Annotated in this window: 60 protein-coding genes and 2 riboswitches (2 of these 62 cut by a window edge); of the genes, 40 read left to right on the forward strand and 20 right to left on the reverse strand. The window is 41.6% G+C overall.

Annotated elements, in window-relative coordinates; translation table 11 throughout:
* The 7 genes from allC to arcC all read left to right on the forward strand — a co-directional run.
* On the forward strand, positions 1-1,229 hold the 3' portion of the coding sequence (gene allC, locus P5G49_RS12705) for an allantoate deiminase (protein WP_301244301.1). The gene continues 34 nt to the left of window position 1, outside the view; only the last 1,229 of its 1,263 coding nucleotides appear in the window; its start codon lies off the left edge, out of view; its stop codon occupies positions 1,227-1,229.
* A 65-nt stretch (positions 1,230-1,294) separates the two neighbouring features.
* Positions 1,295-2,062 (forward strand): (S)-ureidoglycine aminohydrolase, encoded by a 768-nt coding sequence (gene allE, locus P5G49_RS12710; RefSeq protein WP_301244303.1) that lies wholly within the window; start codon positions 1,295-1,297, stop codon positions 2,060-2,062.
* A 24-nt stretch (positions 2,063-2,086) separates the two neighbouring features.
* The gene (allD, locus tag P5G49_RS12715; protein ID WP_301244305.1) at positions 2,087-3,136 is read left to right on the forward strand and encodes an ureidoglycolate dehydrogenase; all 1,050 of its coding nucleotides are present in this window, start codon (positions 2,087-2,089) and stop codon (positions 3,134-3,136) included.
* A gap of 54 nt (positions 3,137-3,190) precedes the next feature.
* Positions 3,191-4,240: an ureidoglycolate dehydrogenase gene (gene allD, locus P5G49_RS12720; protein ID WP_301244307.1), complete on the forward strand. Its 1,050-nt coding sequence runs from the start codon at positions 3,191-3,193 to the stop codon at positions 4,238-4,240.
* A 90-nt stretch (positions 4,241-4,330) separates the two neighbouring features.
* A complete protein-coding gene (gene fdrA / locus P5G49_RS12725) occupies positions 4,331-6,079 on the forward strand; it encodes an acyl-CoA synthetase FdrA (protein WP_301244308.1) in 1,749 nt (582 codons plus the stop codon).
* Positions 6,080-6,137: 58 nt separating this feature from the next.
* Complete coding sequence (locus P5G49_RS12730) at positions 6,138-7,412, forward strand: YlbE family protein (protein ID WP_301244309.1); 1,275 nt, start codon at positions 6,138-6,140, stop codon at positions 7,410-7,412.
* Between the two features lie 105 nt (positions 7,413-7,517).
* Positions 7,518-8,456, forward strand: coding sequence for a carbamate kinase (gene arcC, locus P5G49_RS12735; protein ID WP_301244311.1), 939 nt, complete (start codon positions 7,518-7,520; stop codon positions 8,454-8,456).
* A 59-nt stretch (positions 8,457-8,515) separates the two neighbouring features.
* Here arcC and P5G49_RS12740 read toward each other — a convergent pair whose 3' ends face one another.
* The gene (locus P5G49_RS12740) at positions 8,516-9,766 is read right to left on the reverse strand and encodes a TolB family protein (protein ID WP_301244312.1); all 1,251 of its coding nucleotides are present in this window, start codon (positions 9,764-9,766) and stop codon (positions 8,516-8,518) included.
* A gap of 329 nt (positions 9,767-10,095) precedes the next feature.
* Between P5G49_RS12740 and qoxA the strand changes: the two genes are divergently transcribed.
* From qoxA to qoxD, 4 genes are read left to right on the forward strand one after another with little or no spacing between them, the layout of a single operon-like run.
* On the forward strand, positions 10,096-11,013 hold the full coding sequence (gene qoxA, locus P5G49_RS12745) for a cytochrome aa3 quinol oxidase subunit II (RefSeq protein ID WP_301244314.1): 918 nt from the start codon (positions 10,096-10,098) through the stop codon (positions 11,011-11,013).
* Positions 11,014-11,040: 27 nt separating this feature from the next.
* Positions 11,041-12,999, forward strand: coding sequence for a cytochrome aa3 quinol oxidase subunit I (gene qoxB / locus P5G49_RS12750; protein WP_301244316.1), 1,959 nt, complete (start codon positions 11,041-11,043; stop codon positions 12,997-12,999).
* Positions 12,986-13,582, forward strand: coding sequence for a cytochrome aa3 quinol oxidase subunit III (gene qoxC, locus P5G49_RS12755; RefSeq protein ID WP_301244423.1), 597 nt, complete (start codon positions 12,986-12,988; stop codon positions 13,580-13,582). Before qoxB ends, qoxC begins: the two co-directional genes overlap by 14 nt.
* A 1-nt stretch (position 13,583) precedes the next feature.
* Positions 13,584-13,865, forward strand: a complete 282-nt coding sequence (gene qoxD, locus P5G49_RS12760) for a cytochrome aa3 quinol oxidase subunit IV (protein ID WP_301244317.1) — start codon at positions 13,584-13,586, stop codon at positions 13,863-13,865.
* Between the two features lie 175 nt (positions 13,866-14,040).
* Here qoxD and P5G49_RS12765 read toward each other — a convergent pair whose 3' ends face one another.
* Entirely contained in the window at positions 14,041-14,268 is a 228-nt protein-coding gene (locus P5G49_RS12765; protein WP_301244318.1) for a hypothetical protein, read from the reverse strand.
* A gap of 434 nt (positions 14,269-14,702) precedes the next feature.
* Between P5G49_RS12765 and P5G49_RS12770 the strand changes: the two genes are divergently transcribed.
* On the forward strand, positions 14,703-15,608 hold the full coding sequence (locus P5G49_RS12770; protein WP_301244319.1) for a polysaccharide deacetylase family protein: 906 nt from the start codon (positions 14,703-14,705) through the stop codon (positions 15,606-15,608).
* Positions 15,609-15,740: 132 nt separating this feature from the next.
* Positions 15,741-17,546, forward strand: a complete 1,806-nt coding sequence (locus tag P5G49_RS12775; protein ID WP_301244320.1) for a sulfatase family protein — start codon at positions 15,741-15,743, stop codon at positions 17,544-17,546.
* 43 nt (positions 17,547-17,589) lie between these two features.
* On the opposite strand, the gene P5G49_RS12780 is transcribed toward P5G49_RS12775, so the two are convergent.
* Positions 17,590-17,970 carry a helix-turn-helix domain-containing protein gene (locus P5G49_RS12780; protein ID WP_301244321.1) on the reverse strand — a complete coding sequence of 127 codons (381 nt, stop codon included), beginning with the start codon at positions 17,968-17,970 and terminating at the stop codon, positions 17,590-17,592.
* A gap of 219 nt (positions 17,971-18,189) precedes the next feature.
* On the opposite strand from P5G49_RS12780, the gene P5G49_RS12785 reads away from it, so the two are divergent.
* The 8 genes from P5G49_RS12785 to rsgA all read left to right on the forward strand — a co-directional run bounded on the left by P5G49_RS12785 (position 18,190) and on the right by rsgA (position 26,079).
* Positions 18,190-19,179 carry a YecA family protein gene (locus P5G49_RS12785; protein ID WP_301244322.1) on the forward strand — a complete coding sequence of 330 codons (990 nt, stop codon included), beginning with the start codon at positions 18,190-18,192 and terminating at the stop codon, positions 19,177-19,179.
* Positions 19,180-19,323: 144 nt separating this feature from the next.
* A riboswitch (TPP riboswitch) is annotated at positions 19,324-19,430 on the forward strand.
* Between the two features lie 76 nt (positions 19,431-19,506).
* On the forward strand, positions 19,507-20,088 hold the full coding sequence (locus P5G49_RS12790; RefSeq protein WP_301244324.1) for a YkoF family thiamine/hydroxymethylpyrimidine-binding protein: 582 nt from the start codon (positions 19,507-19,509) through the stop codon (positions 20,086-20,088).
* A gap of 1 nt (position 20,089) precedes the next feature.
* Complete coding sequence (locus tag P5G49_RS12795) at positions 20,090-20,671, forward strand: ECF transporter S component (protein ID WP_301244326.1); 582 nt, start codon at positions 20,090-20,092, stop codon at positions 20,669-20,671.
* On the forward strand, positions 20,664-22,034 hold the full coding sequence (locus tag P5G49_RS12800) for an ABC transporter ATP-binding protein (protein WP_301244327.1): 1,371 nt from the start codon (positions 20,664-20,666) through the stop codon (positions 22,032-22,034). The genes P5G49_RS12795 and P5G49_RS12800 overlap by 8 nt, the downstream gene beginning before the upstream one ends.
* Positions 22,015-22,770: an energy-coupling factor transporter transmembrane component T family protein gene (locus P5G49_RS12805; protein WP_301244328.1), complete on the forward strand. Its 756-nt coding sequence runs from the start codon at positions 22,015-22,017 to the stop codon at positions 22,768-22,770. The genes P5G49_RS12800 and P5G49_RS12805 overlap by 20 nt, the downstream gene beginning before the upstream one ends.
* Before the next feature lie 110 nt (positions 22,771-22,880).
* A complete protein-coding gene (locus P5G49_RS12810; RefSeq protein ID WP_301244329.1) occupies positions 22,881-23,954 on the forward strand; it encodes a metallophosphoesterase in 1,074 nt (357 codons plus the stop codon).
* 226 nt (positions 23,955-24,180) lie between these two features.
* The gene (locus P5G49_RS12815) at positions 24,181-24,786 is read left to right on the forward strand and encodes a VanZ family protein (protein WP_301244330.1); all 606 of its coding nucleotides are present in this window, start codon (positions 24,181-24,183) and stop codon (positions 24,784-24,786) included.
* A gap of 213 nt (positions 24,787-24,999) precedes the next feature.
* Positions 25,000-26,079: a ribosome small subunit-dependent GTPase A gene (rsgA, locus tag P5G49_RS12820; RefSeq protein WP_301244425.1), complete on the forward strand. Its 1,080-nt coding sequence runs from the start codon at positions 25,000-25,002 to the stop codon at positions 26,077-26,079.
* A 73-nt stretch (positions 26,080-26,152) separates the two neighbouring features.
* Here the strand turns inward: rsgA and P5G49_RS12825 are convergent, their stop codons facing one another.
* On the reverse strand, positions 26,153-26,356 hold the full coding sequence (locus P5G49_RS12825) for a hypothetical protein (protein WP_301244332.1): 204 nt from the start codon (positions 26,354-26,356) through the stop codon (positions 26,153-26,155).
* 81 nt (positions 26,357-26,437) lie between these two features.
* A complete protein-coding gene (locus P5G49_RS12830; protein ID WP_301244334.1) occupies positions 26,438-26,551 on the reverse strand; it encodes a hypothetical protein in 114 nt (37 codons plus the stop codon).
* Positions 26,552-26,749: 198 nt separating this feature from the next.
* Between P5G49_RS12830 and P5G49_RS12835 the strand changes: the two genes are divergently transcribed.
* Positions 26,750-27,574, forward strand: a complete 825-nt coding sequence (locus tag P5G49_RS12835) for a 3D domain-containing protein (RefSeq protein ID WP_301244336.1) — start codon at positions 26,750-26,752, stop codon at positions 27,572-27,574.
* Positions 27,575-27,691: 117 nt separating this feature from the next.
* Entirely contained in the window at positions 27,692-28,543 is an 852-nt protein-coding gene (locus P5G49_RS12840) for an STAS domain-containing protein (protein WP_301244338.1), read from the forward strand.
* A 39-nt stretch (positions 28,544-28,582) separates the two neighbouring features.
* Here P5G49_RS12840 and P5G49_RS12845 read toward each other — a convergent pair whose 3' ends face one another.
* Positions 28,583-29,329 (reverse strand): arylamine N-acetyltransferase family protein, encoded by a 747-nt coding sequence (locus P5G49_RS12845; RefSeq protein ID WP_301244339.1) that lies wholly within the window; start codon positions 29,327-29,329, stop codon positions 28,583-28,585.
* A 194-nt stretch (positions 29,330-29,523) separates the two neighbouring features.
* Between P5G49_RS12845 and P5G49_RS12850 the strand changes: the two genes are divergently transcribed.
* The 6 genes from P5G49_RS12850 to P5G49_RS12875 all read left to right on the forward strand — a co-directional run bounded on the left by P5G49_RS12850 (position 29,524) and on the right by P5G49_RS12875 (position 35,513).
* Positions 29,524-30,357: a glycerophosphodiester phosphodiesterase gene (locus tag P5G49_RS12850; protein WP_301244340.1), complete on the forward strand. Its 834-nt coding sequence runs from the start codon at positions 29,524-29,526 to the stop codon at positions 30,355-30,357.
* Between the two features lie 178 nt (positions 30,358-30,535).
* Positions 30,536-31,231, forward strand: a complete 696-nt coding sequence (locus P5G49_RS12855) for an RluA family pseudouridine synthase (protein WP_301244341.1) — start codon at positions 30,536-30,538, stop codon at positions 31,229-31,231.
* Positions 31,232-31,316: 85 nt separating this feature from the next.
* Positions 31,317-32,528 (forward strand): carboxylate--amine ligase, encoded by a 1,212-nt coding sequence (locus P5G49_RS12860; RefSeq protein WP_301244342.1) that lies wholly within the window; start codon positions 31,317-31,319, stop codon positions 32,526-32,528.
* A 106-nt stretch (positions 32,529-32,634) separates the two neighbouring features.
* Positions 32,635-32,790, forward strand: a complete 156-nt coding sequence (gene fbpA / locus P5G49_RS12865; protein WP_301244343.1) for a Fur-regulated basic protein FbpA — start codon at positions 32,635-32,637, stop codon at positions 32,788-32,790.
* A 19-nt stretch (positions 32,791-32,809) separates the two neighbouring features.
* Positions 32,810-34,264 carry an amidase family protein gene (locus P5G49_RS12870; RefSeq protein ID WP_301244345.1) on the forward strand — a complete coding sequence of 485 codons (1,455 nt, stop codon included), beginning with the start codon at positions 32,810-32,812 and terminating at the stop codon, positions 34,262-34,264.
* A 67-nt stretch (positions 34,265-34,331) separates the two neighbouring features.
* Positions 34,332-35,513: a DEAD/DEAH box helicase gene (locus tag P5G49_RS12875; RefSeq protein WP_301244427.1), complete on the forward strand. Its 1,182-nt coding sequence runs from the start codon at positions 34,332-34,334 to the stop codon at positions 35,511-35,513.
* Positions 35,514-35,565: 52 nt separating this feature from the next.
* Here the strand turns inward: P5G49_RS12875 and map are convergent, their stop codons facing one another.
* The gene (gene map, locus P5G49_RS12880) at positions 35,566-36,312 is read right to left on the reverse strand and encodes a type I methionyl aminopeptidase (RefSeq protein WP_301244347.1); all 747 of its coding nucleotides are present in this window, start codon (positions 36,310-36,312) and stop codon (positions 35,566-35,568) included.
* Between the two features lie 83 nt (positions 36,313-36,395).
* Entirely contained in the window at positions 36,396-36,737 is a 342-nt protein-coding gene (locus tag P5G49_RS12885) for a magnetosome magnetite crystal formation protein family (RefSeq protein WP_301244349.1), read from the reverse strand.
* A gap of 89 nt (positions 36,738-36,826) precedes the next feature.
* Positions 36,827-36,928: riboswitch (TPP riboswitch) on the forward strand.
* Between the two features lie 191 nt (positions 36,929-37,119).
* Here P5G49_RS12885 and thiT point away from each other — a divergent pair.
* A complete protein-coding gene (gene thiT, locus P5G49_RS12890; RefSeq protein ID WP_301244351.1) occupies positions 37,120-37,680 on the forward strand; it encodes an energy-coupled thiamine transporter ThiT in 561 nt (186 codons plus the stop codon).
* A 22-nt stretch (positions 37,681-37,702) separates the two neighbouring features.
* On the opposite strand, the gene P5G49_RS12895 is transcribed toward thiT, so the two are convergent.
* Positions 37,703-38,452 carry a tryptophan-rich sensory protein gene (locus P5G49_RS12895; RefSeq protein ID WP_301244353.1) on the reverse strand — a complete coding sequence of 250 codons (750 nt, stop codon included), beginning with the start codon at positions 38,450-38,452 and terminating at the stop codon, positions 37,703-37,705.
* A gap of 163 nt (positions 38,453-38,615) precedes the next feature.
* Between P5G49_RS12895 and P5G49_RS12900 the strand changes: the two genes are divergently transcribed.
* A complete protein-coding gene (locus tag P5G49_RS12900; RefSeq protein WP_301244355.1) occupies positions 38,616-40,421 on the forward strand; it encodes a M3 family oligoendopeptidase in 1,806 nt (601 codons plus the stop codon).
* Positions 40,422-40,428: 7 nt separating this feature from the next.
* Positions 40,429-40,974: a GNAT family N-acetyltransferase gene (locus tag P5G49_RS12905; RefSeq protein WP_301244357.1), complete on the forward strand. Its 546-nt coding sequence runs from the start codon at positions 40,429-40,431 to the stop codon at positions 40,972-40,974.
* A 252-nt stretch (positions 40,975-41,226) separates the two neighbouring features.
* Here the strand turns inward: P5G49_RS12905 and P5G49_RS12910 are convergent, their stop codons facing one another.
* The 3 genes from P5G49_RS12910 to P5G49_RS12920 form a co-directional block, all read right to left on the reverse strand.
* The gene (locus P5G49_RS12910; RefSeq protein ID WP_301244359.1) at positions 41,227-41,802 is read right to left on the reverse strand and encodes a beta-class carbonic anhydrase; all 576 of its coding nucleotides are present in this window, start codon (positions 41,800-41,802) and stop codon (positions 41,227-41,229) included.
* A gap of 82 nt (positions 41,803-41,884) precedes the next feature.
* Positions 41,885-42,022: a hypothetical protein gene (locus P5G49_RS12915; RefSeq protein WP_301244361.1), complete on the reverse strand. Its 138-nt coding sequence runs from the start codon at positions 42,020-42,022 to the stop codon at positions 41,885-41,887.
* Positions 42,023-42,121: 99 nt separating this feature from the next.
* On the reverse strand, positions 42,122-43,354 hold the full coding sequence (locus P5G49_RS12920) for an aminopeptidase (protein ID WP_301244363.1): 1,233 nt from the start codon (positions 43,352-43,354) through the stop codon (positions 42,122-42,124).
* A 202-nt stretch (positions 43,355-43,556) separates the two neighbouring features.
* Between P5G49_RS12920 and motA the strand changes: the two genes are divergently transcribed.
* Positions 43,557-44,372 carry a flagellar motor stator protein MotA gene (gene motA / locus P5G49_RS12925; RefSeq protein WP_301244365.1) on the forward strand — a complete coding sequence of 272 codons (816 nt, stop codon included), beginning with the start codon at positions 43,557-43,559 and terminating at the stop codon, positions 44,370-44,372.
* Positions 44,356-45,114 (forward strand): flagellar motor protein MotB, encoded by a 759-nt coding sequence (motB, locus tag P5G49_RS12930; protein ID WP_301244367.1) that lies wholly within the window; start codon positions 44,356-44,358, stop codon positions 45,112-45,114. The genes motA and motB overlap by 17 nt, the downstream gene beginning before the upstream one ends.
* A gap of 49 nt (positions 45,115-45,163) precedes the next feature.
* On the opposite strand, the gene P5G49_RS12935 is transcribed toward motB, so the two are convergent.
* Together P5G49_RS12935 and P5G49_RS12940 are read right to left on the reverse strand one after the other, a co-directional pair.
* Entirely contained in the window at positions 45,164-45,385 is a 222-nt protein-coding gene (locus P5G49_RS12935; protein ID WP_301244369.1) for a DUF1128 domain-containing protein, read from the reverse strand.
* Between the two features lie 41 nt (positions 45,386-45,426).
* Positions 45,427-46,809 (reverse strand): alanine/glycine:cation symporter family protein, encoded by a 1,383-nt coding sequence (locus tag P5G49_RS12940; RefSeq protein ID WP_301244429.1) that lies wholly within the window; start codon positions 46,807-46,809, stop codon positions 45,427-45,429.
* Between the two features lie 265 nt (positions 46,810-47,074).
* Here P5G49_RS12940 and P5G49_RS12945 point away from each other — a divergent pair, with 265 nt between their 5' ends.
* Positions 47,075-47,452: a YtxH domain-containing protein gene (locus tag P5G49_RS12945; RefSeq protein ID WP_301244370.1), complete on the forward strand. Its 378-nt coding sequence runs from the start codon at positions 47,075-47,077 to the stop codon at positions 47,450-47,452.
* Between the two features lie 23 nt (positions 47,453-47,475).
* The gene (locus P5G49_RS12950; protein WP_363322186.1) at positions 47,476-48,486 is read left to right on the forward strand and encodes a YihY/virulence factor BrkB family protein; all 1,011 of its coding nucleotides are present in this window, start codon (positions 47,476-47,478) and stop codon (positions 48,484-48,486) included.
* 32 nt (positions 48,487-48,518) lie between these two features.
* Here the strand turns inward: P5G49_RS12950 and P5G49_RS12955 are convergent, their stop codons facing one another.
* From P5G49_RS12955 to P5G49_RS12970, 4 genes are all read right to left on the reverse strand, one after another.
* A complete protein-coding gene (locus P5G49_RS12955) occupies positions 48,519-50,423 on the reverse strand; it encodes a heavy metal translocating P-type ATPase (protein ID WP_301244371.1) in 1,905 nt (634 codons plus the stop codon).
* A 190-nt stretch (positions 50,424-50,613) separates the two neighbouring features.
* Positions 50,614-52,176, reverse strand: coding sequence for a fumarate hydratase (locus P5G49_RS12960; RefSeq protein ID WP_301244373.1), 1,563 nt, complete (start codon positions 52,174-52,176; stop codon positions 50,614-50,616).
* Between the two features lie 20 nt (positions 52,177-52,196).
* Entirely contained in the window at positions 52,197-52,370 is a 174-nt protein-coding gene (locus P5G49_RS12965) for an SE1561 family protein (RefSeq protein ID WP_301244375.1), read from the reverse strand.
* 335 nt (positions 52,371-52,705) lie between these two features.
* Positions 52,706-53,089, reverse strand: a complete 384-nt coding sequence (locus tag P5G49_RS12970) for an OsmC family protein (RefSeq protein ID WP_301244377.1) — start codon at positions 53,087-53,089, stop codon at positions 52,706-52,708.
* 63 nt (positions 53,090-53,152) lie between these two features.
* Between P5G49_RS12970 and P5G49_RS12975 the strand changes: the two genes are divergently transcribed.
* Positions 53,153-54,328, forward strand: coding sequence for an MFS transporter (locus P5G49_RS12975; RefSeq protein ID WP_301244379.1), 1,176 nt, complete (start codon positions 53,153-53,155; stop codon positions 54,326-54,328).
* 14 nt (positions 54,329-54,342) lie between these two features.
* On the opposite strand, the gene P5G49_RS12980 is transcribed toward P5G49_RS12975, so the two are convergent.
* Complete coding sequence (locus P5G49_RS12980) at positions 54,343-55,146, reverse strand: polysaccharide deacetylase family protein (protein ID WP_301244381.1); 804 nt, start codon at positions 55,144-55,146, stop codon at positions 54,343-54,345.
* Positions 55,147-55,285: 139 nt separating this feature from the next.
* On the opposite strand from P5G49_RS12980, the gene recX reads away from it, so the two are divergent.
* Entirely contained in the window at positions 55,286-56,101 is an 816-nt protein-coding gene (recX, locus tag P5G49_RS12985) for a recombination regulator RecX (RefSeq protein ID WP_301244383.1), read from the forward strand.
* A complete protein-coding gene (locus tag P5G49_RS12990; protein ID WP_301244385.1) occupies positions 56,088-56,420 on the forward strand; it encodes a YfhH family protein in 333 nt (110 codons plus the stop codon). The genes recX and P5G49_RS12990 overlap by 14 nt, the downstream gene beginning before the upstream one ends.
* A 125-nt stretch (positions 56,421-56,545) precedes the next feature.
* Here the strand turns inward: P5G49_RS12990 and P5G49_RS12995 are convergent, their stop codons facing one another.
* The gene (locus tag P5G49_RS12995; RefSeq protein ID WP_301244387.1) at positions 56,546-57,529 is read right to left on the reverse strand and encodes a metal-dependent hydrolase; all 984 of its coding nucleotides are present in this window, start codon (positions 57,527-57,529) and stop codon (positions 56,546-56,548) included.
* Positions 57,530-57,642: 113 nt separating this feature from the next.
* Between P5G49_RS12995 and mutY the strand changes: the two genes are divergently transcribed.
* Positions 57,643-57,671: the beginning of an A/G-specific adenine glycosylase gene (gene mutY / locus P5G49_RS13000; RefSeq protein ID WP_301244389.1), read on the forward strand. The gene runs 1,039 nt beyond the window's last position; the window shows 29 of its 1,068 coding nt (coding positions 1-29); the start codon lies at positions 57,643-57,645; its stop codon lies beyond the right edge, outside the window.

Consider the following 57,671-nt stretch of genomic DNA (forward strand, 5'->3'; position numbering starts at 1 on the left):
TGGATGTATTAGCTGAAGAAACTGCTAGCAAGCTTGAATGGCTATCAGAATTCGGGAAAGATCCAGAAGGCGGAGTTACTCGTTTACTCTATACAAAAGAATGGGTTGAGGGTCAGAACGCATTAAAGGAATGGATTGAAAGTGAAGGCCTCGAAGCTCGATTTGATGAAATTGGAAATTTATACGGAACGTTAAAAGGTAAAAATACAAATGAAACGATTTTAACCGGGTCCCATGTCGATACAGTGAAAAACGGCGGTCGATTTGATGGCGCGTATGGTGTTGTTGCCGGAATCATAGCATTGAAATATTTGAAAAAATACTTTGGCGAACCAGTACGTAACATTGAAGTCGTTTCAATGGCTGAAGAAGAAGGAAGTAGATTCCCGTATTCTTTCTGGGGTTCGAAAAATATTGTTGGTATAGCCAAACGTGAAGATGTTGAAACGATTAAAGATTTCGACGGTGTTCCGTTTGTAGAGGCGATGAAGAATGCAGGATTTGGCTTCAGAGATGAATCCAAAGGTCCGCGTAAAGATTTAAAAGCATTCGTCGAAGTCCATGTTGAACAAGGAAGTGTCCTTGAAACAGAAAAAATAGACATCGGTGTAGTGAACAATATTGTCGGTCAAAGAAGATACACAATCGAATTGACTGGCGAAGCAAACCATGCCGGCACAACGCCGATGGGCTACAGAAAAGACGCTATGTTTGCGGCAAGTCATATGATTCATGAAATCATTTCAATGGCTATTGAAGTTGGAGATCCACTTGTAACAACTGTTGGGAAGGTCGAAGCTGTTCCGAACATCGTTAACGTAGTACCCGGAAAGGCTATCTTTACAATCGACGTCCGTCATACGGATAAAGATGCGATTCTATCCTTTACAGAAAAGATGACGGCAAGAATGCAGGAAATCTCAAAAGATCATGGAGTTGAGATGGACATCGATCTATGGATGGATGAAGATCCGGTGCCAATGGACCAAAGAGTCGTTGATCTTATTGAGAAGCAATGTAGGGAGAACGGCTTTAATTATAAGGTAATGCATAGTGGCGCTGGACATGATTCCCAGATTTATGCACCTGTTGTCCCAACAGCGATGCTCTTCGTTCCAAGTTTGAAAGGGATTAGCCATAACCCGGCAGAGTATACAGAGCCTGCAGACTTGGCGGAAGGCGTAAAAGCGCTTATCGGCGCACTTTACGAATTAGGTTATAAAGAATAACAAGTTATTTTTAGCGAGTCAGGTGAATCCTGACTATTTATATGCAGACAAAGGAGAATGTAACGATGGGATATCCAAAAGACATACTATCAAGCAGATCTATTATTAAACCTGGTCAGTACGCTTTAATCGCTCCAGAAGGTTTAGTGAATAACATCATTCCTGGATTTGAGAATTGCAGAATCTCGATCTTGGCTTCACCAAAACTTGGCGCAGACTTTGTAGACTATATGGTCACATTGCATGAAGGTGGAAAAAACACTACAGGTTACTGTGGAGAAGAAGACGTACAATGCTTCGTTTACGTTATTAGCGGAAAAGTAAAAGCTAAAGCGAACGATCAAGAGTTCATCCTTGAAGAAAGCGGCTATCTATACTGCCCTCCAGGCGTGAAAATGTATTTGGAAAACATGGAGTCAGGCGATTCCCGTCTATTCCTTTACAAACGTAAACATATACCTCTAACAGACGGGCGCAAGCCATGGGTCGTATCGGGCCATGCAAACGAAATCGAGTACATGGATTATGACGACATGCATAACGTCCATCTGAAAGATCTATTGCCGATGGATCTTGAATTCGATATGAACTTCCATATCCTTTCATTCGATCCAGCAGCAAGCCATCCATTCGTTGAAACACATTACCAAGCTCATGGCGCGTACCTCTTGTCTGGTGAAGGCATGTACAACCTTGACAATGAATGGATTCCAGTTAAAAAAGGCGATTACATTTTTATGGCGCCATATGTGCATCAAGCAGCGTATGCGGTTGGTAGAGAACCGTTGACATATGTTTACTCCAAAGACTGCAATCGTGATGCATCACTATAATTTACCGACAAAAGAGGTGTCATGATGAGAGTTAGTAGAGACGAACTGAAAGGTCTTATCCAAACAAAGCTTCAAAGAGCAGGATTGAAAGAGGACCATGCTGAAGTTGCTGCGGACGTTCTAACGTTTGCTGACGAAAGAGGCATTCATTCACACGGTGCTATGCGTGTGGAATATTACGCAGAGAGAATTGCAAAGGGTGGCATTAATGTAAACCCGAATTTTAACTTCGAAAAAACGGGCCCTGCAACTGGCGTATTTCACGGCGATGGCGGAAACGGCCATACTGCAGCGAAATTAGCAATGGACGAGGCCATCAAAATGGCAAAAGAGAGTGGCGTTGCCATTGTCGGTGTTAAAAATATCTCCCATAGTGGAGCAATCTCTTATTTCACAAACCAAGCGGCAAATGCAGACTTGATCGGTTTCTCAGTTTGTCAATCAGATCCAATGGTTGTTCCTTTCGGCGGCGCAGAACCTTACTACGGAACAAACCCGATCGCTTTTGCTGCACCAAGCAGTGATGGAAGAATGATTACCTTGGACATGGCGACAACTGTACAAGCTTGGGGGAAAATCCTTCATGCCCGTTCCAAGAATGAGTCAATCCCTAACACATGGGCGGTTGACAGCAATGGTGAGGCGACGACTGATCCGTTAAAAGTGAACGCGCTATTGCCAATCTCAGGGCCTAAAGGGTACGGATTAGCAATGATGGTAGACGTTTTATCAGGAATCCTTCTTGGACTTCCATTTGGTAATAAAGTCTCCTCGATGTATGAAGACTTGTCGGAGTACCGGAAATTAGGTCAATTGCATATTGTCATCAATCCAGCATTCTTTACAGCATTAACTGGATTCAAAAATGACATTACGCAAACGATGGAAGATTTAAATCACATCAAACCTGCACCGGGCTTCTCAAAAGTCCTATATCCAGGACAAAACAATGATGTTGTCATCGAGGACTATAAAGAAAACGGCATTGAAATCGTTGATGATATTTATGAGTATTTAAAATCAGATGTCATCCATAATAATCAATACGACCATAAAAATCCATTCGCTGAATAATTTACTTTTTGAATAGATACAAACCGGTTGAAAAACTTAATAGGGGTGTGTGGAGTGAGAGTAAGTAGTGAGCAATTGAATGAGTTAATTACAACGAAGCTGCATAAGGCAGGATTGACTGAGGATCATGCTCGTGGTGTTGCTGATGTCCTTGTTCACGCAGATGCCAGGGGAGTCCACTCCCATGGGGCGATGAGAGTCGAGTATTATGCAGAGCGAATTGCCAAAGGTGGTCTAAACTCTAATCCGAATTTCACATTTGAAAAGACGGGTCCTGCAACAGCTATTTTTGATGGTGATAACGGAGTAGGCCATGTCGCTGCCAAGTTAGCGATGGACGAAGCAATTCAAATGGCAAAAGAAAATGGAGTAGCAGTAGTTGGCGTTAGAAGAATCGGTCACAGTGGTGCGCTTTCTTATTTCGTTCAACAGGCTGCAAATGAAAACTTGGTTGGTATCTCACTTTGCCAATCGGACCCGATGGTTGTTCCTTTTGGTGGATCAGAGCCTTATTACGGAACAAATCCAATTGCATTTGCAGCACCAGGTAAAAACGGTGAGCATATTACATTTGATATGGCAACAACCGTTCAAGCTTGGGGCAAAATTCTTCATGCTCGTTCAAAAAATGAATCCATTCCTGACACATGGGCTGTTGATAGCGAAGGCGAGCCTACAACCGACCCATTCAAAGTAAATGCGCTATTACCAATTGCAGGTCCAAAGGGATATGGACTCATGATGATGGTAGACGTACTATCAGGGATTCTTTTAGGACTTCCATTTGGAAACAAAGTTTCTTCAATGTATCATGATCTAACTGAGTATAGGAATCTTGGACAACTTCACATCGTTATTAATCCAGAATACTTCGGCGGATTAAGCACATTCCAAGAAGGCATCGCAACGACAATGCAGGATCTTAACAACATTAAACCTGCACCAGGTTTCGATCATGTTTCTTACCCTGGACAACGAAGTGCGGAACGGGAAAAGCAATACGCTGAGAACGGAATCGAAATCGTTGATGATATTTACGAATACCTAATTTCAGACGTTGTCCATAACAACGTATATGATCATAAAAGCCCTTTTGCTAAGTAAGACTTATTAAAAGAAAGGGTGGTCAATTCGTGGCCACCCCCTTTTCTGTGCGGATTTTACCAAAACTAATTATAAGAGGTGCGTGAAAACATGCTTTATACGATCGTAAAACAGAATTCATACCAGGATTCAGTTAACTTAATGCTTCTTACGAACAAAATTTCCACAATGGAAGGCGTTAACAAAGTTCAAATCATGATGGGTACGCCTGCGAACAAAGACATCTTCAAAACTGCAGGTCTTTTCACTGAGGAGCTTGAAGGTGCTGCATCCAATGATATGTGTATCGTTTTAGACACTGATCAAGAGGATAAAATCCAAGAAGTTCTTGATGAAGTTGATAATTATTTAAGCAACCAAGCAATCAGCGCTGGTAAGGAATCTTTCGAAACTGTAAATTCATGGGATAAAGCTGTAAATGCACTTCCTGATGCAAATATTGCAATCATCTCAACTCCAGGGCAATATGCTGCTGAAGAAGCGGAAAAAGCGCTTGACAGAGATATGCACGTCATGATTTTCAGTGACAACGTAACGACTGAAGATGAGCGTCGCATCAAAGAAAAAGCTCATGAAAAAGGTCTTCTTGTAATGGGTCCTGATGCTGGTACAGTCATCGTTTCCGGTGTTCCTCTTGCATTCGCAAACGTAGTGAAAACAGGAAAAATCGGTGTAATCGGTGCTTCTGGAACGGGTATCCAAGAAGTTACGACTGAAATCGATCGTCTAGGCGCAGGCGTAAGCCATGCAATCGGTACTGGCGGACGCGACCTATCTGATAAGATCGGTGCAATCACAATGTTGGATGGCCTGAAAGCATTGGCGCAACATAACCAAACAGAAGTGATCACACTTATCTCTAAGCCACCTGCAAAAGAAGTACGTGACCAAGTTGTCGAATTGCTACACAGCATTTCTAAACCGGTTGTTGCAATTTTCCTTGGAGAAGAGCCACATAACCACGAAGGAAATGTGTACTATGCAAACACACTTGAAGAAACAGCTGCACTTGCTGTCGATTTAGTAAAAGGCAATGAAATTAAAGCGAATTACAATCACCTTGAAGACGAAGTGCCGGCAGTTGAATTGAAGCCTGAACAAAAAACAATCAAAGGCCTTTATTCCGGCGGTACGCTTGGATATGAAGCAGCTACGTTGATCAGCAGAGGCTTGAACCTTGGCGAAACGGATCATGACAAACCTGGTTACCTTCTAAATGCTGACGGATTCGAAATAATCGACCTTGGCGACGATATTTACACACAAGGTAAACCACACCCAATGATCGATCCGGATACGAGAATCCAGTTCTTCCAAAAAGCTGCACAAGATGAATCAACTGCAGTCATCCTATTCGACGTTGTACTTGGATACGGTGCACACGAAGATATGGCTGGCGCATTGCTTCCAGGCATCGAAAAGATTCAAAAAGAAACAAAAGCAAATGGCAGAAACGTTTACTTCGTAGCAACTGTTTGCGGTACGGATCAAGACCCACAAGGCATCGATGAGCAAAAAGCGAAATTGGAGAAAGCTGGCGTTATCATCCGTGATAGCAACAACCAAGCGACTCTTACTGCTTTAGCGATGCTTGGCATTAGTGTTGAAGAAGTAACAAAAGAAGTAGTTCCTGCTACGGTAGAGGCTTCAACTGTAGACTTTACAGTTTCAGAAGCAATCCAGAAGCTATTGAATGAAAAACCGAACGTCGTTAACGTTGGTTTGAAGAGTTTCACTAACTCGGTTACTGCAAACGGCGGCAGAGTTGTTCAATATGACTGGCGTCCAGTTGCTGGCGGAAACCCAAGATTGCGTAAAATCTTGAGCCTCCTTAAATAAGCTGGAGCTCAATGTAAATAATCTTTTAGGAAATATTGATTTTTCAGGAGGAAACCAAATGTACGGACAATTCAAAACGATTGATGAAGCAAACCGAGCTGTTATCGATAAAGTTGTATCGGGCGCACCATTTTTAACTGATGTAGTTCCAGCTAAATCAGTTATTGAAGAATTAAACGGTAAAGTATTACTTCATGCCGGACCACCTATCAAGTGGGAAAACATGACAAGCCCAATGCAAGGATCTTGTATCGGTGCTGTATTATTCGAAGGCTGGGCTACTAACGCTGATGAAGCACGTGCTATGCTTGAAAACGGAGAAATCGAATTTATTCCATGTCACCACGTAAATGCAGTAGGTCCAATGGGCGGAATCACTTCCGGAAGCATGCCGGTTCTCGTTGCGGAAAACCGTGATGGCGGCAATCGCGCATATTGCACAATGAACGAAGGAATCGGTGCAGTACTTCGTTTCGGTGCTTACTCAGAAGAAGTAATCAACCGTCTAAACTGGTTCAGAGATGTTCTTGGACCAACACTATCCAAAGCTCTACAAATTAAAGGTGACGGCCTGAACGTTAACGTTATGATGGCTCGTGCAATTACTATGGGTGACGAATTCCACCAACGTAATATTGCGGGTTCACTAATTTTCTTGAAAGATATCGTTCCATATATTCTTCAAACAGATGTCGATGGAAAAGATCAACAAGACGTTATTCAATTCCTAGCTGACACAGATCAGTACTTCTTGAACATTGCAATGGCTTCAACGAAAGCCGTAATGGATTCTGCAAGAGAAATTCAACACGGTACGGTTGTAACAGCAATGTGCCGTAATGGTTATGAGTTCGGAATCCGTATCGCGGGCATGGGAGACCAATGGTTCACAGCACCGGTTAACACGCCACAAGGTCTTTTCTTCACAGGATACGATCAAGACATGGCTTGTAAAGACATGGGTGACAGTGCAATCACTGAAACATTCGGTGTCGGCGGTATGGCAATGATCGCTGCTCCAGGTGTTACTCGTTTCGTTGGTGCCGGCGGTATGGACGATGCAGTTAACACAAGTAATGACATGATGGATATTTGTATTGATCATAATCCTAACTTCTCAATCCCAACTTGGGACTTCAAAGGTTCTTGCTTGGGAATCGATGCTCGTAAAGTCGTTGAAACAGGAATCGAGCCTGTTATCAACACTGGTATCGCACATAAAGAAGCTGGCGTAGGTCAAATCGGTGCAGGTACAGTTCGTGCTCCATTAGCTTGCTTTGAAAAAGCAATTGATGCTTATGCAGTGAAACTTGGTTTAATCGAAGCAGAATAATGGATTGATTTTGGAGAGGGAAAGGTATTTTTGCTTGTCCCTCTCCTCTTTTTAGTTATATACTTTGACGAAAGAATTTTTTTTTAGAGTAAAGGAGAGATATCGATGAGTAAAAAAATCGTTTTAGCCATCGGCGGTAACGCAATTATCAAAGAAGGTCAAAAAGGTACACTTGAAGAGCAAATCCAAAACATCGGTGAAAGCAGCGGCCCAGTCCTTGATTTGATCGAACAAGGAAATACAGTTGTCATCACACACGGAAACGGACCGCAAGTAGGGAATACGCTAATTAAAAACCAAATGGCGGAATCAGTTGTTCCATCTTACCCTTTGGACGTATTGGATGCTGAAACACAAGGTAACCTTGGATATCTAATTCAACAAGTATTCAAGAACAAGATGGTTGAACGTAATATTAACAGACCTATTGCAACAGTTGTTACTCAATCAGTCGTTTCTAAAGAAGATCCGGCATTCGCTAATCCGACGAAGCCGATTGGCCCATTCTACACTCAAGAGGAATTGGACAAAATTCTTGAAACAGAGAAAATCTCTTACATTGAGGATAGCGGTCGTGGATTCAGACGCGTTGTCGCTTCTCCAAAACCAGTTAAAATTGTTGAGAAGGAAGCAATTGAAGCACTTCTTGATAAAGAAATCACTGTTATTACAGCTGGCGGCGGTGGAATTCCTGTCACTGAAGAAAACGGTATGCTTAAAGGTACAGACGCAGTTATCGATAAAGACTTCGCAAGCGCATTACTTGCTGCGGAAGTAAAAGCGGATTACTTATTCATCCTAACAGGTGTTGAACAAGTTGCTATCCACTTCGGTACTCCACAACAACAAAACCTACTTGAAATGACAGTCGAAGAAGCACTTCGTTATATGGAAGAAGGCCACTTCCCGAAAGGAAGCATGGGTCCAAAAATCGAAGCAGCTATTCTTTTCCTACAAAAAGGCGGAAAAAACGTTGTCATTACTTCAATCGACAAGCTAAAAGACGCTCTTGAAGGTAAAACAGGTACCCGAGTAACTCTATAATAAAAGTAGGCAGTACAAAAACGGGTTCCTGTAAAGGACCCGTTTTTGTATTTATGTCCCTAAGATGGATAAAAGGAGTATGATTCTATATCTTTTATCCAAACTTCTGCATGCGCTCCGTTTGGATCTGCAATCCATAAATCGCCCTTGGACTCTGTTAAGTCACTCTGTCTGAGCCATGTAATTTTACTAATGATAGGCAGGAACTGTGGCTGATAATCTCCTTCGTCCGTTGGTGGGTTGGTCACTTGTACTTGCTGTTGGTCGGTTAATGAGACAAAATACAATACGGGTTTCGGATGTTTTTTCGGGTCATTGGACCATTCAGTTTCCCGAACCCTTGAAACGACGAGAGATTTCTCATCAATCCAAGTGAATCCTATATCCGCATAATTCTTAGGTGTAAGGTTTACCGTCGAATCGGCGGGGATCTCTGTCACTTTCATATCCTTATCCTTAAATCCAAAGACAATCCTGCCTCCGCCTGCAATATATCCAAGAAGATTTTTTGTAAACGCCCATTTCGGAGTAAATTCCAAAATCACTTCGTCAATCACTTCAAAATCTTTTCCAACTGCTGAAACAACGGCAAGCATATCACTGTCCATAGCCCACGATGCAGTAGGAGATATGATAAAGGAAATCCACTTTCCATCAGGAGAAAAGGTGAGTTTTTCCGCTCCGATTGAAATGATACTTACATCACCTTTTCTAACCTCTTTTGGGATTACAAACAGCCTTTTGACATGATTCATTAAATCGGGGATGTTTTTATACCCTTCTTTTATTGAAATCGTATATAGAATCGTATGAGTCCATCCATCCGGTCGAAGCGTGGCACCGGACGAAGCGATAAAACCTTTCCCGTCAGGCTGCCATATATAATCATCCACCCCTAATGCAATATTATAGAAGCTTTTCAAATCGGAAATATTTAAAACCCCACCAGCATTGAAGGAGACAATGTTTTCAACCGGCGACCATTGAGGGTTAGAGGCGTTATAGAAAATTTTGTGATGCTTTTTAGTCCTGAGATCATATACCCATAATTCATTCGATATTTTATCGGGATCATCGGGGGAATCGGTTACAAGTTTTTGATAAAGCAACATATTGCCGTCATATGACCATTTAGGAGGAAAAGGGTAGGTTGCCTTTTCTTCGGTTATTTTACTTTCGTCGCCGCCTATTTTCATCCAAAGGTAGCCATCACGGGTGAACGCTACTTTTACTATATTGGTGTCTGTACTTGCATGGACCATAGATGATGAAAGAAGGAATATAACGATTAATCCTTGAAAAAGCTTCACATTTACCAACTCCTTTCTCTTCATAGGTTTTCCGGGAACAAACAATGTAAGCATGTGAAAAATTGGTAAGAAGTACATGTGATATGACTTATTTTTTTAATATTTAAGTTAAGTACAATTCAGAAATTAAACCAATATGTGTCCGTTATTTAACTGAATGATGAACGTTTAGTGACATAATATTAACTCTGTTAGTGACGGTTTTGTGAAATGCGGTTCAGCTAATTGTTTTTAGTTTTTCATTCTATTAATATAAAGAACATGGTGTGGTAGTAACACATTAATTCGGTTGTTTAACAGTGTATAGATTAAAAGGAAGGGGATTCATCATGATAAAGAAATGGTCATTCTTAAGTTTGGTAGTTGGCCTTTTTGCAATTTTAGCGGGTTGTGAACCGCTTTTGGTTTTGGATCCTAAGGGACCGCAAGCAGAAACGACAGCCAATGTCATTTGGATATCGATTGCAACGATGGCAATCGTTGTCGCTGCCGTTTTCGGGCTGATGGCTTACGTCGTATTTAAATACCGTGCCTCAAAACAAAGTGAGGACTACGAACCTCCTCACATTGAAGGGAATCCAATTATCGAAACAATCATTGTTGCGATACCGGTCATCATCATCATTTTCCTTTCTATTGTTACAGTCAAATCCACCTATGAGGTTGAGGCGACACCTAAGGGATATGAAGATCAAAAGCCACTGATTGTCTACGCGTCTTCCTCTGACTGGAAATGGCATTTCAGTTACCCGGAAGAAAACATAGAAACAGTGAACTATTTGTATATCCCAACTGATCGGGCATTGGAATTCAGACTTTACTCATACGGTCCAATTACAAGCTTCTGGATCCCGCAATTAGGCGGACAAAAATATGCGATGTCAGACATGATTACAACTCTACACTTGGCGGCAGATGTTCCAGGTGAATACATGGGTAGAAACGCAAACTTCAGCGGTAAAGGCTTTGCTGAAAACATCTTCCATGTCAAGGCTATGTCCCCCGAGGAATTCGATAAGTGGGTTGAAGACGTAAAAGCGAACGCTGAACCTCTTACAGAAGAGAAATTCGATGAACTGCTTAAACCAGGTCACTTGGGTCAATTAACGTTCAGTGGAACACATTTGGGCTTTTTACCACCACCTGAAGGTCATCACCACGGGTCACATGAAACGAATGATGACGAACACGGTTCCGAACATGCACATGCACATGAAGATGTAGATACAGACCATTCGGGTCATTAATAGATTTTCGAAAGGAGTACAAATAGAATGGATTACTTTGATCGATTTGCCATACCTCATCCAAGTCCTGCAATCTACGCATCAATGGTTGCCATCGGTCTAACGATGATTGCAATAGTCATAGGCTTGACCTATTTCAAGAAATGGGGATATTTATGGAGTGAATGGCTGACAACGGTTGACCATAAACGGATCGGTATCATGTACCTCATAGCCGCTTTGCTTATGCTATTCCGTGGAGGGGTTGACGCACTAATGATGCGTGCCCAAACCGCTGTACCTGATAACAAGCTCTTAGATGCGCAACATTACAATGAAGTATTTACGACACATGGGGTCGTCATGATCATCTTCATGGCAATGCCATTCATATACGCTTTGATGAACTTTGTAGTACCCCTGCAAATCGGAGCACGAGACGTAGCATTCCCACGCTTGAACGCACTTAGTTTCTGGTTGTTCTTCATGGGAGCTATGTTATTCAACATCTCCTTCGTTATAGGAGGTTCTCCTGACGCGGGCTGGACTTCTTATTTCCCACTTGCAGGAAATGACTTCAGCCAATCAGTCGGTACGAACTACTACATGCTATCGATTCAGATTGCGGGTATTGGTACGCTGATATCGGGCATTAACTTTATCACTACAATTTTCAGAATGAGAGCACCCGGCATGAAATTAATGAAAATGCCGATGTTCACTTGGACAACATTAATCACGAATGCGATTGTCGTTTTCGCATTCCCGGTTCTAACTATTGCTCTTCTCCTTGGAACAATGGACCGGCTATTCGGCGCACATATTTTCTCCATGACAAATGGCGGAATGGACATGCTCTGGGCGAACCTATTCTGGGTCTGGGGCCATCCTGAAGTGTACATTCTCATATTGCCTGCTTTTGGTATATACAGTGAAGTCATTTCAACCTTCTCACGCAGAAACCTTTATGGATATAAATCGATGGTCGCTTCAATCGTGATCATTTCGTTCTTCTCATTCCTTGTATGGATGCACCATTTCTATACAATGGGTCAAGGACCGCTTTCCAATAGTATTTTCTCAATCACAACAATGGCGATTGCGATTCCAACCGGTATCAAAATCTTTAACTGGTTGTTGACGATGCGAAAAGGAAAAATTAAATTTACCGTACCTATGCTTTACTCAGTAGGCTTCATCCCAATCTTTACAATCGGTGGGGTAACTGGCGTAATGTTAGGTATGGCAAGTGCGGATTATCAATACCACAATACGATGTTCTTAGTTGCGCATTTCCACTATACGATCATTCCGGGTGTTGTCTTCGCGATGCTTGCAGGCCTAACGTATTGGTGGCCGAAAATGTTCGGCTTCATGTTAAGCGAGCGGATCGGGAAATGGGCATTCTGGTTTATCGCAATTGGAACTAACGTAGCATTCTTCCCGATGTTCTTCACAGGATTGGATGGACAAGCGCGTCGGATGTACACATATTCCGAAGCAACTGGATTTGGTCCGCTGAATATGCTTTCCTTTGTTGGGGCAATCGGGCTTGCGATTGGGTTTGCATTGATCGTTTACAATATTTACTATAGCGTGCGTTATGCTTCAAGGGATATCGGATCTGATCCATGGGATGCGCGTACTCTTGAATGGGCGACTCAGACACCTGTCCAATCGTATAACTTTGCACGGACTCCACAAGTCGATTCCATTGAAGCACTTTGGGATCTTAAGAGAAACGGGAAGCCGGTATTCCAAGGTGAAATCGAAAAAATTCATATGCCGAATAGCAGCGGTATGCCATTTATCATGAGCTGTATCTTCTTTGCGTGGGGCTTCTCGCTTATATTCAGTATGTGGATCCCTGCAATTATTACAACGATAGCAATATTCGCATGCATGGCGCATCGTTCATTTGAAAAAGACGATGGACATTATATTTCAGTTGAAGAAATCAAAGCTACGGAAAAAGATTGGGAGGTGTTGAATGATGAAAATAGATAACTCGCTTCCACTTGAATATGCAAATGAACAAAATAAGATGAATATTTTTGGATTCTGGATTTTCATAGGAGCAGAAGTGATGCTTTTTGCAACACTTTTCGCTACGTATTTCACATTAGAACACCGTGTTGGAAATGGACCTGCCGGGGCAGAGATATTTGAGCTGACACCGGTCCTTATTGAAACACTTGTTTTATTGACAAGTAGTTTCACAATCGGTCTCGCTATGAATGCTATGAGACTTGGAAAAAAGAATGCAATGTTGACGTTCTTTTCGATTACTTTACTACTTGGTCTTGTGTTCCTTGGCGTTGAGATTTATGAGTTCACGCATTATGCGAGTATTGGCGCCGGGCTTCAGGTAAGTGCCTTCACGGGTATCTTATTGACGACATTGGGAACGCACGGGGCTCACGTTACAGTTGGTCTTTTCTGGGGATTGTTCATCATCATGCAGGTGAAGAAACATGGTCTAACTCCGAAAACGGCCAATAAATCGTTTATCTTTTCACTTTACTGGCACTTCTTGGATATTGTCTGGATCTTCATTTTCAGCTTCATCTACTTGAAAGGAATGATGTGAGATGAGTGAATTATTCCCACGTAAACAAGTGATGGGCTTCGTCTTTTCATTGGTTCTTACGGCAGCTGCGTTGACTGTCTATTTCTTGGATCTGTCTTTTATGGCTGCGATGACGGTTCTTTTGGCTACTGCATTTGTTCAGGCTGGCGTACAGTTGGTTGGATTTATGCATGTGGGTGAATCGGAAGATAGGACGATGATTTACATGAACATCTTTTATGGTGTAGCCATTGCATTGTTCACGATTTTTGGTACATTATTGATTCTGGTTTGGGATATGTAATACCAAAAGCGGAGGGCGCTCGTTAAGCTGCGACACGCGCTGGAGGACTTGAAAGAAAAGGCGCTCTTTGCCTTTTCTTTCAAGACCGAAGCAACCCGAGCAGTTAGCGCCCGGAGCTGGATGATAAAGACGTAATAAAAGGGAGTGCCCGTTTGGGTGCTCCCTTTTTGAATAGTTATCGGATAAGTTGTCTTTTCACTTTTTCCTGCATTTCTTCTGTTGCAACGAAGAATACTCCCATTAGGAAAATGAAAATGGCGCCCATTATTGTACCGATTCCTACACCGGTGATTGCACTGTAATCGCTTGCAAAAAAACCATATAAGAAAATGGCGATTCCGATGGTAAGGACGGTTAAACCAACAATTTTTACAGCGTTCAACATTTTTAATTTGGATTCCATTACCAACACCCCTTTTCTATATTATTGACTTTGTTCACAAAGTTGTCAAATATATTTTTAGCTTCAGTAATACATTACCCGATAAAACTCTCTACTAAGCAAAAAGCAAACAAAAAAAGTCCCCGTTTGGGAACAGAAACTACTTTGACTCTTTTTTATTATTTAATTAAGTAAGTAGTTAACACTTTTTACAATTATTGCATTTTGATTTATCTGCACCACATTTTTTGCATTTTGCCATTCAATCACTCCTTTGCATGGTATATTCAACCTTATTCTAATGCGGTTGGGGATATGCGCTATGATAACTTGGCCAATAAAATTCTTTTTTCACGAGTACTTCGATGTAGTCGAATGGTTCGGGTTAATTGATTCAGTATAGTTGCAATGCGAATGGGAATCTTAAAGCCAACATATTAAATGGAGGACTTTCGATGAGGAAAAACGGTTGGCTATTTCTTGTTATTTTCATAGTTGCACTTGGAAGCGTTGCGATGCAGGGCAAAGCAGGCGGGAAGGATGCATTATATCAAGAGATTCTTTCCAAAAGTGAACAGCATGATATAGAACCGATTGATGCAAAAATTGATAGAGTATGGAAAGCTATTCCAGGATACAATGGGATACGGGTAAATGTTGAGGCAAGTTATAAAAATATGAAGAAGGAAGGCAAATATGATGAATCGAAACTTGTTTTTGAGGAAGTGCCTCCCGCTGTTCATTTAGATGATCTGGAGCCACAACCAATTTTCAGGGGGAACCCTGAAAAACCGATGGTCTCCTTGCTCATTAATGTAGCTTGGGGAAACGAGTTTATCCCTCCAATCCTCAAAATTTTAGATGAACAAGACGTGAAGGCAACGTTTTTCTTCGATGGCAGCTGGACAAATAAGAATCCGGATTTAGCTAAGATGATTTATAAAGAAGGGCATGAAATCGGTAACCATGCTTATAGTCATCCCGATCTCCAGAAGCGTTCGAGGGCAGAGACAATGGAAGAAATCACAAAAACAAATGATGCCATTTTTGAAACGTTAAACGTTGTACCTAAATGGTTTGGCCCTCCAAGTGGAAGTTTTAATCAGCAAACTGTCGAGGTCGCTCACGAACTGAAGATGAAAACGATTTTATGGACAGTCGATACAGTTGATTGGAGAAAACCTCACCCTACTGAAATGGTTAATCGTGTCCTGTCCAAAGTGGAAAACGGCTCAATGATTCTGATGCATCCTACAGATCCTGTGGCCAAAGGCTTAGGGACGATGATCACTGAAATTAAAGCAAAGGGTCTGCAGATAGGAACAGTAAGTGAACTCATGAGTGAAAATAGAGTTAAATGATAATACACTAAAAAGCCCGTATTCCATTTCGGGCTTTTTTGCTTTTATTGTGATTCAATTTCCGATAGGTAGTGCACCCATTCTTAAAAAAGAACATACCATAGAACAGTAATCTTTACAGGAAAAAGGGGTGTGAAATTGGAACAACAATCCAAGAATCAGTCAGACGCTGTACTCCAACATAAGAAAAAACCAAATTTCCTTTTCATCATTGTGGATGAAGAGCGTTACCCACTTGTCTATGAAAATGAAGAACTTACAAAGTGGAGGAAAACACATTTGAAAACACAGGAGCTCCTCCGTAACAATGGAATGTGTTTTTCCAACCATTATATTGGCAGTACTGCTTGTGCCCCCAGTAGAGCGACCTTGTTTACAGGACAGTATCCGTCACTTCATGGCGTAACCCAAACACCGGGTGCTGCGAAGGGGTCGTTTGACGACGATTTGTTTTGGCTTGACCAGAATACTGTACCAACAATGGGTGACTACTTTCGAACAGCTAACTACCGCACTTTTTGGAAAGGGAAATGGCATATTTCCGAAGAGGATATATTGATACCGGGTACACATGATTCATTGCTAAGTTATGATCCGAATACAGGTATACCGGATCCTACGAATACACGGAGTTATGCGCGGGCGGATCGTCTTGAGCCATATGGATTTTCGGGGTGGATAGGGCCTGAACCACATGGCAGCGATCCAAGGAATTCGGGATCGTCCGCAGCAATGGGGGTTAGTGGTCGCGATGCAATCTATGCTGAGGAAGTAGTGTCGTTAATCGATGAACTTGAGAAAGGGCATACAAAGGAAAGCAAGCCATGGCTTATCGTCTCGTCATTCGTAAACCCCCACGATATCGTTTTACTTGGGTTATTTACTCGTTGGCTACCCACCTTCAACTTTAAGATAGATCCTTCCGTTCCGATAATTCCTCCTGCACCAACCGCAGATGAATGTTTACAAACAAAACCGACAGCGCAGCAAAGCTATCGGGATACGTATCAATTGGCATTGCAGCCGACCTTCGATACTGATTTTTTAAGACGCTTCTACTTTTCACTCCAAAAAGAAGTGGACAATGAGATGTTCAAAGTTTTTGAAGCACTTCGAAATTCTATTTTCTATGAAGATACCATCATTGTTTTCACATCAGATCATGGGGATTTATTGGGCTCGCATGGTGGTCTTTTTCAGAAATGGCATAATGCATATGAGGAATCGTTACATGTCCCACTGATCATCCATAGCCCAAAGTTGTTTTCAGGCAGGCAACAGACAGAAATGTTAACAAGTCATGTCGATATCATTCCAACCTTATTGGGACTCGCCGATATTTCGATTGACTACGCTCAGGATATGCTGCGGAGGGATCATACGGAGGTGCATCCACTTGTAGGACGGGATTTAACCCCACTTTTAAAAGGGAAGAAAAAGTTTTCGCGGGCTGGTGAACCGCTGTATTTCATGACGGATGATGAGTTTTCAAAAGGATTGAATCAAGTGACGCTAACAGGTAAACCGTATGAGTCTGTTACACAGCCAAATCATTTGGAAACTGTTATTACAACAATGAAAACAGGCAACAACCAAAGTGAGGAAAAATGGAAACTATCCCGTTACTATGATAATCCCCAGTTTTGGAGCGATCCGGGTGTAAAGGATCAAACTACGGTAACTAAAGGTACTTTCCCAATTTCGGAAAATAGCGAGGCGGCACTTACAATTACCACCACAAAAACGGAACCTGCGCCAACACAATATGAATTATACAATGTTACAACGGATCCCTATGAGGAAAAAAACTTAGCCCATCCGCAATTTGCAACTTCAGAAACGAAGTTTATTCAACATACATTGTTAAAAATTCTTGAAAAACAGTCCAAGCAAAAACGACTATCCCCGACAAGTGGGAATGTACCTGGGAAACGTTAAAAAAAGGGCCAATTGAGCATAAATCAACGCTCATGGCCCCTTTTCACTTTTTTCCATAATCGGATTTTTTGTCAACGGTACGTATAAAGTCTTTTGCCATGTTGACGACATATTGGACATCAACTAAATCTCGTTCTAACAGCACTGATCGATGGATGTCAATTAACAGTTTCTTATCTGTAATATCTTCGATCTCTGAGAGGTATTGAAAGTTAAATAGTTCCACTGGTGTAATCTCAAGAGCATCCATGATTTTTTCAACAGTACCTAATGTAGCGTTGCCTTTTCCGTTTTCAATTTCCGAAATCCGCGCCCTTGCGATTCCCGCTTTCTCCGCCAACCATTCCTGCTTAATTCCCTTTGCTTCCCTTACCATCCGCAAATGGATTCCAACAAGCCGTATGAAGTTTGAAGAAGTTGTCAAACAAATCACCTCTAACTATGAGGTTAGTGTAATTTATGGGAATTGATTATCCTTATATAAACGACAAAATATCTACAGTGTACTGTATAACGTACATAAAAACCGAGAGGAGACATCCACTAACTAAGGATAACCGGCAACAGTAAAATGAAGTTCTGTCGAAAACTCCATAAAAATGTTAAACTTATAATGCTGAAATTTTTAAAGGAAGTGTTATAAATGATTGGAAGAAATGATCCATGCCCATGCGGCAGTGGCAAAAAATATAAGAAATGTTGTCAATCAAAAGTAGCGGTCTCAGTAGAAACCGTTCAAATGGAAGAATTAGAACGCGTGCTACAATCATTTTATGATGAGTATCCAGAGCGTAAAGATATTCCTGAGTACATAAATTTAGCAAATGAATGGAAAAGTTCATTGTTGAAGTATTTACCTGAGGAAATGATTGAAGCAATTGTGTTGGATGAATTCTTTTTCCATCATCGCACCGACATCTATCATGGCTATTTGGAAAAACAGAAGAAAAAGTTGATGCGACCTTCAGTTTTGCAAGTAGTCGACACATGGCAGCATCCTCGTGCATTCATTGGAGAAGTGAAGGATGTGGATGATGCTTACATAACCGTTCAAATGATCTTTACAGATGAAGTGATTCGACTGCGTCGAGAAGGCGAGAAGCCTGTACCTGAAGGCGTCCACTTATACTGCTTCATCCTGCCTGACGGAACAGGGAATGAGAATCACTATTTGGCCGTGTCGAGCCTGATTTTCTTCCCGACAGACCATACGAGTATCATCAAGGAATTTGCGAAGCGATATACATCTCAAGAATCAGTTTCGGACTTCATTAAAGAAAATTCGCTCGAATTCTGGCGGATTCTTGGGGAGGCTGGCTATGCAGGTGGGGAGTTTACAAACTTTGAATCAGGGGTTTTACTATCGGCTATGGAGTTCCTACAAAAGCATGACCGCGAACCGAATAAGCTACTTGACGTGATTGAAGACTTTTTAGTGGAACAACAACCGAATGCCCGGAAGGAAGTAGCGATTGCTGCAGGCGCCATCCGGTTTGGTCAGGAACATTCGTTTTTTGAACCAATATCCATGACATTGAAAGAAATCGCTGAATGGTTCGAGGTATCCCCTTCATCCATGAATAAGTATTATAAAGAACTTTGTGCATATTATAGTGATAAAGTTTTGGTATAACGTCTTGGGGTTTATGAGTATTTGAAGGATAGTTGTAATATACGAATCTACGACACGGACGAAAGAACGAGTTTGCAAGATTTCATTTACAATAAAAAATTCTTCGTCTATACTGGTGGCAACATAAACAATAACTACATACCGTTTCTGCACTAGGGGTGCCTATTACTGGCTGAGATGAAAGCTGACGCTTCGATCCCTTACAACCCGATCAGGATAATGCCTGCGTGGGAAAGTGTAGTGGCTTTCCGATTGTTTCATATTGGAGAAGTGCTACATCTTCCGGGATGTAGTTTTTTTATGGAAAATTTCGGGAGGTCGAAGGAAATGAAATGTGGATTAAGTCCAATCGTCGGATTTCGATTTTCGTTGTATCCGATGGCAGATGATTTTGTAAGTGTGATTAAGAAAGCGCTTGAAGAGACGGATACGTCAAATGTTTGGATGCACACGGATGATGTTTCTACTGTCATTCGGGGTAAGCAAGTACATGTGTTCAACGTAGCAAAGGCGATTTCGCTGCATGCGGCGAAAACGGGTAAGCATATTGCTTTATCCGGGACTTTTTCAGCAGGATGCCCAGGGGATACAGCGGGTGATGTCTATTTGGATAAAGAAGATGAAGTGTTGAATACGGATACGACGAAGCAATATGTATCTTCCCAGTTTGCGCTTTATCCGATGAATAATCCGGCGTATATGGACATCATTTACCGTGAAGTGGACCGGGCGAAGGAACAGGGTATGTTCAATGAGTCGATGCATTATGCGAGCGGCATTCACGGGGATATCCATGATGTGTTTGCATTTTATGAAGAGGCTTTCAGCAATGCCCGTTCTGAAGAACATAAGCATTTGGTCATGACAGTCTCGATGAGCATCAACAGTCCGTCGCATGGAGGGCTGTAAAATGTTGAAGTCCTGGAAGCTGAAAGAGGTCGTCCTCATGTCGTTGTTTTCGGTCGTTTTTGGAATCGTCTATCTGTTGTTTTTGCATGTCGGGAATATATGGGCGGGGTTCATTGGACCGATTGCCTATGAATGGATTTTCGGAATCTGGTTCATAGTGTCGATCATTTGTATGTATATCATCCGGAAACCTGGGGCAGCTGTCATTTCGGAAACAATCGCTGCTGCCATTGAGGTGCTGTTAGGGAATGCGGTCGGCCCGAGGTTGATTCTTGCAGGCGTCATCCAAGGGTTAGGGGCTGAGGCGGCATTTGCAGCAACTCGCTATCGGCGGTTTGATGTATGGGTGCTGATGATGGCGGGTGTCGGCGCATCGGTTTTCAGTTTCACTTACGGTTATTTCTTAGGTGGATTCACGGTGTTCAGCACAGGTTATGTACTGCTAATGCTTAGCATACGGATTCTCAGCGGAGCGATAATTGCTGGTATTGGCGGGAAGGCGGTCGTCGATGGGTTGCTTTCTACAGGCTCGCTTCAGGGATATGCCATTACGCGTTCAAAAAAAGGTGAGGCTCGTGCGTGAAGTAATCCAGTTTGATAACGTAAGTTTCCGCTACCCCGATGATGAGAAGTGGATTTTTGAAGATCTATCATTCTCCGTCGGAAAAGGCGAAAAGGTTGTCATTACGGGGCCGAGCGGAAGCGGAAAAACGACGATGCTCTATCTTTGCAACCGGCTGTATCCCGAAAACTGTGATGGCATCGTAAAGGGCTCCGTTGTTTTATTCGATAAAAGTAGTCAGTCCTATTCGCCGGGTGAGGTGAATCATCGTATCGCGACGGTATTTCAAGACCCGGATGCACAGTTCTGCATGATGACTGTAGAGGAGGAGCTTGCGTTCACTCTTGAAAATTTGAATGTGGACCGAAAAGAGATGGATGGACGAATTGAAGAAGTATTGGAGCTGACAGGGTTAACCAAGTTCCGTCATTCAGTCATTCAACAGTTATCCGGCGGAGAAAAGCAACGGATTGCGATCGTCTGTGCATTGATCATGGATCCGGAAGTCCTGCTGCTTGATGAACCGATTTCCCACTTGGATCCGTTTACCGCAAAGCAGTTCATTAGTTGGCTGGATGAACTGCAACAGGAACGGTCTTTGACAATCTTGGCGATTGAGCATCGACTCGATTTATGGGGAGACTTTTTTAATCGTGAAATCCAGTTGGAGCGTATAAATGACGCCAATCCAATGAGCAAAAGGATCAGCAGCAGGCAGGAGCATCAGTCATTGGACGTAAGCGGAGTGAGCACGGGTGCATTTCTGAAAGACGTTTCCTTCACATTGGATCGGGGGGAAGTGGCGGTTCTTGCAGGTCCGAATGGAAGTGGAAAATCGACATTGTTGAAAGCATTATGCAAATTAATTCCTGCGGATGGAACTGTGCGTCCCTCTAATTTGGGGTATGTTCCTCAAACACCGGAATTTTTATTCGTGACGAAAACGGTCCGGGATGAAATTGCATACGGCGGCGGTACTCACGCGGAAGAATTGCTTGATCGTCTGCACTTGGCGGCAATTGCGGATGCCAATCCGTTTGCAGTGAGCCATGGGCAAAAGAGGCGAGTGGCGATTGCTTCGATGCTATGTGATGGCAGGGAAATCATCTTTATGGATGAACCAACATCCGGGCAAGACGCCGCTTCACTTGTCGAGTTGTTCCGGTTGATCGATGAGCGGGCAAGGGAAGGTACTACTTTTTTGATCGTCACCCATGATATGGAGTTTGCGTTCCATGTGGCGGACTCGATCTTATTAATGAAAAATGGAATTTTGACAGGGAAGTATGATGCAAATCAAGTTTGGCGTGATGAAGAGTTGCTGTCGAATCATCATCTGCTTCAGCCAAAGGGGTGGGTGGAACATGAAGTCTGCTTTGCATAATATGAACCCAGCAGCAAAGTTCATTGTCATCACGATTTGCATGTTGACGATGGCGTTCTTTTTCAATCCATGGACGCCCTTGCTCATGTGGATTGGTGTGCTATTCATCCAACTACTGTTTAGCCGTATTGATTGGAAACTGTGGATTTTATTCATGATTCCGTTTTTTATCATGGCATTCGGCTACTTTTGGACGACCCTCGTGTTTGCGGAAGACAAGTCTGGACCGGTTGTACTTTCGATTTGGTCAATCAATATCACTGAAATCCAATTAAATCATGCACTGTCGATAAGTTTTCGTGTCTTGGCATTTTCCGGGTTGTCCTTGCTATTCGCGTTGACAACAAACCCTGTTTCATTCATTTTAAGCCTCATGCAACAACTGAAGCTGTCGCCGAAAATTGCATACAGTATTTTGGTCGGCTATCAATTCCTGCCTGTACTGAAAGATGAATTTGTGCAAATCCAACAAGCCCATCGTCTTAGAGGAGCAATGCAAGCGAAAAGTGTCTTTCATCGACTTTTTCATATGAGGAAAATTCTCCTCCCTATGCTTGCGGGTGCTGTGCGAAAAGCGGAACGGGCGGCATTTGCGATGGAAGCAAGGGGATTCACGGGAGAGAAAAGGAAAAGCTTCTATAAGGTTTTTAGCGTCTGCAGATTGGATGGCTATTTGGTTAGCCTCTTCATGCTGTTGCTAGTAGTAAGCTGTATGAGTGCTTTGTATATGAATTAATTTACGAGGGTCCCGAGTGGAGGGGCCCTTTTTCCGTTCATTTCCATATTTATGGTATAGTCATTTGTATAGAAATTCTGATAAACGTTCAGAAAAGGGGAAATCGTCTTATGATCGATGTAAGGGAATTGAAGTTGGATAAAGACAGACGAATCATTATTACGTCGGATGTTCATGCAAACCTGCCGTTGTTTCAGAGATTACTTGGGCAAGTGAATTACACAACGGAAGATTATTTATTCATTAATGGCGATCTTTGCGAGAAAGGGTCGGATAGCCTATCGACGGTGGCCTTTGCAAGAAGTCTACAAGCCGAGTCAGATCGGGTTTACATTACAAAAGGGAATTGCGATGTCCTTCATGAGTATGTATTTAATGATGTAGAGGGCATTAAAAACTACATGAGGCAGCGGAAAAACTCTATTTTAAATGAAATGATTGAGCGTCATGGAAAATCACTTGATGATTTTAACACGCTTCAGGAACTTGGAAAATTCTATCGTAGTCATTTTCAATTGGAACTTGACTGGCTTGATCAATTGCCGATTGCCTATGAAACAGAGGGTTTTATCATCATCCATGCCGGTATTGAAGACATCCCGAATTGGAAAGAGACAAGCCGTGAATTTGCATTGTCCGCTTCTTCGTTCTATGACAAAGGGCATCAGGCAAATAAGACAGTTATCGTAGGGCATTGGCCAGTCGTTAATTATCGGGCTAAAACAGTAAGTTCAAATTCTCCAGTCATTGATTTGGATAAGAAGATTATCTCCCTCGATGGCGGCAATCAAATTAAAAGGGACGGGCAGTTAAATGCCCTTATTATTGAAGGAGAAAAAATCACGTATACATATGTAGATGAGTTGAATGAAATAATCGTCTCAAAGGGCCATATGGATGGAACGGGTCGTGTCGGAACGGTTACGTACCCAAACTATGAACTGCGTGTGATTCACGAAGATGAGTTTTTCACACTTTGTGAAAATACGAATCTTGGTATTCAGCAGTGGATCAAAAACGAGTTTATTCATGAAAATATGTGTAAAAATGATTTAAGCACGACTTTTTTATCTGTTAATGAAGGAGAAACTGTTTCAGTTATCGATGTGCAACAGGATGGATATGCATTAGTGAAGTTAGGCAGTGGAGAAGTAGGGTGGATTCCGAAGGATTGCTTGTTGTAAGTAGAAAAGCTTCGGTGGCATACACCTGTCGAAGCTTTTTATTGTGAGTCAAAGGTCCCAAAACGACGATAAATCCCGGGAAATGACCGATAACTTTCGGGAAATGATCGATAAATCCCGGGAAATGACCGATAACTTTTGACGGATGAAAAAAGTCAAAGGGAACAACTCTAAGATTGAAAACGTCAAGCTCTATAAGAAGAAATCGGCGTCAAAAGGAGAAGCTATGTGGTTAATTAGTATGTATGTCATCAAGATGTTAGCGTATATGGTTGTAGCGCTGCCCATTTACTTACTTATACGCAGTATCATCATCAAAAGAAGGAAGCGCCCCGTAAACAAGTTGCATGAAGTGTTGCTTGCCTTATTTATACTATACTTAGTGGGCCTCGCATCCCAGACAATTATTCCGAAATGGAGTATCGGCGTGGACGGAAGTACGGGAAAGTTCTACTTTGATGTTTATATTTTTAATCGTATGTCGAGTGTAAATCTCATTCCGTTCCGAACAATTATGAATTACTTTCAGGCGAATGAACATGTTAGTGGTTGGAGCAGCGTTTCGCTTGTGAATCTTTTAGGTAATATGTTCGTTTTTTCTCCGATTGGCTTTTTCATTCCTTTGTTATGGCGAAGGATGGATTCATTTAAAGCAATCTTGTTCATAGGATTTGGTGTCACTTGCTTCATCGAAGGCACCCAATATTTCATCGGTCGCAGCACGGATATTGATGATATCATCCTGAACACTTTTGGCGTAATTATTGGATATGGCGTCTATCTCGCTTGGAAAGTCTTAGCCATGCCTGAAAATAGTGTTGACCGCAAATAGTTATTTTGTTATGATAAAAACAACTTTCAGAAAGTGGGGTGATGTTTTATGGAGAAAATCAATACGGCTATTGCGCAACTGATCGGAACCATACTGTCACCCGCGAGACTTGCCAATTAGGCATGTCTATTCTGTTATGCGCGTGAAAGCATGGTATCCGATCCGGAACCATGCTTTTTTATATTCACGAACATAACTGGAGGAATACCATTGATTAATTTGAAAGAATACGGTTGGAACGAAACACATGAAAAGAATTTGAATGCACTAATTAATGAATTGAAAGCTGACAATATTGTAGCGGGACGCGTAACGCTTGAACATAAACGGATGTATCGTGTTATGACTAAGGAAGGGGAATGGCTTTCCGTCTGTTCGGGAGCATTTCAACATGCTGCATTCGAAAGACGAGATTTTCCTGCAGTAGGGGACTGGGTCGTTGTAGAACGAATGCCCGGTGAGGAAAGGGGAATCATTCACGCCATTCTTCCACGAACATCACTGTTTTCAAGGAAATCGGCAGGGTCAACAATTTCAGAGCAAATCATCGCGGTGAATGTTGACATCGTATTCCTTGTCATGTCGATGAATCATGACTTCAATGCAAGAAGATTGGAGCGCTATCTTGTAGCGGCATATGATTCCGGTGCGACCCCGATTGTTGTGTTGACGAAAAAGGATCTTTGCGAAAACCCTGAGTATTATATTGAACAGGCTGCGTTTATCGCCCCCGGTGCAGATATTTATTCGGTGAGCAATACAACTGGTGAAGGAATCGAGCTGCTCACTGACTTATTGAAGGGTGGCAAGACTGCGGCATTGTTAGGTTCTTCCGGGGTCGGGAAATCTTCACTCGTCAACGCTATTTGCGGGGACGGAACGATGACGGTTCAAGGTATTCGGGAAGACGATGCGAAAGGCCGTCATACGACGACGCATCGGGAACTTCTGAAAATACCGACTGGAGGAGTGCTCATCGACACGCCCGGGATGAGGGAGTTCCAATTATGGAATGAAAGCGAAAGCTTAGACTCGGGATTTAAAGATATCGAGGCGCTTTCCAAAACTTGCAAATTCAATGATTGCCGACATGTCGGAGAACCTGGGTGCGCGATTCAAGAAGCCCTTGAGTCAGGGGATTTAGCCGAGGACCGTTATTCTAACTATGTGAAACTGCAAAAGGAACTTGCGTTTCTTGATCGGAAGATGAACCGCCAAGCGCAGGCTGCCGAGCGCGATAAATGGAAAAAGATTACGAAAGGAATGCGGAAGCATCCTTCAAAGAAAAAGTAAAACGAGCGTCAGGGAAATACAAAAATAAAAACAGACTGCGGATCATCGAACCCGATGCCCGCAGTCTGTTTTTTTAACCCCTTGGATTCTTATGAATCCGCTCTTTACGTAGATCTTCCTTCATATCATCCAGGTTGATGGTATCCACTGTCTGCATGTCCTCGTGCATATCAAATAAACTCACGCGGTCGGACGGGATTCCTTCCGGATGCGCCAAATAGCGAAAATCAATATTTTTTCGATTTTCTTCGGACGTGGTATGTTCTGATTTTGACATCTTTATTGCCTCCCCAATAAGTACTTTCTTATAGGATTGGCAATATCAAGGAATTTATCCACGTATGGCTACCTTACACATCTATCTTCTGCGCGGTATTGCAGTTGCTTTTTCTTTGGAGAATAGTTTGCGCGCTATCGGATAGACGATAGGTGCCCATTTAATAGCTGTTTTAATAAGTCTTCCTATTTTCATTTTATTACGCTCCTTTTATATATTAATTTGCCCTCTCTTACTGAAAGATAAACAAAATTCCCGCCATCTACTACAGTTACAAAATGCCAATCAATTTTTTGTTTGACATTTTTCATACTTTCTTTTTCAAAAAATGTTTGATTTTGAAAGTTTTGGGGCAGGATGGGGGAAATTGTAAGAGAGGAGAACTACTTTTCAATGAAAATGAAAATGATTTTTTTAACTGTTGTTCTGACATTTTCTTATAGTGTCCAAGCTGAAGCAGCCGTTGGCACAACGGAACAGGATGAGTTTAAAGGGGACATAGTCAATGTTTCTTTTGACACACAGGAATTTACGGAAGATATAGAGACAGTCCAAAATGACATTCCTTTTATGGATTTATTAGCAGGGGAAATACCACATGTTTATCCACCGCCTGAGATTTTGAATGATTTGCCCAAAACGTACATGGTACTCGAGGGGGACAATCTGTTTCGAATAGCGATGAATCATAACATTTCTCTTGAGGAATTAATGAGTTTGAATGACTTAACGGGAGATTTGATCCATCCGGGTGATGTCTTAGTGATTGCTGATGGGAAACCTGTCGAAGATGTGGGGATTGTTCAAGTCGCATCTATCACACCTGAAACGGTCCCGGAATCAAAAGAATTAGAGGAAATAGAGGAACCAAAACAGCCAAAAAAACCTGCTTTCCAAGCTTCCATTTCAACTCCGCCTGTTAGTGAAGGAGATGAATTTGTTGTCACAGCCACTGCATATACTGCGTATTGCAATGGTTGCTCGGGAACGACAGCGTATGGAATTGACTTACGTTCCAATCCGGATCAGAAAGTCATTGCGGTCGATCCGAAACTCATTCCGCTTGGAACAAGAGTATGGGTTGAAGGCTATGGAGAAGCGATTGCAGGGGATGTTGGTGGAGCTATAAAAGGACATAGAATAGATGTCTTCATCCCTTCGTATGATAGTGCGATGGAGTGGGGAGTAAAAAAGGTGAAAATTAAAGTTTTGAATTAATGTTTTAATTAAACTGACATGCGTTGGGAGTCTTTTGTCCCCCAATGCGTGTTTTTTTATTCATAGTTCCCTCTATGGTACAATCGTCTAAAGTGTGTATAACGTGGGGGTAATGGTATGCAAGATATAAATCATGAACTTTATAATTTCTTATGCGAGAATACAGATTTGATAACCGAGAAATGGTTGTCGAAGCGTGAAGAAATAGATGGCTCCATTTACTCGAAAAATGCTGAGAAGTGGGCCGTAAAGACAATAGCAGAACAAAACACATTGACCAACTTGACTGTCGCGAGCAGTTTGCTCAACGATTGCAATGTGTTTCAGGAAAACAAAAAAAACTGGGCTTTAGTTGTGGCAGAAAGTCGGGTTAACAGCAACACACCTATTCATGAAGTATTGGATGCACTAGCAAAGGTCAGGACAACCTATTGGCACTTTATCGAGCAGTTTGTTGAAAGAGAAGGGAAGAGGGTTCTTCGATCAGACATCATGAGCTGGGGAATTGCAATCCATATGGCGTTTGATGAACTAATGGTAGAGTTCTCAACAAGGTACCACGAATTGATGAACAAGCGATTAAACGCACAACAAAGCCTGATCGATGAGCTGAATGCACCAATTATCAAGCTGAATTCTACGATTGGTGTATTGCCAATTATAGGGGATGTCGATACAACGCGGGTTCAGGTCATATCAGATTTTGTTCCCCACAGATGTACCGAGCTTGATGTGAGTCATCTTTATATCGACTTATCGGGCGTATCTATTCTTGACACGATGGTAGCCAATCATATCTATCAACTTACTCAGATACTTGACCTGCTTGGTATTGAATCCACGATAACAGGAATCCGGCCAGAAATTGCACAAACTTCAGTCCAATTAGGATTGGATTTTTCGAGAATCCGTACTACAAGTTCATTGCAATTAGCTTTGAAGAATGTATTTAGAGAAAAAAGTTTATAAAACAAAGAAGAAAGCATCCGGCTCACTACCGGATGCTTATTATTTTACCTCTATACCAAATAGATCCTTTATAACAGCTACCTTTTCAGAAGGTCCTAAGTGCCTACTTGTCTTATTGCCGTTTTCATAAGTTGACAGTTCATCATCATATAATGATATCCGCCCTCTTTCTGTAGCCATTGTTATGATATCAACATGAGTGAATGTAGAATCTGCAGAGACTTGATTGAAAACACAGCCCTCATGGAAGTCTTCGAGTCGCTTTGGAGCGGTAGGGAATTTATAAATCATACGGGATTCATCATTTCTAGTCCGTGTGAGAACCAATGTTGAATCATCGAATTGCTTAACTGCATAACTTCCGCCCATATCTGTACATAGATCTCCATTTAACGGAATTGGAAGGATGGTAGAATCCCCAAACCCGACATCGACTAAATATGTCTCCTCTAAATGAACGAGTATTGCCGCATGTGTATCCGGCTTCGCCCATTTCCCGTTTGGTCGATAGACCGTTGCAGCGACCAAGGACGCATCATATCCTAATTCGACCAATAACCAATGGAAAAGACCGTTTAACTCATAGCAATATCCTCCACGCATCTTTGTAACAATTTTTTCATAGATTGTATTCAAGTTTAAATAAATAGGAACTTTACGGATGACGTCTAAATTTTCAAACGGAACTTTCCTCATATGCAGAAATTGCAGTTCCTTCAAGTTTTCGGTTGATGGAAAAGTTAAATGAGTTGCGTTAAATCGCATGAGATACTTGTCAACATCCATTCCTCTAACCCCCTTGCTTCTTACTCTATCCTATCATGTTAGAAAATTGTTGTGAATAAAATTAAGGAAACCTCGTTGGGACATTTTGCCTATTAGGTAAATGGAAAAAAGGGGTATTCAAGTCTCATATAATGTGATATTATAATAGAAAGATAATTCGGATTATAATCCGATGAGAGATATGGGGTATTGATATGAGAAAACAGAATCTTATTTGGATGGCAATTATTGGAGCCTGTTTATTACTTCTAGTTGGATTCAACGGCCAGACAAAACGGGTGCATCAACCGAATATGATGAGTATTGCTCATAGAGGTGCCTCCGGTTTCGCACCCGAAAATACCCGCTCAGCCTTCCAAAAGGGAGTCGAACTCCAGGCTGATTATTTGGAGTGCGATGTTCATCTATCAAAAGATGGAGAGCTTATTATCATGCACGATGACAACATCGATCGTACAACGGATGGAAACGGTTTCATAAAGGATTATACATTAGCCGAGTTACGACAGTTTGATGCTGGAATTACGTTCAGTGAGGAATTCCAGGGTGAGTCAATCATGACACTCAATGAACTGTTAGATGAATTCTTTGACAAGATTGGTTTATTAATTGAATTGAAGAATCCTGCAAACTACCCGGGAATAGAAGAGAGCATTGTATCTTTATTGAGGAATTATGAAGATTTAAGTTCAATTATAGTCCAGTCATTCGATGTCGAATCCATGAAAAAAATGCATTCTTTGCTTCCAGAGTTGGAAGTGGCTGTCCTTGTTCGTCCAGCCGAATCACTTTTATCCGAAAAGAAATTGGATGAATTAACTTCATTTGCTTCATATGTTAATTTCAATGTATCCTTTATTAACAAGCGCATGGTGAATAAAGTACAACAACGCGGTAGCAAAGTCCTCGTTTGGTCAAAAAACGACAAGAAGCTTGTCTCGAAAGCTCATAAGTACGGGGTCGATGGAATCATATCCGATTATCCTACATGGCGAATTGACAAACCGATCTATCTCGTACAAGAATAGTAGTGATTGAAACCGGAATCCTTGGATTCCGGTTTTTTAATGCGAAAAACCACTTTATTCTAACTGATTCACTGAAAATATATAGTATGATAGACGGAATGGAGGAGATGCATTATGAAAAATGGAAAATCATTTACTATTATTCGTCGGGCAGTCTTTACGAAAGGAGCTGTGAAAGATGATCATACGCATTTTATATGAAGACAATCATTTACTTGTTGTCGAAAAACCAGTGAACTTGCCGGTTCAGGCAGATGAAAGCGGCGATGATGACCTACTTACAATCTTAAAGCAGGATTTGAAGGAGCGCTATCAAAAGCCCGGTAATGTCTACCTTGGATTGGTTCATCGACTGGATCGTCCAGTAGGCGGTGTCATGGTGTTCGCAAAAACATCTAAGGCTGCATCCCGCTTGTCTGATATATTACGAAAACGGGAAATTGAAAGGACCTACTTGGCAGTCGTACGTGGAAATCTAAAGAGATACGGTGTATTGGAACATCACTTGTGGAAGGATGCGAAAAAGAATAAAGTACATACGGTTAAAGCGGGACACCCCGATGGAAAAAAGGCCATTCTTCAGTATGAAACAATAGAACAAAAGGACAATATGAGCCTATTGCAAGTCCGTCTTCATACAGGTAGATCACATCAGATCCGCGTTCAGTTATCAGCTTCCGGTTCCCCCCTTTACGGAGATCAAAAATACGGGCAACATGTGAATAAGCCCGGCCAGCAAATTGCTCTATGGGCGCATACCCTTGAATTCCCTCACCCAACAACAAAGGAACTGATGAAATTTGAATCGGTACCCCCTTCCGACCATCCGTGGGTTATTTGGGAGAGGATAAGTGGCAGAACAGTTACTGTATGAAATTGTCAAAGCAGGTCATCTAGCTGATTGACATAGAAATTCCATACCCCTACACTTAGAATGAGTAAATCAGTTGGAGGAAATTATGACAAATCCATTTATCCCGATTATTGTCGGAACCGATATCAATGCATATAATATGGCAATTTCATTTCACGAGGCGTATGGGATACACCCAATCCTTGTTGGAAAGGAATCTTTATCATTTACAAGCTTAAGTACAATTCCCGGGGCGATTGAATTGTTCCCGAAGCTTGGGGAAAAGAAAGAGTTTCCAGCTATCTTAAAACAAGTAGCAAATAAGTACAAAAATCCGCAGAAGAAATTGCTGCTTATCGGCACAAATGATCTTTATGTCCGTCTCATCATAGAGAATCGTGATGTCCTTGCCGAAGATTTTGTGTTCAATTATATAGATGAGCCACTTTTAAATAATTTACTTGTGAAGAAGAATTTTTATCAGCTTTGTGAAGAGCATGGAATTGATACGCCAGCAACTTATTTTTATTCATGTAAAAACGATGACCGTTTCACAGAAGAAGTCATGTTCCCGGTTATCATCAAACCAAGCAACGGCGTAGAGTACTATAAACATCCATTTTCAGGTATGCAAAAAGTTTACAAAGTCGACTCACATGAGGAAATTCAAAGAGTCATTGAAACGATTAAGAAAAGCGGCTATCAAGATGATTTGATCATCCAGGACTTTATCCCGGGCGATGATACGTATATGTGGGACTCCGTCTTTTACATTAACAGCAAAGGCAATACCGAGCTGATCACTTTTGGACAAGTAGTGCTTCAAGAGCATACACCTACTGCAATCGGTAATTACACAGCTGTCATTACAAGATACAATGAAGAAATGATGTTGAAGTTGAAGGGCTTCTTGGAGGCACTCAATTATGTAGGGTACGCCAATTTCGATTTGAAATATGATCATCGGGATGGCAAATTTAAAGTGTTTGAAGTGAATATCCGTCAAGGCCGTTCAAGTTATTATATAACGTCCTGCGGTCATAATATGGCGAAAAACTTTGTCGATGATCTCATCTATAATGTCGAAAAGAAGTTAGTCTTACTGGATGAGAAGTTCCTATTCACAGTCGTTCCAAAAATTGTGCTTAAGAAATTTGTCGACAATGTAGAAATCCGTAAAGAGATTAAGCAGTTGTTAAGAGCCGGCAAATACGCCAATCCACTATTCTATAAAAGGGATCAAAGCTTCAAAAGGAAACTTTATCTCTTAATGAGACAAATTAATTACTATCGTAAGTATAAAGACAATAAATGGTAATCTGAATGAACCTAATTGCATACGTGCAATTGGGTTTTTTTAGTGAAGTTTACAGTATTGAAGGAAGTGGAATAGATAAGTGACTAGCTCAAGGAGGAATTACAGCATGAGGAAACAACACCATAACCAGCAGTTCGATTCAAAAAGAAACACAATCATTGAGAACCTTGTGAATGAAGGTGTTTATAAAATAAATGGAAAACAATTATACGAGCTTTCTTTATATGAATTGTTGAAACAGTATACAATGAGAATAGAGTGAATCATTGGGGGGATTGAATTTGAATAGTAAATTAAAGAACTCTAACAGGGAATGGCTAAAAGAAGCGACAATCAGGCAAATGCTACAGAAGATGGGGGACCTTGAACTTAGTTCAGAAGAGCTTGTGATCATGTATTTACAAAGAATCTCAGAAACAGATCAAGCGGTTAATGCAATCCTTGAGATTAATCCACAAGCACTTCAAATAGCACGCTCCCTCGATGATGAAAGGCGCTCCGGAAACGTGCGCTCCCTTTTGCATGGAATACCTGTGCTGTTAAAAGATAGTATGGATACTGCAGATAATATGCATACAAGCTGCGGCTCATTGGCAATGAAAGATTATTTTGCAGATAAAGACGCCTTTTTAGTAAAGAAATTACGCGATGCGGGGGCGGTGATTCTTGGCAAGACGAATATGACAGAATGGGCGAATTTCATGTCTGACCGGATGAGGAATGGCTGGAGTTCCCGGGGAGGACAAGTGAATAATCCATACGGTCCATTCGATGTTGGCGGATCAAGCTCAGGTGCAGCTGCCGCAATCGCTGCGAATATGGCTGCTGTTTCAATTGGAACGGAAACAAGTGGTTCGATTATTAATCCTTCCGCCCAAAATGCACTTGTCGGGATTAAACCGACAGTAGGTGCGATTAGCAGGAGTGGTATCATCCCGCTATCCTTCACACAGGACACCCCAGGTCCGATGGCACGGACAGTAGAGGATGCAGCGATAACATTTGGCCAGATGGTAGGGTATGATCACAATGATCCGATTACGAAAGGATCCGATCGATTTGCGGGAATTGACTGGCTTTCCTTGTTGGATTCCAATTCCTTAAAAGGTAAAAGAATCGGTATTGCACGTTCCATTTTTGAACGTGAAATTACGACTGAAAGAAAGGCGCAGTTCGATGAAGTACTTGTTCAACTGGAATCATTAGGCGCAGAAATTATTGAATCTATCGATTTGGGGACGATGGAGGATGATTTAGGGTATGATGTCTTGCTTTATGAATTCAAGGCTGCATTAAACGCGTATCTTGGAAAGACACCTATGACGAATCCTGTGCGAACCTTGTCCGATATCATTCGTTTCAACAAGGAGCATTCGGAAGAAACCCTTAAATATGGGCAAGTCATGTTGGAAAAAGTGGATCGGACAAGCGGAACATTAAAGGAGCCCGCCTATATCAATGCGTTAATAAGGAATCGTCATCTTGCAGGTGAATTGGCACTTGATCGGGCTTTCGATGAACATCGGATTGATATGCTAGTGTTTCCACAAGACCATGGCTGCAGCTTCAGTGCTGCTGCGGGTTATCCAGCAATCACTGTTCCTGCGTCGTTTACGAAAGAAGGAGAGCCTTTTTGTATTACAATATGTGGACGAGCATACTCTGAGCCAGAGTTGATAGGGTATGCATATGCTTTCGAACAGAAAACAAAGGCAAGAAGAAGTCCTATTCTGTAAAAAAATGTTGAAATGAAATGGAATCCAGTCCATTATGAGATAAGGTATAAGGAAAGCAGGGATGGAAATGTCCTTCTTGGAAAAAATGGACGATGTATTTACGGAAAAGTGGAAATTTGAACAAGAAACGCCGATACAAACTAAAATGATTCCCGAATTGCTCAATGGCAGGGACGTCGTTGCGGAATCTCCAACAGGAACAGGAAAAACATTGGCATATGTATTGCCGATTCTCCAACGGGTAAATGGCGATAAAATGCAGACACAAGCATTGATCGTGGCACCGTCGCAAGAATTAGCAATGCAAATTGTCAACGTCATACGTGATTGGGTGGAAGGGACAACTATCACCGTTACTCAGCTAATTGGCGGTGCAAATATGCAACGTCAGGTTGAGCGATTGAAGAAAAAGCCAACCATCGTCGTTGGAACCCCTGGTCGCTTAGTCGAACTCGTCAAAGCGAAACGTTTAAAAATGAATGATATACGCTATATCGTTTTAGACGAAGGAGATCAGCTTCTTTCCCGCGACTACAGGGTAATCGTTAAGGATTTAATCGAAGCTGCTAATGCAGAACGACAAGTGGCTGTTGTATCCGCGACCATTACAGATGAAATTGAAATTGTAGCGAAAAAGCTCATGAATGATCCGATCCGATTACAAGTTTCAGTAGAGGATATGCCGTTATCCGGAAAAGTTGTACATTCATTTGTGAAAACGGAAGCCCGTGATAAAACAGATTTGCTACGTGGTCTATCCCATCTGCCGAATATTAGGGCTCTTGCATTCATGAACAACGTCGATCAGCTTCGAATGAAGGAATTTAAATTGCAATATAACGAAGCTCCGGTTGCAGTACTGTATTCATCAATGAAAAAATTCGAACGCCAAGAAACATTGGAAAGCTTCCGGAAAGGCGATATCCGCATCTTAATCGCAACAGATCTTGCCGCAAGAGGATTGGATATCCAAGGATTGACCCATGTCATCCATGTCGACGTCCCACATACCATCGAGCAGTACTTACACCGCTCAGGACGTACTGGACGTGCAGGTGAGGATGGAGAAGTCCTTGCATTACTCTCATATCCAGAAGAACGTACCTATCGAAAACTTGCAAAAGGATTCAAACCTGTCCAGAAAGTATGGTACAAGGGTAAACTGACCGAAGGAAACTCCAAAACAGTCAGCGCTCAAAAACCAGCAACAAAGAAACCAACGACAAATAAACCGAAGAAAAAACGATAAAAAGGGCAATGCCAACTCCATTTCAAAGTGGATTGGCATGCCCTTTTTTGTTTTATAGTTGTGTCAGGATTATCGGCTCATCCTTCGTCACAATAATCGTATGCTCAATTTGCGCAACAAGGGATTTATCCGGCGTAACAAATGTCCATCCATCACCAAGCTCAATAATATGCTCAGCCTTCTCAGAAATGAACGGTTCAACCGCCAATACCATTCCTTCCTTCATCAGCGTCTTATCCCACGCATCATAATAATTCAAAACATGTTGCGGCTCCTCATGCAATGAAGTACCAATACCATGCCCAGTCAAATTCTTAATCACTTTAAGCCCATTATCCTTCGCTTCTCTTTCAACAGCTTTCCCGATTTGATTCAGACTTGAGCCCGCCTTCACTTTCGTCATCGCACGGTCAAAAGCACGTTTCGCAACATCACAAAGCAACTGCTTCTTTTCGTCTGCCGTACCGACAACGAATGATATGCCTGTATCCGCGAAATATCCATTATACGATCCGGAAACATCAATATTTACAAGATCGCCGTCTTGAATGACACGTGAACCTGGAATTCCATGAGCGACTTCATGATTGACACTGATACATGTATACCCTGGGAATTCGTACTGATCAATTGGAGCGGAAATAGCACCACGCTCAGCGAAAAGACGTCCCCCAAGCTCATCTAACTCTTTCGTTGTAATGCCAGGCACTGCTGCTTCCTTCATCGCCTCACGGATTTCCGCAACAATACGTCCAATTTTTTTCAACGCTTCAATTTCTTCGTTATTCTTAACAATCATTATTTACAGGTCCCTTCTTCGAAACATACTTTTCCAACCGATTATATCATAACTATTCTAACCAAAAGGTCCGTATGCTTAAATCACTTCAGTACTTTTACACCTTGATAGACATTCCAAATTACGACAAATAAAAAGAGGAGACCGTACAAAAGCATGAATAGGAAAGGCGCCAAGCCCCAAAAGTCGAATTGTCCTGTCATCATCGTATGTATTCTTGATTCATATGAAATCATTGAAAATGAAAAAAGAATGAAACCGGCGATTAGCAAGACAACTGGCGCCAAATGTGAAATAAGAGAACGTTTAGCATGACCTTTTACTTCGTGATCATCCGTTATGAAATAGACGATGGCAGGTAAAAGAAGAGGCGAGAAAAAGATACTGAAATAACATAATGCTGCAAGTAGTTTATTATTGGACATTGGCAAACCTCCCATTGTTCTCAAAAACTTATAGAATCGTCTTGCTATTATGTACCTTAACATATACAATGTATACGACAATTGAATTACACGACCACAAGGGGGGCCTTCAATGGCTGAGATTGGACATCTGTCCTGACCCTTCGAACCTGTAAGTTCATACTTGCGTAGGGATGTGGATGGAAACTGACATTTAGTTTACGATGTCTCGGTTCTATCCGGGATGTCGTTTTTTATTGTAAAGAAAAGTGGCTCTGCTATAAATGTAACCTTGTATGGCTGATTTAAAACTTTTATTCGTTGCCGTCAAGATAAAGCAGTCTTTTGCCTTTTATCTTTCATCTTCCATATCCCTCCGACAAAAAAAGAGGAGGAATTTCAATTGGATCGTAAACGTCTACAGTTTTTATTAGAGGTTGCTATTTTTGGAGCCTTGTCATTCGTCTTGGATATGCTTGTCGTGTTCAAGATGCCGCAAGGGGGATCTGTCACATTATCCATGCTGCCAATTATCGTCATCGCATTCAGATGGGGAATAGTAGGTGGAATGTTAACAGGGTTAATTACCGGATTGTTACAAGTAATTAGTGGGGCATATGTATTGAATATCTACCAGGCCGCACTCGATTATTTTGTAGCTTATTCGTTAGTAGGGCTCGCGGCAGTTACATTAGGCTGGTTGCTTAGTAGTAGAAAAGCAGGGAATAAACGATCGATGGTTTCGGCAATTGTCATAGGTACGGTCATTGGAGGAGTATTACGTTTCCTTGCCCATTTTATCGGTGGAGTGGTTTTTTTCGCCGAATTTGCTGGTGATCAGCCGGTATGGCTGTATTCGCTCGTTTATAACGCCTCATATATGATTCCTTCAATCATACTTTGTGCAATTGTGGCGGTTCCGTTATTCACAACAGCTCCACGACTTATTCAAAGGGTGGCATAAAAAAGGAGTAGGCGCTGAAAATCTAAGCGCCTACTCTGTTTTTATTTTCCATTTGTCTTCCAGAGAACAAGAAGATGCATGTAATGATGGTTGCACATAAGAAAATGGCAGCCGCCGATATGAATAACTCTTCCGTCCCGTTCTTAATGGCAATTCCGATAAATGCCCAAACAAAGGCAAGATTCATCACATAATCTCGGTGATGATACATAAAATGGAGTGCGAACGCAGTAGCAACAGTTAAGTAGATGACTGTCCAAAGTGGATCGCTCAATCCCATCCCTGACCAATCGTTAATCATAAGTGTATAACTCAGGTTCGTGATAGTAGAGATGACACTCCATCCTATTAACAGACTGAACGGAACTCTTCCAAGTAATCGGTTTTCCCTTTTTGGATAGGAAAAGTAAAAAACGAGCAACAAAAGTAAAAGTGCTCCTTTTACAACGACTGTCCAGTAGAATAAACCATAGTGCCATAAAAAAATCCATGCAATGTGCAAAATGCAACAAAGTATAAAAAGTGAGACGACACGATTTTGATATATGGAACTTAACTTTCGCCCCGCTTTATTGAAATTAATAACCCAGTTAAACAGCAGGATCATTGCTATGCCCAAAAGGAGCAACACATAATCCGCAGGGATAAAGAGAACAGGCAACCTATTTGCAATTTCTCCAGTCGTAAACCCATTCAAAGAAAAAAATCTTGCTATTACATTCAGTACAATGACTGCGATTAATGATAGGCTCATCATGATGATTCTAGACATAATAAATCCTCCCTTTGAACAGTATACATAGGAATTGTGAATCATGCGAAGGAAAGTATGAAATTTCCGTCACAAATCCATTATTTCGAATCCCGAAGATTCATGTTATAATTGAAATAGCACTAAATTACAAATTTTTTAGATGATTAGGGGGAATCATTCAATGAAGACAAAAGAAGAATATTCACAAGTATGGGATTTAGACGTATTTTTCAAAGGTGGAAGTGCTTCCGAGGAACTTCGTCAACATCTTGACGCGGTAAAAGTACAAATTGGTTCGTTGGAAGAATTAGCTAACTCAACTCAGACGCCGGTATCCAAAGACGATGCTGCTCAAGTTTTAACTATTTTAGAGGAAATCACGAATACCGGAAAAAATTTAAGAGAAGCGGGAGCTGTTATCGGCTGCTTCACTGCAGCTGATATTAAAGACAAAAAAGCACTCGTTCTTCAATCTGAAATGGGTTCACTGGGTGCACGATATTCGACAGTAATTTTGAAATTCCAACAAACTATTACAAAAGCAGAAGAAAACGTATGGAATGAATTATTGGAATCAGAACAGTTATCTCCTTTTGCGTTTGTTTTAAACGAATGGCGCGATCAGGTGAAATTGAAGTTATCTGAAGAAGAAGAAAGTCTGATAACAGCATTAAGCGTTGACGGGTACAATGGATGGGGCCAACTTTACAATCAATTAGTGGGCGACATCAAAATTGAAATGACTGTTGACGGCGTAGAAAAGAAGCTTTCTGTGGGCCAGGCGAATAACTTAAGCTCTCACCCGGATGCAGCAGTTCGTAAAGAAGTATTTGAAAAGCTTGAAGAGGCTTGGAAAGCGAAAGAGGACTTCTTTGCTTCTACATTGAATCATTTGGCGGGCTTCCGTTTGGCGATCTATGAAAAACGTGGTTGGGATAATGTCCTGATGGAGCCACTAATGCGTAACAGAATGAGCCAAGAAACGTTGGATGCAATGTGGGGGGCAATTAGTGCCAATAAAGCACCGTTTGCCGACTTTTTGAAATACAAAGCAAACTTGCTTGGAAATGAAAAGATTAATTGGTACGACATGAGCGCGCCTGTAACATCTTCAACAAAGGAAATGTCTTATCAAGAAGGGGCGGAATTTATCCTTGAGCACTTCGGTAAATTTGGTCCAGAACTCGAGGCATTCTCCCGTAAAGCGTTCGAAGATAGCTGGATTGAGGCAGAAGATCGTGCGGATAAACGTCCAGGAGGCTTCTGCACAGGAATGCCGGTTTCTGAACAATCCCGAATTTTCATGACATATAGCGGTTCCATGTCGAATGTTGCTACCCTTGCTCATGAATTAGGACACGCTTTCCATTCATACGCATTACGCCCAGTGCATTATATGAATCGCCAATATGCGATGGGAGTTGCGGAAACAGCGTCTACATTTGCAGAAATGATTGTTGCGGATGCTTCCGTCAAAGCTGCTGAAACAGAAGAAGAGAAACTTGCTCTGCTTGAGGATAAAATCCAACGAAGTGTGGCATTCTTCATGAATATCCATGCACGTTTCCTATTTGAAACTCGTTTCTATGAAGAACGTAAAAATGGAGTAGTTCCAGCACCACGTCTGAATGAATTAATGGAAGAGGCACAAAACGAAGCTTATGCTGGTGCGCTTGATTCGACTCATCCGCATTTCTGGGCGTCCAAGCTGCATTTCTACATTACAGGTACGCCATTCTATAATTTCCCGTATACGTTCGGCTACCTATTCTCCTTAAGCATCTATGCGAAGGCACTTACAGAAGGAGAATCGTTTGAACAGCAGTATTTGGCATTATTACGCGACACTGCTATCATGTCTGTTGAGGACCTTGCTATGAAGCATCTTGGTGAGGATATCACTAAGGAAGAATTCTGGGCGAAAGGTGTAGCTCTTTGCGTAAAAGATGTCGAAGAGTTCCTGAAATTAGCTTCCGAAGAAAGGTGAAGAGGCATTGATTCTGCTTGAAGGGCGAACTTGTTATTTACGTGTATTGACAGAAGAAGACGCCGTCATTTTTACTGAACTGCTCTTAGCGAATAAAGAGTATTGGACGGTTTTTGAGCCGCGACATGATCCGGGCTATTATACGGTTTCTGTTCAGCGAAATAAAATTAGGGAATCCCTCTATCAAATGAGAGACCGGCGTGAATATAATTTTGGTATTTTTGACGCCGAAACAAGCAGGTTAATAGGCCATATTTCTCTTTACAGCATTAAAAGGCTACCTTTTTCAAGCGGCTTTGTCGGATATTCGATCGATGAACGGGAAACGGGCAGGGGGCTCGCGACCGAAGCGGTCAATATTGTGACAAAGTTCGCGTTCGAAACTGTGCTGTTACATCGGGTTGAAGCTTTCGTTTCCCCGAATAATATCGGCTCAGTTCGAGTCTTAGAAAATGCGGGATACGTACGTGAAGGCTTGCTTAGAAAGCTTTTATACATTAATGGTGTTTGGGAAGATCATTTTATGTACGCATGCCTATCAGATGATTATTGAAAGGGTAAGGCCGCCTGGCGGAAACTACTAGTTACTATAAAAAGCCGATTCTTCACTTAGAAGAATCGGCTTTTGTCTCATCCAGCTCCGGGCGCCAGAGCCTCGGGGTCATAAGTCAAAGTTGCTATGTGGCAAAAACACGCCACGTCGCATCTTTGCCTTATGCCTGTCGTCTCTTGGCGGGCGCCCTCCGCTTTTGTCATCATAGGGAAATCCTACGCGCGTAATTATCTATTACCCGGGAAATGTCTATCAGTTTTCGACAAGATATTCATATCCGCTTGTTATAATATCCAATTTACCAGTGTGAGGATCAACGACAAGCCCGTGTACGGGAACCTTATGATCCATTAGCGGGTGATTACGTACCAGGTCCACACTGCTCTTCACACTTTCTGTAACGTCGTTAAAGCCACGCAACCATTCTTTCATGTCGATTCCTGAATACTTCAACGTTGTGAACAGATTTTTATCAATTCCACGTTCTACCATGCTCTGGACAATAGATTTTGTATCGACTGAACTCATACCGCAGTCATGGTGTCCAATAATATATACCTCATCTGCCTGTAATTGATAGATGGCAACAAGGATACTCCTCATTACGCTTCCGAATGGATGCGTGACAATAGCACCGGCACTTTTGATGATTTTGGCATCGCCATTTTTTAAGTTCATCGCTTTGGGAAGTAGCTCGGTTAGTCTTGTGTCCATACAAGTAAGTATAACAATCTTCTTATCGGGAAATTTCGTTGTTTCATATTCTTTGAATTTCTCTTCTTGTACAAAGTCTTTATTGAAATCGATGATTTCGGATAAGATTGTCATATATGCACCTCCAGATTTTTGCCTTTAAAATAGTTTACATAAAAAAAAAGGGGCTGCCAAGTGGCAACCCCTTTTTCAATATTTATTTTACATCCGGCTTAGGATCGATTCTTTCCGAGTCAGAAGAATCCAAGGCCTTTCCTAGGAAGTGCATAGTGAATAATGCGGCAATTGCAAGGACAACAGAATAACCGATTACTGTAGTGAACATCAATCCCATAATTAGACCCCTCTCTATAAATGAATGATAATGATACATCCATTATACTATAAATCTCTATTTTTTAAAGAGCAGTTTTTAATTTAATTGTGACGGATATTAGAATGCCCAATTACCATTGCGGAAGACGGGTTCAACAGTTCCATCAGGTAAAATACCGTCGATATCCATTTGGTCTGAGCCAATCATGAAGTCAACGTGTGTAATGCTTTGGTTTAGACCGTGTTTTTCCAAGTCTTCAGTAGACATTGTCTTTCCGCCTTCCAAACAGAAGGAGTAAGCACTGCCGATTGCAAGGTGATTGGATGCATTTTCATCGAACAAAGTATTGTAGAAAAGCAGACCTGACTCTGAAATTGGAGAAGCATGAGGAACGAGTGCCACTTCACCAAGATGCTTAGCACCTTCGTCCGTATCGATTAGACGTTGAAGAACCTCTTCACCTTGTCCCGCACTGATTTCCGTAATTCTTCCGTCTTTGAAAGTCACTGTGAAATCGTCGATAATATTGCCGCCGTAGCTAAGTGGCTTCGTATTTTTAACATAGCCATTCACTCCGTCTTTATGGGGAACTGTGAATACTTCTTCAGTCGGCATATTGGCCATGAAAGCATTACCGTCAACATTGACACTGCCTCCACCGCACCAAATATGTCCTTTTGGCAAATCAATTGTCAGATTCGTGCCTGGCGCTCTGTATTGCAATGTTGCATATGCTTTTTTATTCAAGTAATCAGCTTTTTCATTCAGTGTTTTATCAAGCTCTTTCCATGCTGCAACTGGATTTTCCTGATCTGCTCGAACCGCTTTGAAAATGGCTTCCCATAGAGCAGGCACTTGTTCGCCTTCCTCAAGTTCAGGGAACATTTTTGCAGCCCATGCTTTTGAAGGTGCTGCGATGACAGACCAGCTGAAACGGTCTGCTTGCATCATTTTACGATAATTGCTAAGTGCTTTACCGGCAGCCTTTTGGGAATCAGCAATACGTGAAGGATCAATTCCTTTTAGTAAATCGGGACTTTGTGAAACGATGCTGATGAATGCAGCTCCACCTTCAGCCAATTTTTCACGTTCCATCACTTTCCACTCAGGGAAATCTGAGAAGGATTCAGCAGGTGCTTTTTTATAACGTAATTTTAATAGCTCTTCATCTGCCCAATCGACGATAACATGACGAGCTCCTAAATCGTATGCTTTGTCAGCCACTTTTCTGACAAGTTCTGCTGTTTCAATGGATGCGCTTATGTAAAGCGTTTGGTCCTTTTGGATATTCGAACCGACTTCTACAATTAAACTTGCGTATTTTTCCAATTTCTCTTCAAATGACAACAAATAAAAAACCTCCTTCATCCTTATGTATTAATAGTACTCCAGTGTAATAAAACAGGCAAAGATAATTCTTCAAAGATTTCATCTATATTGGATTATCATTCTTTAATTATTTTTAATTATAAATAGGATTTATTATTAAAGACCTAAAGTATTGTATGATTATGTCGAAATAAGAAGAAGAAGAGAAGACGGGGGTACGAATATGGATTTATCAACCATTGTTGGACTTATTCTTGGTATAGTCGCATTATTTGTCGGTATGGCGATGAAAGGCGTAACACCGGATAATTTACTTAATCCAGCTGCGATTCTTATTATCATTGCAGGTACGATTGCAGCTGTTGTCATTGCATTCCCAATGAAGGAATTAAAAAGGGTGCCGAAATTATTCGGTATTCTGTTCAAAGAACAAAATTTGAATTCCGATGCGGATCTGATACGGATGTTTTCCAAATGGGCCGATATTGCAAGACGTGAAGGCTTATTGTCGTTGGAAGCACAAACTGATGAAATTGTAGACCCTTTCTTGAAAAATGGACTTGACCTCGCTATAGATGGCCAAAACGCTGATTATATACGTGATGTCCTTACCGAAGAAGTGGATGCAATGGAGGAAAGGCATACGGCTGGCGCCCTTATATTCAGTCAGGCCGGTACATATGCCCCAACGCTTGGTGTATTAGGTGCAGTTGTAGGATTGATCGCAGCACTAAAGGATATGAATGATATCGAAGCACTTGGGTATGCAATATCCGCAGCATTTGTCGCGACGTTGTTGGGGATTTTCACTGGGTATGTACTATGGCATCCATTTGCCAATAAATTAAAACGAAAATCGAAGGAAGAAACACGACAAAAGATGATGATGATTGAGGGGATCCTATCTGTTCTTGAAGGTGAAGCACCACGCACGATAGAACAAAAACTAATTTCCTATCTATCATTGGAAGATCGGATAAAATTCGCTGAAGAAAATAATCGCGACAAGGGGGAGGGCCAATTTGTCGAGGAAACGTAAGAAAAAAAAAGATGATGGCCATATTGATGAATCCTGGCTTTTGCCGTACGCGGATTTACTAACTCTGCTTTTGGCGTTATTTATTGTTTTATTTGCATCAAGTTCAGTGGACGAAAAAAAATTAAGTAAGATGTCTGCCATTTTTAGTGAAATATTTGATGGTGGGACAGGCGTTATGCAAAGTCCATCACCGACTCCGACTCCTTCCATAGATACGAAGGGGGATCAAGGCAATGAAAACTCAGCCTACCTGGAGGATCAGCAGTCACTTGAGGAAATACAGTCTGCAATCGATGACTATATAGCGGTAAATGAATTGGAAAATCAATTCCAAACCCAATTGATTGAGGAAGGTCTCCTTATTACGATACGCGATAGCATTCTATTTGAGTCAGGTAAAGCAACGATTAAACCGGAGTATTCCAAAATGGCAAAGGATATTGGCAGTCTCCTCAAATTTGAAGAGCCCAGGCAGATAGTCGTTACAGGGCATACGGATAATGTCCCAATAAACAGTGCCGAATTTCCTTCGAACTGGGAACTGAGTATGATGCGTGCCATCAACTTTTTGAAAATCTTAATTGATACGAATAATCTTGATCCCCAACTTTTCAGCGCCAAAGGATATGGTGAAAATAAGCCGGTTGCATCAAACGATTCTGCCGAGGGGAGAAGTAAGAACCGTCGAGTGGAAGTCCTTGTACAGCCTCTTGTGCTTAAAGATGGGACATCGGTTGAATAACATAAAAAAAGCTGATGCGCATTGTTTTATGCACATCAGCTTTTTCACATTATTTACGTAACGATCCAAGTTCAGCAGCTATGGCTTGCATTTCGTTTGGAGTGATCGTATCTCGTTTCATGACCATCTCATACATGTAAACCAAGTCTTCATAACGTTCAGTATCGAAGTTATCCGCCTTCATGGCATCTACGTTTACCATTCTTAGCTTCTCTTTGATTTTTTCAATCATATACGAAACATTTTCGGCTGTTGGTTGAGTTAAATCCATAATATAGTCCGCCCTTCACTATCGTCGGACTAATCATTGCATTATTTAGCTGTAGTGTCAACCGCTTTTCCAAGCTTTTCAGCTTCCTTTTCTTCTTCAATCTTCGCTTTGAATCGTTTAGTTTCCATGATGATGACACCAGACAATCCAAGAAGGCCAATCAAGTTCGGGATTGCCATCAAGCCGTTCAAGACGTCTGCAAGAGCCCAAACTACGTCTAGAGATACTAAAGAACCTACAATGATGAATGCAACGAATGCAATACGGTATCCTAAAACTGCCCCATTCTTAGGGAATAGGTATTGGAAACATTTTTCACCATAATAACCCCATCCAAGAATAGTGGAAGAAGCGAAGAAAATGATACCAATTGCAACGATGATTGGCCCAGCTCCACCTAAGAATTCACCGAAAGCTTCGGCAGTCAATGAACCGGCACCAATTGATTTATCTTTCCATTGGCCAGACATGACGATTGTTACTCCTGTAATTGAACAAATTACAAGTGTATCAAAGAAAACTTGTGTCATCGAAATTAGCGCTTGGCGTCCAGGCATGTCTGTTTTTGCTGCTGCGGCAGCAATCGGAGCAGAACCAAGACCCGCTTCGTTCGAGAAAAGACCACGAGCAACCCCGAAACGGATGGCCGCACCAATTGCACCTCCTACAGCAGCTTCCCCTGTAAATGCAAATTTGAAAATAGTAGCGAACGCTTCAGGCACTAAATGGATATTCATAATCATGACAATTGCACCCGCAATAAAGTAGAAGAGTGCCATGATTGGTACGAAGAATGCAGTAACCCGACCGATCGATTTGATGCCTCCAAGAATTACGAGTCCTCCGAAAATCAGAAGTGCGAGCCCTGAAATCCAGTGAGGCACGTTGAATGTGCTGTTCATGACATCCGCTACTGCTTTCGATTGTGTACCATTTCCAATACCGAATGCGGCAAGTGCACCAAATATAGCAAAAAGGACACCAAGCCATTTTTGTTTCAAGCCGTGTTCCAAATAGTACATTGGTCCACCGGCCATTTCACCTTTGGAATCCTTGACGCGATACTTGACAGCAAGGATGGCTTCCCCGTATTTTGTAGCCATACCGAAGAATCCAGCGAGCCACATCCAGAAGACTGCTCCCGGTCCACCCATGTAGACAGCTGTGGCGACACCGACGATATTACCTACACCCACTGTTGCTGCCATGGCGGTCATCAGTGCCTGGAACTGTGAAATATCCCCATCTGCTTTTTTATCATGTTTACGAGAAAAAACTTGTTTTAATGAATAAGGCAATAACCGTACTTGTATAAATCCGAGCCTTGCTGTCAAATAGATACCGGTTCCCACTAACAAGATAAGAAGAGGTGGCCCCCAAACAAATCCACCGGCCTTGTCTAAAAAGCCAGTAATTGCATCCATTACTTCCATACTTTTACCCCCTTGTTTTTAATCTCTGTTCCTATCCCTTTCCATTTCCCTTTCCACTCCCGCTCTTATAGCTTCCGCCGTCTCTCCCTTCTATCAAACTCATTGGACTATTGGGAATCAATAGTGTTATTGTTAATATTCCGAAACTTTTACTCATTAGTCAAGACCTATTTTTCATTTTCAGCAATATTGTTTGTTTTTATTGGTGAGGGGTATAATAATATAAGCAAATTAGAAAGTTATGGAGGGTATTTATGTGGGGAATAGCAAATTTGGAAGGTTTATCCTGGTCGGGGCAGTTTTGGGTGGAATTATAAGTTTATGTGATCGGAGTACCCGACGGCATGTTAAAGGTAAAACAGGTAATATGGTTTACCAGGCAAAATATTATTCGAAAAACCCGGATGTTCTAAAAGAGAAACTACAGCAACAAAAAGATAAATATATGTCGATCTATGAACAACTCTCAGGCGATGCTGCATATATTAAAACCCAAGTACAAGAATTAAAAGCACTAACTCCACAAGTAAAGGAGTTAGTCGTTGACACGAAAGAGGCATTTGTTGAGTCGAAAGAGGAATACAAAGAAATTGTTAACGAGCAAAAAGTAGGTGCTGAAGCAAAAAAGATATAAGTCCTGAAAGGAGTGAGTTCGATGTGAGCGACAGAGACCAATTTACTCCGAAAGCAACACAGTCTCAAAAGGGAAATGATGAAACTGAAAAAGTTAACAGGGAAAAGAATGGTTTTATAAAGAATTCATACATCATGAAATTCATTGGTGATTTGAATAACGGTGATCTTGAAAAATTTGATGTGACGACGACAGCAGGATTTTGGAAAGAGCTGTTAGTCAGGATAAAAAAAGTAGACATCACCGGTTTAGGCTCTCAGTTAGCCTTCTTTTTCCTATTGTCATTATTTCCTCTATTAATCTTTTTGATAACGCTGTTGCCCTTTTTAAATATTGATGAAAACCAAGTGTTCTTATTCATTAGAGATTATGCACCGGAAAGTGTTTTTAAACTTATTCGGGATACACTTCAAGAGATATTGGCAAATCGGAATGGCGGGCTATTATCTATTGGTGCATTGGCGACAATATGGTCTGCTTCTAAGGGTATGAATGCACTCACAAAGGCACTGAACCATTCTTATTTTGTAGAAGAGACACGTTCATTCATCGTCGCGAGGTCAATGTCTGTCATTTTCACGATAGCATTGATCGGTGTATTGATTATTGCTTTGCTTTTACCTATTTTCGGTGAGCAGGTCGGATATTTGGCTTTTTCTTACTTTGGAATGGAAGAAGGATTTATGAAGTTATGGGGGAATTTGCGCTGGAGTATTCCGCCAGTTTTAATCTTCCTTGTATTCACAGTACTCTATTGGGCTGTACCTAATTTGAAAATCCGTTTAAAAAGTGCAATCCCAGGTGCGCTATTTGCTACTGTGGGCTGGATTCTTACGTCATTAGCATTCTCTTTTTACGTTGGAAGCTTTGGCAATTATTCCAAGACATATGGAAGCATTGGGGCGATTATCGTACTTATGCTCTGGCTATACTTTTCCGCTATTATCTTAATGCTTGGCGGCCAGTTGAATGCGGTTATGACAGAAAGGAAACAATTGAAAACTGCAAAAGAAAAAAGCAATGCGGTAGGATAAACCAGCATTGCTTTTTTCGTATGTGGAGAGATTCATTTCACATTATTTAATAAACGCAATCCGTTCAAAATGACTAAAATTGTACTTCCTTCGTGACCGATTACGCCGAGTGGTAGATCCACGACTTGCATAAAGTTCGAGACAATAAGAACTGCGATGACGGCAATCGAGAAGAAAACGTTTTGTTTTACGATTCTTTGCATTTTCCTCGAAACCTTTACTGCGTATGAAATACGTGTCAAATCATTTTGCATCAGCACGACATCCGCCGTCTCCAAAGCCACATCGGTACCTTCACCCATTGCGATCCCGGAAGTGGCTGTCGCAAGTGCAGGGGCATCATTAATGCCATCCCCGACCATTCCGACTTCTCCGTATTCGGCAAGGAGTCCCTTCAATTCCTCAACCTTTTTTTCAGGAAGACATTCGGCCACGAATCTATCTAATCCAGCCTCCGCCGCAATGGCTTTAGCTGTCTTTTCATTGTCACCTGTAAGCATGATGGATTGAATCCCTAATTGTTTCAAATCCTTTATCGCCTGAACAGCTTCTGGACGTAACGTATCTTTCAATGCGATTACTGCAAGGATCCCTTTTTCATCCTTCATGAAAACAACAGTTTTTCCTTCATCGGAAAGTTGTTGAACAATCCCCGGATGGAACTCATCAATTAATTCTTTCCCTACAAATCTTGGATTACCCACTAATATTTCTCCAGAATTAGTAAATGCACGAATGCCATATCCAGGTACATCCTCTATCTGTGGATTATCCCGATTGGAAACCCCTTGTTCTTCAGCATATTTTACAATCGCAATTGCCAAAGGGTGGTTCGATTGGGCCTCAATACTGGATAGCATGGCAAGGGAACTGTTAACATCTTCGCCTTCTCGGAGTACAAAATCAGTGACTACTGGTTTCCCGGAAGTCAATGTGCCCGTTTTGTCAAAAGCGATAGCTTTTAAAGAACCTAAATGTTCAAGATGGATACCCCCTTTAAAAAGGACACCTCGCTTTGCACCATTCGAAACAGCTGCCAATGTGGCAGGCATGATTGACGCGACTAAGGCGCAGGGGGAAGCTACAACCAACAGGACAATCGCACGATAGAACGTCGTTGTCCAGTCCCATGCAAACAGATAATGAGGCAGGAACATCATTACGATTACAGCGAAAATGACAATCTTAACATACGTTCCTTCAAATTTCTCGATGAATTGCTGAGATGGTGATTTTTCGCTTTGCGCATTCTGGACGAGAGTGATGATTTTTTGGAATAAGGTCTCCGAACTTGGTTTCGTCATTTCCATCTGGATAGAACCGCTTAGATTGACGGTACCCGCAAATAATTCATCGTTCACTTCTCTAGTTACAGGAACTGATTCACCATTGATCGCTGACATGTCGATTGCCGTCGTACCTTGTAAAATTACCCCATCGACTGGGACTCGCTCACCAGGTTTAACAAGGATCCTTGCCCCGACTGAAAGGGAAGAGGTCGCTACGCTTACAGTTGACCCGTCGTCATTGATAAGCCACGCCACTTCGGGCTGCAATTCCATAAGTGCAGATATTTCCTTATGGCTTTTATTCAACGTGTACGTTTCAAGTGCTCCACTAATCGCGAAAATGAATATTAGAATCGCACCTTCAGCCCAGTAGCCGATAATAGCAGATCCAATTGCGGCAAATACCATCAGCATTTCCACATTTAACTGCCGATCAGCAATCGTATCCTCAATTCCTTCCTTGGCTTTCGCAAAACCGCCAATGAGAAAAGCGATAATATAAAGGGTGATGGATACCGTTTGTGATCCGTCTTTTCCTATAAACCAAGCAGTCAAAATCAAGACCCCTGACAGAATCGCCGCAACAAGCTCAATATGTGTTAGCCACTTTAACGGTTCATGTTGAATCTCATTCGTCTCAGTTGTCAATTAAAACCCTCCTTATTGATAATGAATATCAAATTCAATTAGATATTAATTATCACATAATAATCATTATAATTTACAGTATACCATTTAAGGAGGAAAAGTGAAACTCGAATTTTGTCAGAATATAAATAAAAAAGTAGAGTGGGAGAATTTTGGGCATTCTCTCACTCTACTTTTAATATATAAAGTATTAGCTGAACACTTTTTCTTTGAATTGGGCTAATTTTTCAAGCGATGACTTGTCAACATCCGCGTGAAGGCTGTTTCCGTGTGAATCCATTGTTACGACAGCAGTAAAGTCTTCGACTCGTAAATGCCACATCGCTTCAGGAATACCGAATTGTAGAAGGTCGACACCTTCAACAGCTTTTATGCAATCCGCGTAATATTGAGCAGCTCCGCCAATCGCATTCAAATAGACACCACCGTGTTCTTGAAGGGCAGCAAGGGTTTTTGGTCCCATACCGCCTTTTCCGATAACAGCACGGACACCGAATTTCTTCATAATATCTCCCTGGTACGGTTCTTCACGAATGGAAGTCGTTGGGCCAGCTGCTTTGATCTCATAGCCGCCATCTTCATTTTTCAAAACGACTGGGCCGCAATGATAGATGATTTGACCATTCAAATCGACTGGTGAATCATTTTCAGAAAGATGTTTATGAATTGCATCCCGGCCCGTATACATACGGCCACTTATTTTGACAACATCTCCAACGCGTAAATCACGGATTTGTTCTTCCGATATTGGTGCAGTCAACTCAACAGTTCGGGATGACTGTTTTACCTCTTCCTGTTGTTCGCCTTGATCGAACTTCAATTTCTCGCCGTCGTCATAATGCCATTTTGTTATGTCTCCAGTTTCGGGATTAATATCAACTGCCATTCGACGATATGCCCAGCAATTATACGCTACTGAAACGAAAAAGCTTGCTGGAAGTCTATGCATGATACCGACTTTACAACCTAATAATGTTGCTTCTCCGCCAAAGCCCATAGTCCCGATGCCTAATTTATTTGCAGATTCCAAAATATAGGATTCCAATTTTGCTAAATCAGGATTTGGGTTTACGTCATCCAAACCACGGAAAAGCTGTTCTTTCGCAAGGTCATAACCAGAAGCACGGTCGCCACCGATTCCGACACCGATGAAACCTGCTGAACAACCTTGTCCTTGAGCTTGATAGACGGAGTGGAGGATACATTTTCGGATACCATCCAAGTCGCGTCCAGCTCTACCAAGGCCTTCCAATTCAGTTGGCAAGCTATATTGGATATTTTTATTCTCACAGCCGCCACCCTTTAGGATCAGCTTCACTTCTATATGATCGTTTTCCCATTGCTCGAATTTCATGACTGGAATACCTTCACCAAGGTTATCTCCGCTGTTTTCGCCAGTTAATGAGTCAACAGCATTCGGTCTAAGTTTTCCATCTTTTGTAGCTTGGACAAGTGCACGTTTAATAGCAGCTTTAATCTCGAGTTGATTGATACCAATCGGCGTTTTAATTTTGAATGTTGGCAGTCCAGTATCCTGACAAATCGGGGATAGCTTATCATCTGCCATATTGATGTTCTTTGCGATCGTATCAAGACTCATTGCTGCGCGAGTTCCAGCATCTTCCTTTTCACGTGCCGCTTTGACTGCACGACGGACGTCTTTTGGAAGGTTTGTTGATGTTTCACATACGAGGTCATACATACTTTTTTCAAGCTGTTCAACTATACTTTTTTCAACTTGTTCTATGTACATTCTTATTTCCCCCTAAGGAATCATTGATCTTTTTTTATTTTATTCATTTGGTCTTCTAACTCATCAATCAATCGAATGAGTTGGTCGATTTCATCGAGGTCTGTTGTTTCCGGCTCGATTGACTCAAGTTTTTCTAAAAATTGATGAAGGCGATTTTTTAATTCATCAACTTGTCCACTTTGTCGTTTTTCCAAGAAGTACACCTCTTTTCATCAGTATCATCGTATATGATATATGGCAATTTTTCAATGTTAGAGTGACTAAATTGAATGAATAGAAAATTCCCCTAAACAAAATATTTGCAATAGGCGAATATCATGGTATACTAAGGATAATCAATAAGAAAAGGAGGCCGTAGTGTAGAGACGAATCGAATCCTTAGTTAAGGGAGGGGATCCGTGAACGTTTAACGGCTAACCCGTTCGACGCCTACGATTTATATGCAAAATGATAGTGAAGGATCTTTTCATACGTAAAAGCCCAGTTGGTATCTGAAATCAGATATGGACTGGGCTTTTATTAGTTTACATTAGACGAACTCATAGGTATTGACGACGTGAATGGAATCCTTTACTGATTGGAACATTGAGCAGTTCTTCTCAGTCACTTCCAAAATCTTCTCCATTTTATCATCTTCAATTTTTTCCCCATCAATTACAAAATGCAAATGGATCTTTTCGACCCTGTTTGCGACTTCCTCATTCCGCTTAACTTCCTTAACCTCAATAGCAATATGATTGGCAGGCATTCTTTTCCTTTCAAGGATTTTACGTAACACACCACCAGTACATACTGCAATAGAAGAGACAAGCAATTGATAAGGTCTGAATCCGAACTCATCATTCGCAGAAATCTGCAGTTTGCCGAATGTTGTCTCCGTCTCAAAACCGTTTTCAGTCATTTCGAATTTCATTAAAATCAATCCTCCTTATGCTACTATTATAGATGATTTTGTGAATTAAGGAGCGTTTTACAAATGAATACCATACAACAACCTGAACAACGAAGGTTTTGGATCCTTGTTATCATTGTTTCGATTTCAGGTTTTTCCCAAGGCATGTTATTGCCGCTTATATCAGCCATATTTGAACGCGATGGGCTATCGAGCGCTTTGAATGGGCTGAATGCAACAGGATTGTACATAGGCACCCTACTGATTTCTCCATTTATGGAAGCGCCGCTTAGAAAATATGGATATAAACCTGTCATCATTTTAGGTGGGATTATTGTCTTTTCATCTTTGCTTCTTTTTCCATTATGGAAAAACATTTTCTTTTGGTTCATATTAAGATTGTTAATCGGAATTGGGGACCATGCGCTCCATTTTTCGACACAAACTTGGATAACGAGCACTTCAACGCAAGCAAGATTAGGTAGGAATATTGCAATTTATGGCGTGTCGTTTAGTGTTGGATTTGCGGCTGGACCGTTATTCGCACCACTTGTGAATATTTTTGAAGGGTTGCCATTCATCGTTTCTGGATTGCTATGCATGATGGCATGGCTTTTGGTCTTCTCCTTGAAAAACGAACGTCCTGAAGTGTTAAAGGGGAATGTGGAGACAGGAAGTTTTTTAAAACGAGCGAAGATCACGATCGGGGTTGCCTGGATCGCTTTTTTAGGCCCATTTGGATATGGATTCCTTGAATCATCTTTGAACGCAATGTATCCCGTGTACGCTTTACGAAATGGACTGGAACTCACTTCAGTCTCGCTCATCCTTGCTACGTTTTCAATTGGAGGTATTGTGTCACAAATCCCACTTGGAATGCTGTCGGATCGAATAGGTAGGCACGCCGTTGTCGTTACCGCATATGGTGGCGGGTCAGTCGCATTTTGGTCTGCAAGTATGATGGGTAATTCAGTTCCATTGATTATACTGACAATTTTTATCGCAGGACTATTTGTAGGTTCGATATTTTCCCTTGGCATTTCTTACATGTCGGATTTAACCCCGAAAGATCTTTTACCTACTGGGAATCTGTTATGTGGAATCTTCTTCAGCCTCGGAAGTTTGACTGGACCTTTCGCAGGTGGATTATTCCTTGAATTCGTGTCTGATGTCAGTTACCTTCTCATTATTTCAGTTTTATTTGGCCTGATATTCCTTGTTTCTTTATTCGGCAAATCAACAAGAAGCATCCCGTCATGAGGATGCTTCTAAAATCATCTTAAGATCATATCAACATTTTCATATTCCAGAACAAGATCATCAAGCGTTCGGAATTCATAACCCGCTTTTTTTGCATCCCTAATGAAATCTGGCAATGCCTCGGCGTTATCAGGTGACACTGTATGCATTAGTATAACGGCGCCGGGGTGAAGCTGATTCATCAGTTCATTATAAGCGTACGCTTTGCCACGTGGTTTATTGGCATGCCAATCTATGAACGCGACAGACCAAAATATATGACGATACCCTAATTCATTACCTTTCCTTAAGACGGTATCATTGAAAATACCTTCAGGGGGTCTCGCGTAATTTGTCCGTTTTACACCTGTTGTTTTATAGAGTAGTTCATCGAATTTCTTCCATTCCTCTTCCATTCTTTCTTCAGTCAAGTTTGCCATATTAGGATGGTCAAATGAATGATTGCCGATTCCATGCCCATCCTTCACCATACGCTGTACAAGTGGGGCGGCGCTTTTTAAATAGTGTCCAGTTAGGAAAAAAGTAGCTGGTACATTTTCTTTTTTTAATGTGTCCAATATACTTTCTGTGTAACCGTTCTCGTAACCGTTATCAAATGATAAATAAGCCACTTTCTCATCCGGTTTTCCTTTATAGATGGCCCCGTGCTTTTCGAGCATTGAATTAAGAGCTGCCCCGGCATCTGGTGGAATTCCGTTTACCGATTTTTTGAAACCCCAATGGAATTCTTCTGCTTTTGCTGCAAATGGATTAAATAGTATACCGACGACAATTATGAAAGCGGCCATGAGAATACCAGGACCATGTTCTTCAACCATACGCACACATCTCCTTTTTTCGTAGGATGTGCAGAGGTGACTATAATATACATCGAAAAGCTGAAGGTGATTGACTGTATATGCTGACCTCCTCAGACAGAACATGTATACTTATAGTAAGTGGGGAGGTCGAGCGTAATTGGGTGTACTAACGAAAATCACACAACAAAAGCGTGATACCGAACGTTATAATATATTCATAGATGATAAATATGCTTTTAGCGTTCATGAATCGGTCCTTGTAAAGTTTGGATTGACCAAGGGAATGCAACTTGACGAATGGGCGATGGATGAAATAGCTTATGAAGACCGGATTGAAAAAGCATTTAATCGTGCGTTGCATTTCCTGTCGTTTAGAATGCGAAGCGAGTTTGAAGTGAAGAAAAAATTGATGGATTTGGAATATGGTGAAGCTGTGGTCTTGGAGGCTATAGTGAAACTTAGAAGACTCGGTTTTTTGGATGATCAAGCATTTTCCGAAGCTTTAATGCGAACCCAAAAGAATGCATCTAACAAAGGTCCGAAAGCGATCCAACAGGAATTACAGAAAAAAGGGGTCGGGAAGGAGTTGCAGGAGCAAGTGCTTGAAAACTATTCAGAAGAGGAACAGTTCGCTGTTGCCAAAAGGCTTGCTGAAAAAGCGGCTGCTTCCAACAGATCTATTGCGCCCGCGCAATTAAAACAGAAAATCCAGAACGCCTTGGCTCGAAAAGGATTCTCCTTTAGCCTGATTGGCAGTGTGATGGAAGAAATCGATTTTGGCAGGGAAGAGGACGAATGGGATTCAATCAGCAGTTCAGTTGGAGAAAAAGCGTGGCGGCGGTACAAATCTAAGTATTCCGGATACGAATTGAGGAATCGGGTCAAGCAATCGATGTACCAAAAAGGGATTCCGCTCGAACGGATTGAGCGATTCATCGAAAAAAAGGAGAACGAAGAAGATGGAGACCAGTAAAAAATATAGTGAAATGAATGAGCATGAATTGCGTTCGGAAATTGGAAGTCTTATGGAGAAAGCGCGTAAGGCTGAGCAAATGGGCATGATCAATGAGTTTGCTGTTTACCAGCGCAAAGCGTTGATGGCAAAATCCTATATGATCGACCCGAAAACAATCATTAAAGGGGAAATATACCGAATTGAAGGCGATGAAGGTGTGTTTTTCCATGTGGATTATCTGAAAGGCCGTTTTGCATGGGGCTACCGCTTGGGCGGTGAGCGGGCTGAAGAAGCATTGCCGATTGCGATGTTACAGCCGGTCAAAAAAGGGTTATGACTAACAAAAGCGGAAGGGGGCGGTTAGCCCCGACAAGCGCTGGAGGTCTTGAACAAAGGGCGCTTTTTGCCTTTTGCTTCAAGACTGAAGCGACTCGAGGGGCTGCCTCCTGTAGCTGGATGGTATTAGGAATTCGGGACAAAGTTAAGTTTTTTAAGAAGTTTATCTTCTGAAAAAATCCATCCCGTATATGAATTGACAACTTCCATTTCGTTATTGATATGGGCTACTGCGACGAAAGGATAATAGTCTTTGCTACGGTAGCGCAAGTCAATAAGTCTGACCTCGTATAGATCTCCTACATGGGAAACTGACCATCTGTAAATTGGCGAAAAGGAAACGAATGCCTGAATATTTCGATCTTCCATTGCTGCATCGATGTAAGGAGATTTTGGCATCGATTCACGTTCGAATCTGTCATAAATGTTGACGGAACGCCCGTAGGCTCGTCCTACAAAGTGACATTCCTTATTCGAAGCGGCTACCCTCCATTGGAAAAAATACATCGTCGGTGCGATGAAAATTTCTTCTGCATCAGGTATCGTTACTTGGACTGCATGTTTCACCGCTGCCTTCAAAGCAAAGCGGAGCAAATAATACAGGAAAATCACAACATAAAGAATCACAAATGTGAGAACCGGTTCAGCACCGAACATCCAGGCAGAAAGCGCAGCGATATGCAGTGCGAATATAATCGGGTCAAACGTATTAATAACTCCGATGGCCACCCATTTATCGGAAAATGGCCTTAATGCTTGCGTGCCGTATGCATTAAAAATATCAACAAACACATGGACAAACACTGCTAAAAATGTCCATGCCCACACATGGAAGAATGCAGCATTAGGGACTAAAAACGACAGCAGAATGGATAAGACGAGCGGCCATAACAATACAGCTGGAATTGAATGCGTAATCCCTCTGTGATTTCGTATATAAACTGCATTATTCCTCAATTTAAGTACAGTATCAATGTCAGGAATCAAAGAGCCGGACACAACTCCAATAAAAACAGCTGTCATTGTAACTGAATCTGATGCTACGACGGGGTCTGCCAACGTCAGACCGCAAATGGCGGCACCCATGACAATATGTGTTCCGGTATCCAAATAATCACTCCCTTACGTTGCTTAGACAATGGATGTGGAATGTTTTAACTATCTTTATTTATTATATACCCTATTTTTCATTAACGAAAAGCATATGCAATATGGAGGATTTCATGCAACTGTTTGAACGGAAATCAGAATT

The sequence above is a fragment of the Sporosarcina highlanderae genome, from assembly GCF_030433715.1.
In the GTDB taxonomy this organism is placed as follows: Bacteria; Bacillota; Bacilli; order Bacillales_A; family Planococcaceae; genus Sporosarcina; species Sporosarcina highlanderae.

Excerpts from the sequence above, each read along its gene's own strand:
- allE (WP_301244303.1), top strand. The coding sequence starts at position 1,295 with ATGGGATATCCAAAAGACATACTATCAAGCAGATCTATTATTAAACCT.
- allD (WP_301244305.1), top strand. The coding sequence starts at position 2,087 with ATGAGAGTTAGTAGAGACGAACTGAAAGGTCTTATCCAAACAAAGCTT.
- fdrA (WP_301244308.1), top strand. The coding sequence starts at position 4,331 with ATGCTTTATACGATCGTAAAACAGAATTCATACCAGGATTCAGTTAAC.
- P5G49_RS12730 (WP_301244309.1), top strand. The coding sequence starts at position 6,138 with ATGTACGGACAATTCAAAACGATTGATGAAGCAAACCGAGCTGTTATC.
- arcC (WP_301244311.1), top strand. The coding sequence starts at position 7,518 with ATGAGTAAAAAAATCGTTTTAGCCATCGGCGGTAACGCAATTATCAAA.
- qoxA (WP_301244314.1), top strand. The coding sequence starts at position 10,096 with ATGATAAAGAAATGGTCATTCTTAAGTTTGGTAGTTGGCCTTTTTGCA.
- qoxB (WP_301244316.1), top strand. The coding sequence starts at position 11,041 with ATGGATTACTTTGATCGATTTGCCATACCTCATCCAAGTCCTGCAATC.
- qoxC (WP_301244423.1), top strand. The coding sequence starts at position 12,986 with ATGAAAATAGATAACTCGCTTCCACTTGAATATGCAAATGAACAAAAT.
- qoxD (WP_301244317.1), top strand. The coding sequence starts at position 13,584 with ATGAGTGAATTATTCCCACGTAAACAAGTGATGGGCTTCGTCTTTTCA.
- P5G49_RS12765 (WP_301244318.1), bottom strand. The coding sequence starts at position 14,268 with ATGGAATCCAAATTAAAAATGTTGAACGCTGTAAAAATTGTTGGTTTA.
- P5G49_RS12770 (WP_301244319.1), top strand. The coding sequence starts at position 14,703 with ATGAGGAAAAACGGTTGGCTATTTCTTGTTATTTTCATAGTTGCACTT.
- P5G49_RS12785 (WP_301244322.1), top strand. The coding sequence starts at position 18,190 with ATGATTGGAAGAAATGATCCATGCCCATGCGGCAGTGGCAAAAAATAT.
- P5G49_RS12790 (WP_301244324.1), top strand. The coding sequence starts at position 19,507 with ATGAAATGTGGATTAAGTCCAATCGTCGGATTTCGATTTTCGTTGTAT.
- P5G49_RS12795 (WP_301244326.1), top strand. The coding sequence starts at position 20,090 with ATGTTGAAGTCCTGGAAGCTGAAAGAGGTCGTCCTCATGTCGTTGTTT.
- P5G49_RS12805 (WP_301244328.1), top strand. The coding sequence starts at position 22,015 with ATGAAGTCTGCTTTGCATAATATGAACCCAGCAGCAAAGTTCATTGTC.
- P5G49_RS12810 (WP_301244329.1), top strand. The coding sequence starts at position 22,881 with ATGATCGATGTAAGGGAATTGAAGTTGGATAAAGACAGACGAATCATT.
- P5G49_RS12815 (WP_301244330.1), top strand. The coding sequence starts at position 24,181 with ATGTGGTTAATTAGTATGTATGTCATCAAGATGTTAGCGTATATGGTT.
- P5G49_RS12825 (WP_301244332.1), bottom strand. The coding sequence starts at position 26,356 with ATGTCAAAATCAGAACATACCACGTCCGAAGAAAATCGAAAAAATATT.
- P5G49_RS12830 (WP_301244334.1), bottom strand. The coding sequence starts at position 26,551 with ATGAAAATAGGAAGACTTATTAAAACAGCTATTAAATGGGCACCTATC.
- P5G49_RS12835 (WP_301244336.1), top strand. The coding sequence starts at position 26,750 with ATGAAAATGAAAATGATTTTTTTAACTGTTGTTCTGACATTTTCTTAT.
- P5G49_RS12840 (WP_301244338.1), top strand. The coding sequence starts at position 27,692 with ATGCAAGATATAAATCATGAACTTTATAATTTCTTATGCGAGAATACA.
- P5G49_RS12845 (WP_301244339.1), bottom strand. The coding sequence starts at position 29,329 with ATGGATGTTGACAAGTATCTCATGCGATTTAACGCAACTCATTTAACT.
- P5G49_RS12850 (WP_301244340.1), top strand. The coding sequence starts at position 29,524 with ATGAGAAAACAGAATCTTATTTGGATGGCAATTATTGGAGCCTGTTTA.
- P5G49_RS12855 (WP_301244341.1), top strand. The coding sequence starts at position 30,536 with ATGATCATACGCATTTTATATGAAGACAATCATTTACTTGTTGTCGAA.
- P5G49_RS12860 (WP_301244342.1), top strand. The coding sequence starts at position 31,317 with ATGACAAATCCATTTATCCCGATTATTGTCGGAACCGATATCAATGCA.
- fbpA (WP_301244343.1), top strand. The coding sequence starts at position 32,635 with ATGAGGAAACAACACCATAACCAGCAGTTCGATTCAAAAAGAAACACA.
- P5G49_RS12875 (WP_301244427.1), top strand. The coding sequence starts at position 34,332 with ATGTCCTTCTTGGAAAAAATGGACGATGTATTTACGGAAAAGTGGAAA.
- map (WP_301244347.1), bottom strand. The coding sequence starts at position 36,312 with ATGATTGTTAAGAATAACGAAGAAATTGAAGCGTTGAAAAAAATTGGA.
- P5G49_RS12885 (WP_301244349.1), bottom strand. The coding sequence starts at position 36,737 with ATGTCCAATAATAAACTACTTGCAGCATTATGTTATTTCAGTATCTTT.
- P5G49_RS12895 (WP_301244353.1), bottom strand. The coding sequence starts at position 38,452 with ATGTCTAGAATCATCATGATGAGCCTATCATTAATCGCAGTCATTGTA.
- P5G49_RS12900 (WP_301244355.1), top strand. The coding sequence starts at position 38,616 with ATGAAGACAAAAGAAGAATATTCACAAGTATGGGATTTAGACGTATTT.
- P5G49_RS12910 (WP_301244359.1), bottom strand. The coding sequence starts at position 41,802 with ATGACAATCTTATCCGAAATCATCGATTTCAATAAAGACTTTGTACAA.
- P5G49_RS12915 (WP_301244361.1), bottom strand. The coding sequence starts at position 42,022 with ATGGGATTGATGTTCACTACAGTAATCGGTTATTCTGTTGTCCTTGCA.
- motA (WP_301244365.1), top strand. The coding sequence starts at position 43,557 with ATGGATTTATCAACCATTGTTGGACTTATTCTTGGTATAGTCGCATTA.
- P5G49_RS12935 (WP_301244369.1), bottom strand. The coding sequence starts at position 45,385 with ATGGATTTAACTCAACCAACAGCCGAAAATGTTTCGTATATGATTGAA.
- P5G49_RS12940 (WP_301244429.1), bottom strand. The coding sequence starts at position 46,809 with ATGGATGCAATTACTGGCTTTTTAGACAAGGCCGGTGGATTTGTTTGG.
- P5G49_RS12960 (WP_301244373.1), bottom strand. The coding sequence starts at position 52,176 with ATGTACATAGAACAAGTTGAAAAAAGTATAGTTGAACAGCTTGAAAAA.
- P5G49_RS12970 (WP_301244377.1), bottom strand. The coding sequence starts at position 53,089 with ATGAAATTCGAAATGACTGAAAACGGTTTTGAGACGGAGACAACATTC.
- P5G49_RS12975 (WP_301244379.1), top strand. The coding sequence starts at position 53,153 with ATGAATACCATACAACAACCTGAACAACGAAGGTTTTGGATCCTTGTT.
- P5G49_RS12980 (WP_301244381.1), bottom strand. The coding sequence starts at position 55,146 with ATGGTTGAAGAACATGGTCCTGGTATTCTCATGGCCGCTTTCATAATT.
- P5G49_RS12990 (WP_301244385.1), top strand. The coding sequence starts at position 56,088 with ATGGAGACCAGTAAAAAATATAGTGAAATGAATGAGCATGAATTGCGT.